Origin of the sequence: Mesorhizobium sp. GbtcB19 (genome assembly GCF_019091085.1) — a bacterium.
Classification (GTDB): Bacteria; Pseudomonadota; Alphaproteobacteria; order Rhizobiales; family Rhizobiaceae; genus Mesorhizobium.
This window is the reverse complement of record NZ_JAGXJY010000008.1, coordinates 226,042-267,255: the sequence shown is the minus strand read 5'-3', so window position 1 is coordinate 267,255 and position 41,214 is coordinate 226,042. Positions and strand designations below refer to the sequence as shown.

Sequence of the window (41,214 nt, the reverse complement as noted above, 5' to 3'; positions counted from 1 at the left end):
GCAACCCTCGACATCGGCCAGAACCTCAACTTCAAGGATGACCGGCCGAGCATCACGACGACCGGCACCGAGCCGACGCTGACCGTCGATGAGACCCTGCTGGGTCCCGACGCCACGCAGAGCTTCGCGGCCAACTTCAGCCCGGTCTACGGCGCTGACGGCGCCGGCGCGGTCACCTATGCTTTGAGCTTCAATGCCGGCGCAACCGGGCTGGTCGATACGCTAACCGGTCAGGCCGTCGTCCTCTCGCTCAATGGTTTCGTTCTCGAAGGCCATACCTCGGGCACCAATGACCTCGTCTTCACGGTCTCCGTTGATGCCAGCGGCAACGTCACGCTCAATCAGATCCGGGCGGTGGTGCATGCGAACCCCAACGACCCCGACGACAGCACGACCCTGCTTGCCGACAACCTGGTTCAGCTCACCGCAACCGTTACCGACAAGGACGGCGACCACCAGTCGGCAACCCTCGACATCGGCACAAACCTCATCTTCAAGGACGACGCGCCAACGATCACCGTGCCGTTCGACGGTGACCAGAACGCCGGTAACGGTACCGGGACTCACGAGACCTTGGCCAACGCGCTCAACGCGTCGGCTATAGGAGCCTTCGGCTACGACATCGGCGCCGATGCGCACCCGGCCTCGTACTACGATGCCACGCATTCGGATTTTGTCGACCAGAATGGCGGCCTTGCCGGCATCCAGATCGGGCTGAGCGGCACGATCGACGGCGGCGGCGGCGGCAGTCTGCTGACATCTGACGTGACGCTGGCGTCGGAGACTGCCAGCTCCGCGACGTTCAACTTCACCTTCACCTACGACAAGGATCCGGCGGCCGGCGTCCAGACCGGCACGGGCGGCGGTACCCTCGTCTTCGACAAGGTCAACGACACTTACACGATCACGCTCACCGACCCGCTCGAGGGCTTCAGCTTCGATGTCATCCACACCAGTCAGCTGTTGTCCAAGCAACCGACGAGCAACTCCGGCCACCCGCCGATCGTCCTGGAAAAATTGCAGGCGGACGACCCGGGTACGCCGGCCGACGAAGACTTCTACGTGCAGTTCACGGGCAACCTTATCAACAAGGCCAACCCGTTCAGCCTGACGCCGGATGGGCAAGGGAAATCCAATGACACCTCGTTCACCCCGGATAGTCACGAGATGGTGAGCAACAACAACCCGACATGGGTATCGGCGACGCAGAGCACCAACGGTGTGGCCGGTGACACGATCCAGAAAGGCGAACTGCTGACCCTGCGGTTCTTCGACAGCGATGTCGGTATCCAGAACGAGGCTACCGACCCAACGGCAACCGCCGGTGCCATGGCCATCAAGTTCGATGGTATCGGCAACAGCGAGGACCTGATGCTGATCCTCGACCTGACCGACGGTACGCACGAGATCACACGGGCTATATACGTGGCGAACGCGGACATCTTCAGGACGGGTCAGGTCCCGGCGCCGTACAACAGCGAGTTCACGCTCGACAACAATGACGGCCTCGTGATCATCGAGCAGAACGACTACAACCTGGCCGGTGAGCACTACCAGCTGCAAGGTGTCCAGATCATGCAGTCCGGCAACGGCATCACCGGCACGGCCATCGATCTGAACGGCGCGACCGGCTCCGGCGGCGCCAGCACCGGGACCCACGCCTTCGACCCTGTCGACAATGACGTTCTGAAGATCACGGATATCGGCTTCACCTCGACCGTGACCCAGACGCCGGACGCCCACCTCGACTTCGCCTTCAACGTGGTGGACGCGGACGGAGACGTGACTCCCACTCCTCCGACCATGGAGCACATCCTCGTCGACATCGCCTGAGACTCGAAAGACGGGGGCGGCATCAGCCGCCCCCGTACTGTCACCGGCCATGCAACTGAGCGCCCGGCCGGCACTCGAAAAAGCGGGGGGTATCCGTGACGCAGCCAAGACCGCAATTCCAGGAGGTGATGCATCTGGCGCGCCATCAGGCGCCCGCCCTCCTCCTCTTCAGTTTGCTCGCCAATCTTCTTCTGCTCGCCAGCACCGTCTACATGCTGCAGATCTACGACAGGGTGCTGTCGAGCGGCTCCATCGACACGCTGTTCTGGCTCACACTGGCCGTTGTCGGCGCCATCGCCGTCTACGGCATGCTGGAACATGCCCGCCGCATGATGCTGGGGCATATCAGCCAATGGCTGGACGACCAGCTCAGCGTTCCGGTGATCGAACGCGCGATGGACGCGCGACTTGCCGGCAGCAACCTCGAAGCCGGCCTGAAGGACGTTGGCGACCTGCGCAGCTTCGTTGCCGGCGACGGCATCCTGACCTTTCTCGACGCGCCTTGGACGCCGGTCTTCCTGGCGTTCATGTGGCTGCTGCATCCGATGCTTGGCGTGGTCGGTCTTGCCGGCGCCGTGCTTTTGTTCTGTGCCGCGCTCGCCAATGATTTCCTCACCCGCCGCAAGAGCCAGGAGGCCGCGCCCGGACTGCGCCGCAGCCAGACCGCCGTCGGGCAATTTATCGACGGCGCCGAGACATTGCGCTCGCTCGGCATGTCCGAGCCAGCGTTGCGGCGCTGGGAGGAAAACCAGCAGTCGCTGATGGATATCCAGACCCGGCTTCTGCGCCGCACCACCGTTATCGGCAGCCTGTCGCGTTCGCTTCGCCTTGCTCTCCAGGTGGCGGTGCTCGGGCTCGGCGCCTATCTCGTCCTGCGCCGCGAGCTGACGCCTGGCTCGATGATTGCGGCCTCTATCCTGCTCAGCCGTGCGTTGGCGCCGATCGAGCGCTCCATCGGCGCCTGGCGCAGCCTGGTCAGCGCAAGAGCAGCGCGCCGCAATCTTCTAAAACTTTTCGCCGACACAAGGTCGATGCAAACAGCTGGCGTCACACTGCCCCGCCCACAAGGCAGGCTGAAGCTCGAGAACCTGCACTACCACGCGCCGGGCATGTCGCAGGCGCTGGTCAATGCCATAGGCTTCAGCATCGAGCCCGGCCAGACCTGCGGCGTGATCGGTCAATCCGGTTCGGGCAAGACCACACTCTGCCGCCTTATCGTCGGCGCGCTGCGGCCTTCGCTCGGCCATGTCAGGCTGGATGGCGCGGAAATGTGCAACTGGCCCTCGGACGAACTTGGCATGCATGTCGGCTATTTGCCGCAGCAGGTCGACCTGTTCCCCGGAACGATCGGCGAGAACATCGCGCGCCTGCGTGACGTCGACAGCGACGCGGTCATCGCCGCGGCGCAGCTCGCCGGCATCCACGAGATGATCCTGCGGCTGCCGAATGGTTATCGGACCGAAGTGGGACCGCATGGCGCCCGCATTTCGCGCGGCCAGCGCCAGCGTATCGCGCTGGCCCGGGCGCTGTTCGGCGACCCGCCGCTGATTGTCCTCGACGAACCGAACACCGGCCTCGACGGTGAAGGCGAAGTAGCGCTGTTCAACGTCCTCCAGCAACTGAAGGAACGGGGCCGCACCGTCATTCTCGTCAGCCACCAGACCAATCTTCTGCGCACGGCCGATCATGTCGTCTTCCTCCACGACGGATCGGTTTCGATGTTCGGCACGCGCGACGAAGTGCTCGGCGCGCTCGGCGGACAACCCAAGCGCATCCCGGTCCCGGCGGCCTTGCGGGAAAAGATTGCCGCCAATGTGGCGGCAAAGCTGAAGGCAGCGGAGTGAGCCATGAGCGATCGATTTGGCGACTTCTCGGCGATGCTGGACCGGCTGACGGACAGCTTGCACGAGCTCAACGACAGGCTGACCGCCTCCGCCAGCGACCTCAGCGCCGCGGTATCGGTTTGGTTGAAAGGTATCGACCAGCCGTCTCGCACTACGTTGCTGGCGGTGGCCGGCGCGCTCATCCTGCTCTTGATTGCAGGGCTGCTCCGGCGACGCTCGCGCGCCTACCGTGCCAGCAGGCGCAATCTGAAGCTGCGGACGCGGCCGGCGCGAATGCTGGGCTACGCTTCGGCCATCCTTTTCGTCGGCGGCACCGCTGCTTGGTCGAGCGTTGCCCTGTTGGCGAGCGCCGTCGTTGCCAACGGCGTCGTCAGCCCCGAAGGTTATCGCAAGACCATCCAGCATCTGGAAGGCGGCATCATCGGCGCGATCCACGTCAAGGAGGGCGAGAAGGTCAGCGTCGGCCAGGTTCTCATCAGCCTGAAGACAACCGAGGCCCAAGGCCGCTACGACGAGTTGCAGGGGCACTATCTCCGCCTGCTGGCGACCGAAGCGCGCCTGATCGCGGAGCTTGCCGGCCAGGATCGCATAACCTTTCCGAAGGAGCTGACGTCGGTTGACAGCGAGATCGCGCGCAAGGTTGTCGTCGAGGAACAGGCGCTGCTCGACAGCCGTCTGGCAACCCGCGAAGGGCGCACGCAGATCCTGAACAAGCGCATTGCGCAGATCGAAGAGCAAAGCACGGGAGCAAGGGATGTTATGGCGGCCGAGGCCGAACAGCTCAGCCTGATCGACCAGGAGATCGCCTCCGCGCAGGAGATGTACAAGAAGGGCCTCGAACGCCTGCCGCGGATATTGGCGCTGCAGCGCTCCCAGGCCGACATTCGCGCCAACCAGGCATCGAACCGGGCGCAGATAGCGAAGAACGATCAGGAGATCGGCGAGACCCGGTTCCAGTTGCTCAACCTGCGCCAGCAGGACAGCGAGAGCGCCAATGAGGATCTTGCCAAGGTGCGCACCGATCTCGCCGAATTGCGCAGCCAACTGCCTTCCCGCCAGGATGTGCTGGCGAGGACGGACATCGTCGCGCCGATCGCCGGAACGGTGATGAACCTGCGCGTGACGACCGAGTCGGGCGTGATTTCCAGCGGCCAGGCGCTTCTCGATATCGTCCCGAACGAGCCCAATCTGATCATCGATTCACGCATCAAGCCTACGGATATCGACGTGGTCCATCCGGACATGCCCGCCCGCGTGGTGCTGTCTGCCTATCCGAGCCGGCATCTGCCGCAGATCCATGGCCTGCTCACCTCGGTGTCCGCGGACCGCATGACCGATGAGAAAACCGGCGAGCCCTATTTCCTCGCCAAGGTGAAGGTCGACGCGGCCGAGCTCGCGGAGCTGCACGACGTCAAACTGTCGCCCGGCATGCCGGCCGAAGTCATGATCCTGACCGGGGCACACACTTTGCTCGACTATATGATGGCCCCGGTGGAGGCCTCGCTTACGCGTTCCTTCAGGGAGAATTGACCGGATAAGACGAAGCGGCCGAGGACTGCAAGCAGATACCGCCAAAGCGAGCGCGGAAGCCGCGCGCCCGTCGGGAATTGCTTGAGACAAACACTTGATGGCGTCCGGGGTGGCGGTCGTCGGCCGACAGCGGACGCGCCAAAGACCCGAGACACGTCGGCTGAGGCCGCGGGCCGGCGGCGCACTCGCCAGTCTCCAACAGACGCCGGCCGGCACCCGCGGATTCCCGTCATCCCGCCATGCCTGCGCATCGCGGCGCCTTGCCCGAACACACTCGACAACATCCGTTCAGGGCACGCGCAACAGCCGGCCGATCAATGAAAATCAGGCGTGTATCCGGTTATGCCCGGAACGATTTTCGCGGAATGTCGAGCCGCAAGGCTTCGGTCGTTCTATCGCGGTCGGCGGCCTTGTCAAAGAAATATCCTTGAGCGAATTGGCAGCCAAGGCCTTTGAGCTGCATCGCCTGATCGGCCGTCTCGACACCTTCAGCAATGACACGCATGGCAAGCCCGTTCGCCATATCGACAATGGCTTTGATGATTATTTCGCCCGCGCCGCCATCGGACATCTGATCCACGAAGCTCTTGTCGATCTTGATGATGTCGACAGGAAAGTTCAGCAAATGAGTGAGCGAGGCATAGCCTGTTCCGAAATCGTCCAGCGCCACGAGCAGCCCATCGGCACGCAATTCCTCGATTGCCCGGGCGACCTTGCCATTGCTGTCATCCATATAAACAGACTCGGTCACCTCAAGAACGACGTGTCCGATCGGAATGCCATGACGCGCAAAGGCGCGGGAAATCCGCTCGCGCAGGCTTCCCTTCTGAAAATCCGCCATCGAGACGTTTACGCTGACATATTGCGGCGGTATCGCTTGCTCGAGCCAGTATTTGATGTCGCTCGCCACCTGATCCAGCATTCGGTCGGTCAGGAGATTTCCCATCGAAAAATCCTGCAGCGCGTCCGACAACAGGCCGGCCGAAATAATTTCGCCGTCGCGCGTGCGAACGCGGCAAAGCGCCTCCAGGCCCACCGTTCTTTCGGTGCCGAGGTCCACGATCGGTTGATAGTGAGCCTCGACTCGGCCTTCAGCCAGCGCGCTTGTTGCCGTTTGCAGAATGCGGAACCGCCGAGCGATCGTGCTGGCAAGATCGTCATTGTAGAGCACGAAGCTTCCTCGTGCCGCCTGCTTGGCATGGTGAAGCGCAAGATTTGCATGCTGCAGGAGTATTGGCACCTGGCAGGATTGCGATTGATTGGACAACGCCCCGCCAGAGCTGACCGATAGGGAGAATGTGGCCTCGTCGCCGGGAAAGGAGTGTTCCTCTGTCGCCTTCAATATCTGCGAGGCGATCCTCGACAGGCTGATGGCCGGGCTCATCCCCTCGATCAACACGGCAAACTCATCCGCATCCACCCTGAAAGTCTTTTCGGGCGTGGCGATCCGCGCAATGGTGCGGCCTACACTGCGGATCACTTCGTCGCCAGTCGCATGACCAAAGGTGTCGTTGACGCGACCGAGGTGATCAATATCAACCAGCAAGATTGCGAGTGAATCCTCGCATACACTGGAAGCCAATTCCAACGCCTTGATGAAATGGGCGCGATTTCCCAACCCTGTGAGCAAATCATAATATGCCAGGCGCTGGTTTTCGGCCCTTGCTTCCTCTCGCTCCAGCGCGAGCGAGCAAAGATGGACGCATCGGTCGACGATCAACCACTCTTCGTCCGTCGGTCCTCGATGCTCCCGATAATAGAATCCGAAGGCCCCGAGCACGCGGCCATCACTTTGCATGATCGGGCTGGACCAGCAGGCCTTGACGCTATGATCCTTGGCTAAAATGCCGGCAAGCGCCTGATAGGGAACCCAAAGAGGATCCGTGAAGATGTCTTGGACCGCAATAGGCCTTCGCAGGAAGGCGGCGGTTCCACATGAGCCGACATTGGGTCCGATCGGTATCCCATCCAATGCCGAGGAGTAGTCACTCGATATGTTTGGCCCGGCCAGCGGATGGATGATCCCTTCGCGATCGATTGTAACGATCGAGCAGAGCGTATCTGCAGAAAGTCGTTCGGCATAAAGGCAGATATGGGCCGCGGTTTCCTCAATCGATCGTCCCTTGGCGATCATATCCAAGACGGCTTGTTGAAGCTGCTCCGGCATGAGGCTCTTCCGCAGTCACGTTTGCTTGGACTGTTGAGCTGGCAGAATGACTATCCTGTTCCGCATGCTGATGTCTCCCGCAGATACTTCTCGGTCGTTTGACGTACTGCATCTACATCAGTAGATGTTCGGCATCGGCCGGTCCCGTGTTGGAAATCAACGTGACGAGGCAAGGTGCCATGGGTTGCATGTTATATTGCCGAACGCGGCGGCGTACCTAGTCGCCCAAACATTTTGACTGCCTAAAGTTAACATCTTCGAAAATCTCTTGTCGCAGCTTCGCCTTTCGAAAGCCGTCGGCCGAGTGCAGCGGCGCTGGCAGGCCGCATCGCGATCTGGCGGCCGCACAACGTGGAGAATGCAGCTTTTGGAGAGTTCAAATCGGCTAGGGGCCGGTAGCTTGCAATCGACAATTGCGGCTATTTTCGCGGAAGGACGTCGCGCAAATTGTCGATCAGGTCATTGGCTTGATACGCATTTCGAAGCCAGACGTCCGAAAAACCATATGTCGGAACACCAATCGTCGAAGCAGTCGCGTATTCGAATGATGTCCACTCGCTATTATAGTAATTTTCGTCGACGATCGCGACCATCGCGCAACATTGACCCATCGCTGTCGAAAGAAGCTGTTTGACGATGTTCTCCGGTTGGTTCGTTCGGCCTCCCTTGAAACGCCTTGGCCCAGACCACCGATCGATCCAAACCGAATAGCCAACTGCTTCCAGTCCGGGAAGCAAAAATCGCATGACATCCGTAGAAGCAGTCCAGCGATAGCTTACGAAAATCATCGGCCGACGCCGTATCTCCGAGGCGTAGGCCTCCAGCGTTTCACAATGTGCGTTCGAGACCTTGCGTGTCGTCTGAAGCTGCTGGGCTATCCCAACATCAACGTTGAGAGCCCTGGCTATTCCCTTATTGTCGAATTCCAGGGTTTTCATCAGCTGCGATGCATCATTCCAGGCAAGCCAATAGCTTCCCGGAGCGGCGGCAAAGCGCAGGACGGAATTTTCCATCGTTTTTTCGGCGACGACAATGCGGCCAATGATGCTTGCCGCGGCAGGGGAAAGGACTGGATAGCACCCCGCCAGCCATATGGAGTCTCCGACCTTTATAAGCTCGAACAACCTGCGTTGTCGGGTGACATGCGCGACGGGAGCAAAAGATCGATCCGCGATCGAAGCCTGATCCGGCATTCGAGGGGCATTCGTCACTTCCCTGCTTTGCCAAGCAATGAAATGGGTTGGCACCACCGATGGCCCCAGTCCGATATCATTTGATGTTACTTCAACTGATCCGGAGACGGAAGCAGCTGTTCGACCCTCGCGTGTTGCGGTTCCCCAAAGCACCACTGATAGACGGCCCGCGTCTTCCCGTTGACCACTTCTGCAAAAACACCACCGGTGTCGGTCGCCCTAGATCGGTCGAAAGCCCGGAAGCACCGGGCTTGAGCGTCTTTCTCATCCTCGTTCCCGTGGATTCTCGCACTGGTTGGGTGAACGGACCGGTCGGATGAATAGGTTCCTGCGCCTCGCCGCCGCATGTTTCGGCAGAGCGCAAAAAATGGGCCGGTACGACCGGCCCATCCGCAATCAATCCTCCTCAACGGGTGCCGGGATCGCATCCGGCAGGGTTTGCCGTCCAACCCGGTCGGCGACGAGCATCGAAAGCATCATCTCGACAAGGCCATTGGCGGCCCCCTTCTCGCCGCCGGCAGCGCCGATCTGGATCTGCGGCACGAGCGGCAGCCTGCCATTCTCGATCGCCTCGGCGAAGCGCATGAGAACCTGCGAATTGAGCTGATAGTCCGGTCCGCCGAAGGCCGCGACCTTCTTCTCGGTGGCCTCGGCCTCCGCCAGACCGATGGCTCGCACCTTCTCGGCCTCCGCGAAACCGGTCGCCTTGATGCGTTCGGCATCGGCAAGCGCGACAGCCTTGATCATGTCGGCCTCGCCCTGGCCGGCGACGCGCACCTTCTCGGCCTCTGCCTTGGCGGTGACCTGGATGGTTTCGGCCTCCTGGCGGGTACGGGCGAGTTGCGCCTTGCCCTCGTTCTCGCTGATCTCGATGGTAAGTGCCGACGTCGTGATCTTGGCTTGCTGCTCGGCGAGCGCCTCCTTCTCACGCAACGTGCGTTCCTGAGTGGCCGCCCTCTCCTGCAATTTGTAGGTCTCGACCTTTTCGACCGCGATCTGGCGCTCGCGCAGCTGGATCAGGATCTGCTCTATGCTGTTCTGGCCGTTGGCGGCGCGGGGTGTACCGATCAGCACTTCCTGCAGCTCGAGACTGTAGGAATTGAATTTTTCGCGCATCTCCTCGCCCGATTTGCGCTGGATATCGCTACGCTCCTGCAAGAGCTGGATCAGCGTCTTCGTCTGGGCGATATTCTTGAAGTAGGCGGAAACCATCGGATCGAGCGTTTGTTCGACCAGCCGCTTGATGTCACCGAAACGCTGCACCACCAGCGGCGCCTTCATATAGTCGATATGCACGACGACGGAGAGCGGCAGCACAGGCTCGAACGCATCCTTGGTGATCAGCGACACTTCAGACAGGTTCTCGTCCAGCCTGTGTTCGCCGAACTGCTCCTTCGTCCATTTGAGCACGAAGTTGGTGGTCGGCACGGTGACGATATTGCCGGCATAGGTATTGAACGCGTACTTGCCCGGCAGCAGAGGCGTCGACCAGACACCGCGCGCGCCGACTTCGACCAGCTCGCCGTGACGGTATGCCTGTCCGGATATATCGGTGCCGTGGCGGCCGTTATAGGAGACGACGACACCCACCGTGCCGACGTCGATGATCGTCTTCTCGACCAGCTCGACGGTCGCGAAAATGCGATTGAGGAAGTAGCTGCCGTCGGCCAGCACCTGCAACTGCCGGCCGCGGTAGCCGCCGGCATTGAGAAACTTCTCCGGATCCTGGAAATTGTTGTGGAAGTTCGGGTCGGTCGGATCGTTGGCGACGGTCGGCGCGATGATCTCGCCGTCCGGCAGGGCCGGACCGTCATGGATGGTGACGATACCGATCATGTCCTCGGCATTATGGATGACGACTGGCTCGAAGCCGCCCCGCTCCGAGATCATGCTCGACATATTGGTAAAGAGGCTTTGTTCCGACGAGCTCAGATTGACGGCATAGGTCGACTGGGCGGTGAGCACGACGAATTGTGCGAGATTGATGGCATAGGTGCCTTCGCGCAAGATCTTGCGTTGCGGTCCTTTCTGTCCGCCTTTTTCGAGAAAGCCGCGCACATCCTGGAAATCATCGGCGTCGGTGTTGCAAGCAAGCGTCTGCGTCGGAGGCAGCGGCTTGCCGTCACGGGCAAAGACATAGCCGATCTGGCCCTGCGGGATGGTGACAAGATTGGCGCGATGCATCGAATACTGGAACGGCATGAAGAAATGCAGGCCACCGCGCACGACTTCCGGCTGGTAGCCCGCCTCACGGTTGAGCGCGATGAAGCCATTGCTGACGGAGCCGCGAAAACTCCACAGTTTTTCCAGGATGCCGAGCCTGTCGTTTGGGATGTAGCGGACCACGCCGCTCCACCGGAACAGGATCGCCAGCACGATGACCAGCACGGCTACCTCGATCGCCGTCCATTTGATCGGGTCGAGATATTGTAGGGCTTCCATTTCTTGTCTCCTATGGGCGTGCGGGTTCGTCCACCCGACGGCCGCCCGGTTGGTGTTGATTAACGAAGCGGGGAGATCGCGCGCCGACGCGCTCGACGCACGAAGGGCGTGTCGAACGTCTGGGCTGCTCATTGTGTGGGAAGTGACCGCGCGTCCCGAGTCCCCCGAGAGGACAGGCGTGGCCGTAAGCGAAGTTACATCGGTGTTGCCTTGATAGACATAACAACAGATGACGTAGGGATAGCGCCAACAGGTTTAAAGATACTTCGCGCCGAAATCGAATAAGTATTTTCAACGCTTTTGCTGTTTCGAAAGCGTTGGCGTCTAGAAATTAGCAAGGAGGGAAATGGCGCTCTCGACGAGTCAAAACAGTGGCTCCCGATCCGACCCGATGGGGATTGGAAACCAGCAACATCTCATATGCTGCGCCGTTGCCGACGCGGCACATTGATTTCAAGAGGGTTTTTCGGCCTAACGCCGCAGCGCGTAGACGTTATCCATCGATGCGCCACCCAGCGGCAGCGCCATATCGTCGTCGAGAAGCCGGGTGATGCGGGCAAAGCCGACAAAGGCCTTTCTCGCTTCCTCAGCCGACATCTTGCCCGACACAGCCGCCGCACAGCAATTCAGGGCGCATTGATAAACCGGGCCGCGTCTGCCCGTTGGCCACTTCCGCAGGAACACCATCGCCTCGGAGACGCTATCGACTTCCTCCACAGGGTATCCCTGCCCACGCGCAATTCGCACTGGGGTAAAGAAATGCAAGCGATCCATCGTTATCCTCCCGGCCGGCCGCAAGGCAGCCGAACTCCACTTAACGCACGTCTCTCCGATCGGTTCCAAACAAATTTGGTTGCTGCCGGAAAAGTTTTGGAACCGGACGACCAGTGCCCGATATGCGCGAAAAACAACGCGGCGACTCAAAATCAATGCGCCTGGGAGCGGCGGATAACGGCGATTCTCATTGAATATCTTTAAGGCGAAAGCCGGCAAATGGGTTGCTTGCCGGTTCCCCGGCGTCAGGCTTAACCTCTGCGGTCAAACGCGTGAGGGCGCGTTTTGCAACAAGGGGAACACTTGCAATGACCATTCAAGGCGCATCGCCAGACCTCTATAACGAGGATCTGGCTCCGGCAACGGTCAGGAACTGGGGACCGTTTTCGATCTTCAACGTCTGGACCTCGGACGTCCACAGCCTCTGGGGCTATTACCTGGCGGCCAGCCTGTTTCTGTTCTGCGGCGGCTTCGTCAACTTCATCATCGCCATCGGCATCGGCTCGCTGATCATCTACGCGCTGATGAACATGGTCGGCTATGCCGGTGTGAAGACCGGCGTGCCCTACCCCGTGCTTGCGCGCGCTTCCTTCGGCATCTGGGGCGCCAACGTCCCGGCGCTGGTGCGCGCCATCGTCGCCTGCTTCTGGTACGGCGCGCAGACGGCCGCGGCGTCGGGCGCCATCGTGGCGCTGCTGACGCGCCTGCAATGGTTCGACGAGTTCAACAAGAGCTCGCATCTTCTGGGGCATTCGACCCTCGAGGTGATCTGCTTCGTCGTCATCTGGGCGCTGCAGCTCCTGATCATCCAGAAGGGCATGGAGACCGTGCGCCGCTTCCAGGACTGGGCCGGCCCCGCCGTTTGGGTGATGATGCTGCTGCTTGCCATCTATCTCTGCGTGAAGTCGGGCAGCTTCGCTTTCACCAGCGATATCCCGATGGACGTTCTGCGCGAAAAGACCGCCGATGCCGGCATTCCGGGCGATCCGGGTTCATGGACCGCGCTGTTCGGCGCCGCCGCGATCTGGGTGACCTATTTCTCGGCGCTCTACCTCAATTTCTGCGACTTCGCCCGCTACGCGCCGGACAATGCGGCACTTCGCAAGGGCAACATCTGGGGCCTGCCGGTCAATCTGATCCTGTTCTCGCTGGTCGCCGGCGTCACCACCATCGCCGCCTACGACGTCTACCACGAGGTGCTGCTCCATCCCGACCAGATCTCGGCCAAGTTCGACAGCTGGTTCCTGGCTGCCCTTGCCGCGCTCACCTTCGCCGTCGCGACGCTCGGCATCAACGTGGTGGCGAATTTCGTCTCGCCCGCCTTCGACTTCTCCAACGTCTTCCCGCGCCAGATCGACTTCAAGAAGGGCGGTTACATCGCGGCATTGATCGCGCTGGTGCTCTATCCCTTCGCGCCGTGGGAAGGCAGCGCAGCACACTTCGTCGGCATCATCGGCGCGACGATGGGGCCGATCTTCGGCGTGATGATGGTCGACTATTACCTGATCCGCAAAAGCGAGGTCGATGTCGAGGCGCTCTATCGCGAGGACGGCGAGTTCCGCTTCCAGAGCGGCTGGCACGTCAACGCCTTCATCGCCGCCGGCATCGGCGCGATCTTCTCCTCGATCCTGCCCAACTTGACCAGCTGGCTGCCCGCATGGTGGGGCGTCTATGGCTGGTTCTTCGGCGTGGCCATAGCGGGAGCCGTCTACTACGTCCTGCGCACCATGGCGCTGGGTGCCGGAGCCAAGATGGCGAAGGCTTGAGCGCACTTTCCCCTTCTCCCCTTGTGGGAGAAGGTGGATCGGCGTGTTAGCGCCGAGACGGATGAGGGGTGTTCCAGCGGAGTGAGACGTTGGCTTTCCCTGGAACACCCCTCATCCGGCCGCTTCGCGGCCACCTTCTCCCACAAGGGGAGAAGGGAAGGCCCCGCCTATCATCTCCGCCAGCTTTCGCACCGTATTCCAGTTCCGCGAGGTGCCGATGCCGAGACGCTTGTGGTTCATGGCCGCGAGCAGCCGCGATGTTGGCCTCTCGCGCGAAAAGACGACCCAGATGTCACCACCGGACGGCAGCACCTTCTCGTCCCCGGCCGCATAAGCCTGCAACGCCGCCACACCTTCCTCGGGCGCGGGCTTGCGCATTACCCGAACCGCCACCTGGTCGCCTGCCTTGGCGGAGTCGGCTGGGAATGGATTACCTTCGACCAGCTTCAACCAGTCCTCGGCGGTGCGCACGATGATGTCGACATGGCGGCCGAAGGTTTTTTCGAAGGCTGCTTCCAGCCTCTGTTCCAGCCGGGCGATGTCGGTCGCCCGCGCCTCGAACACGAGATTACCAGTCGCCACCAGCGTGCGGACGTTCTTCAGCCCCAGTTCCTCGGCCATGGCCTTGAGGTCGGCCATGACCACGCGCCGCCCCTCGCCCAAGATGATGCTGTAGAGCAGCGCTACATAGATCTGCATTGTGGGTCCGCACGGCCGGCTCGCAAGCTGGAGCCGGGATGTGTTGAGATTCAGGTCAGGCCGAGCCGAAAATGGTGGCTTCCGAGAACCGGAGCGGAGCGTACTTGAAGTACGTGAGCACCGGAAGCGCAGGACGCCGCCATTTGCAGGCCGGCCTCACCTGAATATCAACACATCCTAAACCAGGCGCGACTGGTCCACCGCCGCCGAGATAAAGCTTGCGAACAGCGGGTGCGGTTCGAGCGGCCGGCTCTTCAGTTCCGGGTGATACTGCACGCCGATGAACCACGGATGGTCGGGATACTCGACCGTCTCCGGCAGCACGCCGTCGGGCGACATGCCGGCAAAGACCAGGCCGCAATCCTCCAGCCGTTGCTTGTAGTCGATATTGACTTCGTAGCGGTGCCGGTGGCGTTCGGAAATCTGCGTGTCGCCATAGATGTCGGCGATCTTGGAGCCCTTGGCGAGCTCGGCCTGATAGGCGCCGAGCCGCATGGTGCCGCCGAGATCGCCGGTCGCCCGGCGCTTCTCCAGCATGTTGCCCTTCAGCCATTCGGTCATCAGGCCGACGACCGGCTCGTCGGTCGGTCCGAACTCGGTCGACGACGCATGGTCGACGCCCGCCAGCGAGCGCGCCGCCTCGATGCAGGCCATCTGCATGCCGAAGCAGATGCCAAAATAAGGCACCTTGCGCTCGCGCGCGAATTTTGCCGCCAGGATCTTGCCCTCGGAGCCGCGCTCGCCAAACCCGCCGGGAACGAGGATGCCGTGCACCTTTTCCAGCCAGGGCGTCGGGTCTTCCTTCTCGAAAATCTCGCTCTCGATCCAGTCGAGCTTGACCTTGACGTGGTTGGCCAGGCCGCCATGCGAGAGCGCTTCGATCAGCGATTTATAGGCATCCTTGAGCCCGGTATACTTGCCCACGACGGCGATCGTCACCTCGCCTTCCGGATTGTGGATACGCTTGGACAGCGCCTGCCAGGGCTCCATGCGCGGCTTCGGCGCCGGATCGATGCCGAAAGCGGCCAAAACTTCCGAATCGAGCCCTTCCTGGTGATAGGCCATCGGCACGTCATAGATGTGCGGCACGTCGAGCGCCTGGATGACCGCGCTTTCGCGCACATTGCAGAACAGCGACAGCTTGCGGCGCTCTTCCTTCGGGATCGGCCGGTCGGCGCGAACCAGAAGGATGTCCGGCGCGATGCCGATGCCGCGCAATTCCTTGACCGAATGCTGGGTCGGCTTGGTCTTCAGTTCGCCGGCCGTCGGGATGTAGGGCATCAGCGTCAGATGCACATAGACGGCGTTGTTGCGCGGCAGGTCGTTGCCGAGCTGGCGAATCGCCTCCAGGAACGGCATCGCCTCGATATCGCCCACCGTGCCGCCGATTTCGCACAGCACGAAGTCGTAATCGTCATTGCCGTCGAGCACGAAATGCTTGATCTCATCGGTCACGTGCGGGATCACCTGCACCGTGGCCCCGAGATAGTCGCCGCGCCGCTCGCGCTCGATGATGTTCTTGTAGATGCGGCCGGTGGTGATGTTGTCCTGCTGGTTCGCCGAGCGCCCGGTGAAGCGCTCGTAATGGCCGAGATCGAGATCGGTCTCGGCACCGTCGTCGGTCACGAACACTTCGCCATGCTGGTACGGCGACATCGTTCCGGGGTCGACATTCAAGTAAGGATCGAGCTTTTTGATCCTCGCGCGATAGCCTCGCGCCTGCAGAAGAGCCCCAAGAGCTGCTGCGGCGATGCCTTTTCCGAGTGAGGAAACCACGCCGCCTGTGATGAATACATATCGCGCCATGGGAGTCATCGCTTAACGCGGCCTGATTGATTCCGCCAGAGAAAAAACCGCCGCGAAGGCTTTTTCCCAAAATGGCGCCGGTGCCGGTGATCGGCGTTTTCACTATTCAAAACAAAAGGGCCGGCGGTGCCGGCCCTTTCGGCAGTTTGATGCAAGGCGTTAGATGATAACGACCTTGGTGCCGATCCTGACACGGCTGTAGAGGTCCATGACGTGCTCGTTGATCATGCGGAAGCAGCCATTGGAGGCGCTGGTTCCGATCGACTGCGGCGCAATCGTGCCATGGATGCGCAGATGCGTGTCCTTCTTGCCGTCATAGAGATAGATGGCGCGCGCGCCGAGCGGATTTTCGCCGCCGCCGTTCATGCCGTCCTTATACTGGCCGTAATGCTTCGGCTCGCGCTTCTGCATGTCGAGCGTCGGGATCCAGCGCGGCCATTCCTGCTTGTCGCCGACCGCCACCGTGCCCTTGAACTGCAGGCCTTCGCGGCCGACCGCGATGGCGTAACGCCGCGCCGTCGAGAAGCTCTCGACGAGGTAGAGGCGACGGGCGCTGGTATCGATGACGATGGTGCCCGGCTCATAGCCGGAGAAGGCAACGTCCTGCGGCACGAATTCCGGCTTCACCTTGAAGGGCCGCTTGGCGTCCTTCCTGGCCAGCGCCGAATCGAGCGCGCGGGTCTCCGGCAGATAGTTGATCGATGTCGACTGTGCGCCGCCACCGAACAGGCCATCGAACAGGCCGCCGCTGCTCGCCTGCCTCTGGCCGGGCTGCTCGCTGCGCAATTCACCGTCATTGCCGGTGGCGGCGACGTTCATCGCCTCCGCCGGGATCGGCTCCTCGGCCTTGACCGGAACGATCGGCGCGACAGGCTCCAGCGGCGCGATAATCTTGGTGGTCTTCTTGGCCGGCTTGGCGTCTGCGACTTCAGTCGAAGTGGCGCTGCCGCCCTTCTTGGCGAGCCATTCCTGGCGTGCCGCATCCGCCTTGGCCTTGGCCGCCTCGCGCATCGCCAGCTTGCGAGCTTCGAGTGCCTTTTCCTTGACGGCTTCCTTGTCGGCCGCGATCTTGGACTCGAGCTTGCTGATCTGCGCAAGCTCCGCCGAGGTCGGGTTTTTCTTCTTCTTGAGAAGCTTCAGCTGCGATGCGTCGCTCTTGGTGGCGACGACGGGAATGGCGTCGGTTGTCTCGACCGACGGGGAAGTGGCCAGGGTTGCCGGTCCGGCAAAGGCCGCGGAACCCATGCCGAGGACGGCACAGAATCCCAGAAGGATGAAGCTGCGAAGCTGCATGGCGAAGATCCGATTGTTCAAAAGCAAGTTGCCCACGGCGTCGCCCGGCGTCCCCCAAGGACGCCGATAAAGTGCCGCGCGCAATCTATAATCGATTAGCCGTCACCGCCTCAAGCTGAGGCAGGCGCCACGCCCAGTTGAATCTTCGTGATGGGACGCGCATTTGCCGCGACTGTGTTCAAAGAACAACAGATCGCGGCCCGGTGCTTGGCCGGCTACTGGTTCGGAACCTGCGGGGTGACCGGCAAGGTGACGCCGTTGGTTGCCGGCGGCGTGGCCGGATTCGCCGGCGCCGGCGCGGCCGGAGCGGGCGTCGTAGCCGGAGCCGGAGCGGTGGTGCCGTTGGCAAGCGGCGTGGTGGTCGTCGTGCCGCCCGACGGAACCGCGGGAGCCGTGCCGCCCGCCGGCACCGCCGGCTTGGAGGTGCCCACCGGTCCATTGGAACCCGGCAGTTGGTTGAGCACGCCGCTGCCCTGGCTCGACGTCGCCGGGCGATCAAGGATATCGATCGGCTTTTCGCCGTAGCGGGCAATGATCGACAGCGCCAGCGACGTCACGAAGAACGCAGCCGCCAGGATCGCGGTGGCGCGGGTCAGCGCGTTGGCGGCGCCGCGCGCCGTCATGAAACCGGAACCGCCGCCGATGCCCAGGCCGCCGCCTTCGGAGCGCTGCAGCAGCACCACGCCGACAAGGGCGAGCACGACCATGAGGTGAATGACGATCAGTACGGTTTCCATAATTTATCCTGGCGAGGCCTTGCGCGAGCGCGCATACGACCGGTGTTTTGGAGGCGGCTCCTTACAATGCTTTGGCGGCATTTCCAAGCCCGTGGCCGGGAATATGGGAAGCAATGCGGCCATTACAACGATTTATGCCGCATGAGCCTAGGAAGCGATGTTCATGTAAGCTTCCGCGATGGCCAGGAAGTCGGCCGCCTTCAGGCTGGCGCCGCCGACCAGCGCGCCGTCGACATTGTCGACGCCGAGCAGTTCCACGGCGTTGGAAGGTTTGACCGAACCGCCGTAAAGAATGCGCATCTTGGCCGCGGCATCGCCGAGCAAGCCGGTCAGCCTGCCGCGGATATGCGCGTGGGCTTCGGCGACATCGGCGGCCGTCGGGGTCAGGCCGGTGCCGATGGCCCAGACCGGCTCATAAGCAATAATGGTGTTCGCTGCCGTTGCGCTTTTGGGAACCGAGCCTTCGAGCTGCCGCGACAGGATGTCGAGCGTCGCGCCGGCTTCCCGCTCGGCGCGCGTTTCGCCGATGCAGATGATGGCAACCAGCCCTGCCCGCCAGGCGGCGGAGGCCTTGGCGTGGACCGTCGCATCGTCCTCGCCGAACAGTTCGCGGCGCTCGGAATGGCCGACAATGACATGGCTCGCGCCGGCGTCCTTGAGCATCTCGGCCGAAATCTCGCCGGTGAAGGCGCCGCTCTCCTTGGAATGGCAATCCTCGCCGCCGGCCCTGACCGGCGTGCGCGACAGGATCTCGGCGGCGCGCTGGAGCAAAGTCGCCGGCACACACATCACCGCCTCGGTCTCGGCATCGAGCCCGCTCATGAAGCCGTTGCCGATCGACCGCAGTTCGGCGAGAGAGGCGCTGGTGCCGTTCATTTTCCAGTTGCCGGCAACAAGCGGGCGGATTCCAGGGGTCATGGGACGCATTCTCCGAGCGACATTAAGCAGCGCCCTCACTACCAAAATCAGGTCACAAAGCAATCGACAGTGGACCGGAAGGGCGCTATTGCGCTTGTTTCAGACTCGGCGCATGCGAAAATGCGCATAAATCGGAAGTATGCATGCTTGGTATATTGAGAAGCGCGGCGGGTACCTGGGTCGCGAAGGCGTTGCTGTCCTTGCTGGTGGTGAGTTTCCTCGCCTGGGGCGCCACCACCCGCATGGTGGGGGGCATGCTGGGCGGCCACCACCCGGTGATCACCGCCGGCGGCACGGAGGTCTCGATCAACGAGTACCGCCTCGCTTATGATCGCCAGGTCAGCATGCTGTCCCAGCAATATGGCCAGCGAGTCACCCAGGAACAGGCCAAGCTGCTCGGTGTCGACAACCAGGTGCTGTCGCAACTCGTATCGGGCGCCGTGCTTGACGAACAGGCGCGCAAGCTCGGGCTCGGCCTCTCCAAGGACCGGCTGGCCGAACTGACGCGCGAGGATCCGGCGTTCAAGGGTCCAGGCGGCCAGTTCGATCGCCGGACCTTCGAGTATCTGCTGCACCAGCTCGGCATGCGGCCGGAGGACTATCTCAAGAACCGCTCACAGGTTGCCGTGCGCCAGCAGATCGTCGAGGCGATCTCCGACGGCCTCAAGGTGCCGCAGACCTTCCTCAAGGCTGTTTCGCTCTATCGCGGCGAGGATCGCACGATCGACTATCTGGTGCTGCCCAAGACGCTGGTGCAGCCGATCGAGGCGCCGTCCGACAGCGCCCTCAACACCTATTTCGACGCCAACAAGAAGAACTACGCGGCGCCTGAGTACCGCAAGTTCTCCTATGTCCGGCTGGAGCCGCAGGACATCATGGATCCGTCCGCGGTGACCGACAGCCAGGTCAGCGACGACTACAAGAAGAATGTCGCCCGCTACACCACGCCCGAGACCCGCACCATCGAGCAGCTGGTGTTCAAGACGCCGGATGCGGCCAAGGCAGCCTACGATTCGCTGAAGGCGGGCGCCACCTTCGACAAGCTCGTCACCGCCGAAGGCAAGACGCAGGCCGACACGCTGCTCGGCACACTGGCCAAGGACAAGATCGCCGACAAGGCGGTCGCCGACGCGGCCTTCTCGCTCAATGCCAATGAGGTGAGCCCGGTTGTCCAGGGCGCCTTCGGGCCTGTGCTCCTGCGCGTCACCGAGATCAAGCCGCAGGTCGTGAAGCCGCTTTCGGAAGTGTCCGGCCAGATCCGCAAGGATCTTGCGCTCGGCGAGGCAAGCCGCATCCTGCTCGACGTGCATGACAGCTACGAGGACACCCGCGCTTCGGGCGCCTCGCTCGCCCAGGCCGCCGACAAGTTGAAGCTCAAGGTCGTCACCATCGACGCCATCGACCGCACCGGCCTGCGGCCGGACGGCACTGTGGTCAACGACCTGCCGGAATCGGCGGATCTGATCAAGTCGGTGTTCGCGGCCGAGCCCAATACCGAAAATGAAGGCCTGACCACTACGGACAATGGCTTTGTCTTCTACGAGGTGCAGTCGATCACGCCGGCGCGCGACCGCACGCTGGAAGAAGTCCGCAAAAAGGTAGCGGCCGACTGGACGGAAGCCGAGACCGACAAGCGGCTTGACGCGAAGGCTGAGGAGCTGGAGAAGCGTCTCAAGGCCGGCACCACGCTCGACGTCATCGCCGGCGAGCTCAAGCTCGAGAAACAGACCAAGCGCGGCCTGAAGCGCGAAGCCGACGATGCCGATTTCGGCAAGGAAGGCGCCGCGGCCATGTTCGGCGTCGGCGAAGGCGGCACCGGCTTGATCCCCTCGCCGACCGGTGACGGCCAGATCCTGTTCAAGGTCGCCGAGGTCTTCGAGCCGGCGGGCGCCGACGGCAGCGCCGTGCCGGACGAGGCGCAGAAATCGTTCGGCGCCGGCATGTCCGACGACCTGCTCGACCAGTTGGTGGCGCAGTTGCAGTCGCAATATAACGTCCGCGTCGATCCGAACGCCGTTTCGCAAGCACAGACACGATGAGCGCGCTGAAGACACATATCGCCAAGGTTGCCACAGGCACCGCGTTGTCTTTCGAGGAAGCCCGCGAGGCCTTCGACATCATCATGTCTGGCGATGCGACGCCCGGCCAGATCGGCGGCTTCCTGATGGCGCTGCGCGTGCGCGGCGAGACGGTCGGCGAGATATCCGGCGCGGTCGCCACGATGCGCGCCAAGATGCTGCGCGTCGAGGCGCCGCACGGTGCCATCGACATCGTCGGCACCGGCGGCGACAATTCGCACTCGGTCAACATATCGACGGCTTCGGCCTTCGTCATCGCCGCCGCCGGGGTGCCGGTCGCCAAGCACGGCAATCGCGGTCTGTCTTCGCTGACCGGATCGGCCGACGTGCTGACGGCGCTGGGCGTCAAAATAGACATCTCGCCCGAAATGATCGGCCGCTGCATCCACGAGGCCGGCGTCGGCTTCATGTTCGCGCCGGCGCATCATCCGGCGATGAAGCATGTCGGACCGACCCGCGTCGAGCTCGGCACGCGCACCATCTTCAACCTGCTCGGACCGCTGTCGAACCCAGCCGGCGTCAGTCGCCAGATGGTCGGCGTCTTCCTGCCGGAGTGGATCATGCCGGTGGCCGAGACGCTGAAGGCGCTAGGCGCCGATCACGCCTGGGTCGTCCATGGCGACGGCTATGACGAGATCACCACCACGGGCGAGACCCAGGTGGCGGAGCTTGCCGGCGGCGAGATCCGCAGCTTCACCTTGACGCCGGAAGCCGTTGGCTTGAAGCGGCACACCAAGGAAGAGCTGCGCGGCGGTGACGCGGCCTACAATGCCAAGGAACTGCGCGATATGCTGGGTGGCGCCGCCGGTGCTTATCGCGACACGGTGCTGATGAATGCCGGCGCCGGGCTGGTCGTGGCCGGCAAGGTAACGACGCTTGCCGACGGCATCGCCGCGGCGACGCAAGCGATCGACAGCGGCCGCGCGCTTGGCGTTCTGGACAGACTGGTCGAGATTTCGAACGGATAAGGCTTTGTCGGACATCCTGCGCAAGATCGAAGCCTACAAGCGCGAAGAGATCGCCGCGGCGAAGCTCAGCGTGCCGCTCGCCGACCTCAAGGCGAAGGCCAGGGACGCCGACGCGCCGCGCGGCTTTCTCGCCGCGCTCGAGGCCAAGCGCCGGGCCGGCGGCTTCGCACTGATCGCCGAGATCAAGAAGGCGAGCCCTTCCAAGGGCCTGATCCGCGCCGATTTCGATCCGCCGGCGCTCGCCAGGGCCTATCAGAAGGGCGGCGCGGCCTGCCTTTCGGTGCTGACCGACGCGCCATCCTTCCAGGGCGCGCCGGAATTCCTGACGGCCGCGCGCGCAGCCGTGCGCCTGCCGGCTCTGCGCAAGGATTTCCTTTTCGACACCTACCAGGTCTACGAAGCGCGCGCGTGGGGCGCCGACGCGATCCTGATCATCATGGCAAGCGTCGACGACGCGCTGGCCAGCGAATTGGAAGCGACCGCCTTCGAGCTTGGCATGGACGCGCTGGTCGAGGTGCATGACGAGAAGGAAATGCAGCGCGCGCTTACCTTGTCGTCGCGCCTGATCGGCATCAACAATCGCGATCTGAGAACCTTCGAGACCAGCCTCGATGTTTCGGAGCGTCTGGCGGCCATGGTGCCGGCGGACCGGCTGCTGGTCAGCGAAAGCGGCATCTTCACGCATCAGGATTGCCGCCGGCTGGAGAAAAGCAGGATCGGCACCTTCCTCGTCGGCGAGAGCCTGATGCGGCAGGCGGATGTGGCTGCCGCGACCGAGCTTCTGCTGACGGGCAAGGCGGCGGCCGAGGCCGTTTGAGAATGCCTGCCCTCACCCATCTCGGCGCCAAGGGCGAAGCCAACATGGTCGATGTCGGCGACAAGGCCGAGACGACCCGCACGGCGATCGCCGAGGGCTTCGTCTCGATGCAGCCTGAAACGCTGGAGATGATCCTCGCCGGCGACGCCAAGAAAGGCGACGTGCTGGGCACCGCCCGCATTGCCGGGATCATGGCGGCGAAGAAGACGCATGAACTCATCCCGCTTTGCCATCCGCTGCTTCTGACCAAGGTCGCCGTCGAGATCGAGCCGGACCGCACGCTGCCCGGCCTCAAGGTCACCGCGCTCGCCCGCGTCACCGGCAAGACCGGCGTGGAGATGGAGGCGCTGACCGCGGCTTCCGTCGCTTGCCTCACCATCTACGACATGGCCAAGGCCGTGGATCGCGGCATGGTGATTTCCGGGATAAGGCTGGTCGAGAAGGCCGGCGGCAAATCCGGCGACTACAAGGTGAGTGCCTGATGGCGTTGGTTCCGGTCGCCGAAGCGCTCGAACGCCTGCTCGACGGCGCAGCACCTTTGCCCGGTGAAAGCGTTCCGCTGGCCGAAGCGGCCGGGCGGGTCCTGGCGGAGCCGGTTGTGGCGCTGCGCACGCAGCCGCCCTTCAACGCCTCGGCGATGGACGGTTATGCCGCGCGTTCCACTGATGTTGCCTCAGTGCCGGCGCAACTCGAGGTCGTCGGCATGGCGCCTGCCGGGCGCGGCTTCTCCGGAGCCGTTGGGGAAGGCCAGGCCGTGCGCATCTTCACCGGCGCGCCGGTGCCCGAAGGCGCCGATACAATCGTCATCCAGGAAAACGTCCGCGACCTGGGCAACCGCCAGATCGAAGTGACGGAGCCGACCGCACAGGGACGCAATATCCGCCGCCGCGGGCTCGACTTCGGCCAGGGCGACGTGCTGCTCGAAAAGGGGCGCGTGCTCGATGCCGCAGCGCTCTCGCTGGCAGCCTCGGCCAACCATCCGAGCCTCAATGTCGTGCGTCGGCCGCTGGTCGCGATCATCGCCACCGGTGACGAATTGCTGCCGCCGGGCAGCGCGCTTGGCCCCGACCAGATCATTTCCTCCAACGCCTATGGCGTCGCCGCCGCCGCGCAATCCGTCGGTGCGCTCGCGCTCGATCTCGGCATCGCCGCCGACCGCAAGGAGGCGATCGCCGCGCTGGTCAGGAAAGCGGTCGAAGCGAGCGCCGACGTCATCGTCACGCTCGGCGGCGCTTCGGTCGGCGATCACGACCTGATCCATGACGTGCTCACCGGCGAAGGCATGGCGCTCGATTTCTGGAAGATCGCCATGCGCCCCGGCAAACCGCTGATGTTTGGCCGGCTTGGCAATGTCCGCTGCATCGGCCTGCCCGGCAATCCGGTGGCGAGCATCGTCTGCTCTCAGCTGTTCCTGAAGCCATTGCTTGCCCGGCTCGGCGGCCGAGACCTCAAGCAGGACGTGCGAACGGCCCGGCTGGGAACCGCGATGCAGGCCAACGATCTCAGGCAGGACTATGTGCGCGCCGTCGTGCGCGAGGACGCAGGCACGCTGGTCGCGACCCCCTTCGGTATCCAGGACTCCTCGATGCTCAGAATGCTGGCCGACGCCAATGGGCTGATCGTGCGCCAGCCCTTCGCGCCGGCGGCGGAGGCCGGCGCCGAATGCAGCGTGCTGATGCTGCGCTGATACGGTCGGCTTAGTCGTAAACTATTCGTCGACCAGCCTGCGGGTCAGAGGATGATCCGGATCGGCGAGGCCATCGACAACGTTGAAATGGTGCCGGTCCGGCTCGACCACTGTATCGGTGGCGGCGCCCAGCCCTATCCAGATGTTGGCGAGCAGCGCGCTCTGACGAAGAAATTCCGAACGCTCGCCGCCGCCGGCCCAGCAGGTGATGCGGGCTCCCTGCACGGGCCGCAGCAGCGCCGGGCTTTCGCTCAACGCTTCCCGCTCATCGATGTTCAGGGTCTCGTTCAGCGCGGTGGACATGAGCGGCCGAAGGTCGTGCAGGCCCGAAATCGAAACGACCTGGCGTATGCGCCGCGCCACATCGGACGCCAGCGGCGAGGTCGCGGTCACCATGCGGCTGGCAAGATGTCCGCCCGCCGAGTGCCCGGTCAGCATCAGCGGGCCATCGACCATGGCCGCCGCCTTGCCGATCGCGGCCGCGACTTCTGCGACGATGCCGCCGATTCTGGTCTGCGGGCACTGCGTGTAAGAGGGCATGGCAACGGCAAAGCCGCGACCGACGGCGCCACCGGCCAGATGCGACCAGGAGTTCTTGTGTGACTCCATCCAGTAGCCGCCGTGGATGAACACCACGAGCCCCTTCGGCGCGGCAGGCGGGAGAAAGAGATCGAACCGGTTGCGCGGCGCCTCGCCATAGGCGATGTCGAGCCGGGCCCTGCCCTCTACCAACAGTTTCTCGCGAAATGCCTGAGCCGGGCCGTCCCAGGCCGCCGGCCATCGATCGCCGCCGGCGATATTCGCGCCGTTGGCGTAGGCATTGTCCCAATCCGCGATGCGATGTGCGACCAAGAGCCCCTCCCAAGACACACAGGTCGACCAGCAATGGCCGGCCGAAGAGACAACGTCAATGCTCCGGCGTGAAAACATTTTAGGCTTGAAACAAATTTGGCGCAGTGCGATCCTACCTGACGAACAGCCGACAATGGGAGGTCTGCTGAACGACCTAAGCCTGCACCGCTCGCCCCTCAGGTGGCGTCGCGCGAAAGGCTATGGCCGGATGGCGGCAAACCTCCCGGAAAGCAGGGAGGATTGCGGCAACATGCTTGGACCCTCAGCGCATAGCGACACGTTCACCCGCGATAATCTGCCGCCGCCGGAGCAGTGGCCGGATTTTCTCCTCGACGGGTTCGACTATCCCGAGCGTCTCAACGCCGGGGTCGAACTCACCGACAGGCTGGTCGAAAAAGGTTTCGGCGATCGCACCGCGCTGATCGGCAATGGCCGTCGCCGCACGTACAAGGAATTGTCCGACTGGACGAACAGGCTCGCCCATGCGCTGGTCGAAAACTATGGTGTGAAGCCGGGCAACCGGGTGCTGATCCGTTCGGCGAACAACCCCGCCATGGTCGCCTGCTGGCTGGCCGCCACCAAGGTCGGAGCGGTCGTCGTCAACACCATGCCGATGCTGCGCGCCGGCGAACTCGCCAAGATCGTCGACAAGGCGGAAATCGGTGTCGCGCTTTGCGACACCAGGCTGATGGACGAGATGACGGCCTGCGCCAAGGACAGCGTCTTCCTCAAACAGGTCATCGGCTTCGACGGTACCGCCAACCATGATGCGGAGCTCGATCGTGCCGCGCTCGACAAATCAGTCACTTTCAAGGCGGTCGAAACCGGTCGCGACGACGTGGCTCTTCTTGGCTTCACGTCGGGAACGACCGGGGTGCCGAAGGCGACCATGCATTTCCATCGCGACCTGATGATCATCGCCGACGCCTATGCCCGCGAGATTCTCCAGGTAACGCCCGACGACATTTTTGTCGGCTCGCCGCCGCTCGCCTTCACCTTCGGCCTCGGCGGGCTCGCCATCTTTCCGCTGCGCTTCGGCGCTGCCGCGACGCTGCTGGAACAGGCGACGCCGCCCAATATGATAGCCATTATCGAGACCTACAGGGCGACCATCTCCTTCACGGCGCCCACCGCCTACAGGGCGATGCTGAAGGCCATGGACGAAGGCGCGGACCTTTCGTCGCTGCGCGTTGCCGTTTCGGCCGGCGAGACACTGCCCGCCCCTGTCTTCGAGGAATGGACGCGAAAGACCGGCAAGCCGATCCTGGACGGCATCGGCGCCACCGAGATGCTGCACATCTTCATCTCCAACCGCTTCGACGACAGGAAGCCGGCTTCGACCGGCAAGCCGGTGGGCGGCTACGAAGCGCGCATCGTCGACGGCGAGATGCGCGAGTTGCCGCGCGGCGCGACCGGCAGGCTGGCGGTGCGCGGACCGACGGGCTGCCGCTACATGGCCGACAGCCGCCAGAAGGACTATGTCCGGGACGGCTGGAACCTGACCGGCGACACTTTCGTGCAGGACGAGGACGGCTTCTTCCATTTCGCCGCCCGCTCCGACGACATGATCGTCAGCGCCGGCTACAATATCGCCGGACCAGAGGTGGAAGCAGCACTGCTGTCGCATCCCGATGTCGCGGAATGCGCCGTCATCGGCGCCGAGGACACCGAACGCGGCCAGATCGTCGAGGCGCATGTCGTGTTGGTGCCGGGCGCGGCGGCGGATGCCATGACCGTCAAGCGCCTGCAGGATCACGTCAAGGCGACGATCGCGCCTTATAAGTACCCGCGATCGGTCAAGTTCATCGACGCCCTGCCGAAAACCCAGACAGGCAAAATCCAGCGCTTCCGCCTGCGCGCCGAAAAGCCTCATTGAGCGCCCGCTTCAGGTGACGGCCTCCTTTACCGCATAGCGGGCATCCTGCCAGGCCCCGGTGCGCAGGATGTCTTCCAGCACCTCGACGGCGTCCCAGACATCCCGGTAGCCGACATAGAGCGGCGTGAAGCCGAAACGAACGGTCGAAGGCGCGCGGAAATCGCCGATCACGCCGCGCTCGATCAAGGCGCGCATCACCTGGTAGCCATGCGGATGCGCGAACGACACCTGGCTGCCGCGTTCGGCGCCGTTGCGCGGGCTTTCCAATTCGAGGCCGAACGCGCCGCATCTGGCTTCGACAAGCCGGATGAACAGATCCGTCAACGCGACGCTCTTCTCGCGCACCGCCGTCATGTCGACTTCGGCCCAGAGATCCAGCGAACCTTTCAGCGCCCGCATCGACAGCACCGGCTGCGTTCCGCACAGGAACCGCCGGATGCCTGAGCCGGCGGCATAACCCTGCTCGAACGCGAACGGCCTGGCATGGCCCCACCAGCCGCTGAGCGGCTGGCGAATGTCGCCATGGTGGCGGGTCGCGGCATAGATGAAGGCCGGCGCGCCCGGCCCGCCATTGAGATATTTGTACGTGCAGCCGATGGCGAAATCGGCATTCGAGCCGTCGAGATCCACCGACAAGGCGCCGGCCGTGTGGCAGAGGTCCCAGACGATCAGCGCCCCGGCGTCATGGGCCTTGCGCGTCAGCGCCGCCATGTCGCGCAGCCGGCCGGACTTGTAGTTGACGTGGTTGACCAGGATGACTGCGACACGGTCGTCGATCAGCTTCTCGATCGTCGGCGCATCGACGCCTTCGAGCCGCAGCACCGTGCCGGGCCGCGTCGAGGCCACCCCTTCCGCCATGTAGAGGTCGGTCGGAAAGCTGTCGCCCTCGGCAACGATCACCGACCGTTCTGGCCGCATCGCTAGCGCCGCATGCAGGACCTTGTAGATGTTGATCGAGGTCGTATCGCACACCACGGTCTGCCCGGGCGCGGCGCCGACCAGACGCCCGAGCCGGTCGCCCAGCTTGACCGGCATGTCGAACCAGCCGGCGGTGTTCCAGGCACGGATCAGATCCTGCGCCCATTCCTGCTTCGCTGACTTCTCGATCTCGTTGAAGACATTGACCGAAGCAGCGCCCAGCGAATTGCCGTCGAGGTAAATCACGCCTTCCGGAAGAACGAAGCGATCGCGCAGAGCGCGCAGCGGATCCGCGGCGTCCATCGCCTCGACTTCAACGAGATCAGGAATTCCCCTCATTCTGCTACCGCCTCCATTTCGACCCGGTGCCGCTCACGGCCAGCCGAGGGCGGTTGTCTCACCACCGTCCACGACACGGCAAGAACCTTCTGTCCTGTGTTAGCTGGTCCATAGACGGCAAAGACCGAGGATCGGAATCATCGCCAATGTTGGCATTTTGGGTTCGTTTCGTTCACGGTGCGGCACGCTCATGGAACGAGCGACGTGGTGCCACCCCACCCCTTCGTGATGGCGTCGGCTCTCATTTCAGCTTAAGCAGGACTGCAAATTCGAGCAGAATCAATGACACCACCCAGCGGATGGCGGCCGGAGCGTTATCGGGCGCAACATTGTTTCGGCGACCTTAAGAAATTCATTAAACTTTAAACGGTTGCGGAACACAACTGGAACAGATAGTGTTTGTTCTGGGTTTGTTTTTCTGATTCTGGTTTCAGAACCCATGGGGGCCGCCAATGCTGACGCGCAAACAACATGAACTCCTGATGTTCATTCATGAACGCCTCAAGGAGAGCGGGATTCCTCCATCCTTCGACGAGATGAAGGAGGCGCTCGACCTTGCCTCGAAATCCGGCATCCATCGGCTGATCACGGCTCTGGAAGAACGCGGCTTCATTCGCCGGCTGCCCAACCGGGCGCGCGCATTGGAAGTCCTGCGGCTGCCTGACTCGATTGCGCCTGGCCTGAATGCCGCGAAGAAGTTCTCGCCGAGCGTCATCCAGGGCGGCCAGGGCAATCTCGGTCGCCAGGTCAAGCCGGCGGCGCTCTCGCGCACGCCGACGCCCAGCAATGATGACGACGCTGTCTCGGCCGTATCCATTCCGGTGATGGGCCGCATCGCCGCCGGTGTGCCGATCGACGCCATCCAGCACCAGACGCATTCGATCTCGGTGCCGCCGGATATGATCATGGGCGGCGAGCATTATGCGCTGGAGGTCAAGGGCGACTCGATGATCGAGGCCGGTATCTTCGACGGCGACACCGTCATCATCCGCAACGCCAACACCGCAAGCCCGGGCGAGATCGTGGTGGCGCTGGTCGACGATGAGGAAGCGACGCTCAAGCGCTTCCGCCGCAAGGGCGCCTCGATCGCGCTGGAGGCCGCCAACCCGGCCTACGAGACCCGCATCTTCGGACCGGATCGAGTCAAGGTGCAAGGCAAGCTCGTCGGGCTCATCCGCCGCTACTGAGACGACTGAGAGGACTTGGCTCTCTCAGGCTTTTCATAAGGCGGCAGCCCCCTCGCCTCTCGAGTGTATTTGCGCTGCTCGTGCCAAGGCCGGTACGGCTTTTCGACAGCATATTGGATGGCTGCGCGCGCGGTCGCCGATTGTGTGTCGAAGAAGACGGCGGCACTGCCGTCACGCGCCAACTGGCGCTTGGTGACCACAAGCACGCGCGCATCTCGGCAGGGATTGTAGGCCGTGGCGTCGTTGATGACGATGAGGTCGGCAAAGCCGCAGGCCGGCCGGGCGCTCTCGCGGTTTTCGGCGAGCGCGACGATCGCGCCGGAAGGGTGCCGGCCGATGCAGAGGTCGCCGGTGCAGTAGAAGGGCGATCCGGGCGGCAGGTCGACGGGATCTGCGATATCGAGGGCGTCCTTGGCGAACATCTCGGGCGGCACGATGTCCTCGGCCTTCAGCGCCCGCTTCCAATTGTCGGTGGTGAACTCGTTGGAGCGTTCGCGATTGATGGCAAGCTCGCCGCCGCCGATCGGCATCGCTACCAGATGGGCGTCCTCCGAGATCAGTACATCCGGCGTACGCACGTGCGGAATGGCGAGCAGCGCCGCGAGAGCGAACGGCACGGCTGCCAATCTGAGCCAGGTGGTGGCCATGGTCGCAATGACCAGCGCGATTGTCGCCAGCAGCACCGACTGGATCGAGATCAGCCCCACGGCATCGACCGGCGAACGCTCGGAAATCCACGCCGAGATGGCGATCATCGCCGTCAGGCCCTTGCCCATCACATAGAGGAACGGGCCGTCGAAGCCGAACGGCATGGCCAGCGCGCTCAACACGGCGAACGGCATGACGATCAGCGAGACGATCGGCATCACCGCCAGATTGGCCAGCAGGCTGAGCGGCGACACGCGCTGGAAGTGCCAGATCGCAAACAGCAATGTAGCGCTGCCCGCGATGAGCGAGGTTACGGCGGCGCCACCCACGCCGACCGCCAGTTTTCGCGACAAGAAGCCGAGGAACGAGCGCTTTGCCGGCGGCGTGGTCGCTTTGCCGGCGCGATAGTCGGCAAAGCCGGCATAGGCGCCGACCAAGGCGGCGGTGGCCGCGAACGACATCTGGAAGCTCGGGCCGACGACTTCGTGCGGCGAGACGAGGATGACGGCGATAGCCGAGATCGCCAGGTTGCGCATCGTCAGCGCCGCGCGGTCGAAGAGCACGGCGACCAGCATCACGGCGAGCATGATGAAGCTCCGCTCGGCCGCCACCACGATGCCGGAAATGACGAGGTAGGCGGCGATCGAGGCCAGCGCGATCGCCGCGGCATATTTCTTCACCGGCCGGCGCGACGAGAAATCCGGAAACAGCGCAAAGGCGCCGCGCAGCAGGACCATGATCGTGCCGGCGACCAGCGCCATGTGCAGGCCGGAGATCGAGATGATGTGATAGATGCCGGTGCGCCGCATCGACTCGTTGATCTCTTCCGGAATGCCGGCGCGCACGCCGACGATCAGCGCCGCCGCGATCTCGCCTTCGGAACCGCCGATGGTGGTCCTGATGTGGTCGGCGATGCCTTCGCGCGCGTTTTCCACGGCCGATGCGATGCGCGCGCCGAAGGGCGCTCCCGTCGGCGCCGTCGAAGACGGAGCAATCAGCTTCGGGTCGCCCAGGAAAAAGCCGCTGCCGCCGATGCCGGCAAAATAGCTGTCGAAGGAAAAGTCGTAGCTGTCCGGCCGAACCGGGCCGGTCGGCGGCAGCAGCTTGACATAGCCGGTCAGCATCGACCCGGCCGTCATGCCGGGCGGAATTCTGCGCGCCGAAACCCTGACGCGGTCCGGCGCATAACGCAGAGTCGGATGTTCCGTGGAGATGAGATCTATGGTCAGCCGCACACGACCATTGGCCATCGCCTCAGCGGTGACGAGGCGGCCGGTCAGCCGGGTCTGGATTTCGGAGCCCAGCATCGGCGTCGCCATCCGCCAGGTCTCGACCTTGGCCGCGAGAAAGCCGAGCGCGCAGAAAAGCGTCGCCATGAAGACAAGATGCGTTCTCTGCCAGGAACGCGAGACCGCCGCGCAGACAGCCATCAGAGCCACCGCCGCGAGCGGCCTGTAGAGATCGGGCTCGGTGCTCAGCGAGAAGTAATAGATGACGCCGGCGGCCAGGAAGACCGGCACCAAAAGGAAGCCGATGCCACGGTCGAGCTCGGTGGCAGCGGCGACCGCAACGCTCCGGCGCAGCGCAGGAAGCGAAACGCGGCCGAGCTGTTTGCGGATCCGGTCGACGATGGTTGTAGGCGGGGCTGGCTGTAGCGCACGGCCATCGGGCTGCGGAAGCTCGGCTGGTGGGCGGAGTTCTGGAAGCGTAAACGGCGCTTCCTCGGTGGGCTCGGCATGGGCAAACATCAGGCGTTCGCTGACGCCAGCTATCGTTCCCTCGCCCTCTTCCGCGCCCCGGCCACGTCCAGCCATCGGGTCTGCCCCTTGCGCCCCAGACCCCCTATGGTACATGAACGCCGAACGCGCGGAAGTCCGCGCTATCGGGTCTTCTTCTTAGTGCTTTCCGAGAGTTTCATGTCCGACAAGGTCGTCACCCGTTTTGCCCCCTCGCCCACCGGCTACCTGCATATCGGCGGGGCGCGCACGGCGTTGTTCAACTGGCTCTATGCCAAGCACACAAGCGGCACCATGCTGCTGCGCATCGAGGATACCGATCGCGAGCGCTCCACCGAAGCCGCCACGGCCGCCATTCTCGACGGGCTGACCTGGCTCGGCCTCTCCTGGGATGGAGATGCCGTATCGCAGTTCGAGCGCGCTCCGCGTCATCGCGAGGTGGCCGAGGAGCTCGTGCGCCTGGGTAAGGCCTACTACGCTTACGAGACGCCAGCGGAACTCGATGCCATGCGCGAGGCAGCCCGCGCCAAGGGCCTGCCGCCGCGTTACAACGGCCAGTGGCGCGACCGCGATCCCTCCGAGGCTCCGGCAGGCGTCAAGGGCGCGATCCGCATCAAGGCGCCGACCGAGGGCGAGACGGTCGTGCAGGACCGCGTGCAGGGCGAGGTGCGCTTCCCGAACAAGGATCTCGACGACTTCATCATCCTGCGCTCGGACGGCAACCCGACCTATATGCATGCCGTCGTCGTCGACGACCACGATATGGGCGTCACCCACATCATCCGCGGCGACGACCACCTGACCAATGCCGCGCGCCAGACGGTGATCTACAACGCCATGGGTTGGGACGTGCCGTCGATGTCGCACATCCCGCTGATCCACGGCGCCGACGGCGCCAAGCTGTCGAAGCGGCATGGCGCGCTCGGCGTCGAGGCCTATCGCGCCATGGGCTATCTGCCGGAGGCGCTGCTCAACTATCTGGCGCGGCTCGGTTGGAGCCATGGCGACGACGAGGTGATGTCGATCACTGACATGGTCGCCTGGTTCGACATCGGCGACGTCAACAAGGGCGCGGCCCGCTTCGATTTCGCCAAGCTCGAGGCGCTGAACGGCGTCCATATGCGCAAGATGGATGACCAGGCGCTGTTCGACATCTTCGTCGCCACCCTGCCCTATCTCGAAGGCGGCCCGGCGCTTGGCGCGAAGCTCGACGACAGGCGCAAGGCGCAACTGCTCGCCGCCATGCCCGGCCTCAAGGAGCGGGCAAAGACCCTGGTCGAGCTGGTCGACGGCGCGGCGTTCCTGTTCGCCGAGCGGCCATTGCCGCTCGACGAGAAGGCGGCGGGCCTGCTCAGCGCGGATGCGCGCGCGATTTTGCGCGGCGCGCATGGCGCATTGTCCTCCGTCCAGGGCGAGTGGAACGCCGCCTCGGCGGAGGCTTCGATCCGCGAGTTCGCGCAGGCCGGCGGGCACAAGCTCGGCGCCGTGGCCCAACCGCTGCGCGCCGCGCTGACCGGCCGCAGCACCTCGCCCGGCGTGTTCGACGTGCTTGCCGTGCTGGGTCGCCAGGAGAGCCTGGCGCGGATTGGAGATCAAATCGATTAGGAGCGAACTGGCCCAAAAAGATTGGCATTGAAAGGTGCGTTTCGCAGTGCAACATTAGGCCTTGGCCCAATCTGGCACGCACCTCCTAAAATGCGGTGGCGAGTTCGCGCATTCCGGTGACTTCGACGTGCCGTTTGCAGGAATTGCCTTGCCGGCATGAGGATACAAAAGGAGTTTGAGAATGAGCGAAGCTGCGACAAAACTGGAACCCGGCAGCAAGGCGCAAGGGTCGACCGCCAGGCTCGAACTCGCCGGCAAGACGCACGAATTCAAGGTGCGAAGCGGCTCGACCGGACCAGACGTCATCGACATCGGCGCGCTCTACAGCACGACCGGCGCCTTCACCTATGATCCGGGCTTCACGTCCACCGCGAGCTGCGAGTCGGCGATCACCTTCATCGACGGCGACGCCGGCATCCTGCTGCACCGCGGCTATCCGATCGACCAGCTCGCCGAACATGGCGACTTCCTCGAGGTCTGCTACCTGCTGCTCTACGGCGAATTGCCGACCAAGGCGCAGAAGGAGGATTTCGACTACCGCGTGACCCGCCACACCATGGTGCATGAGCAGATGTCGCGCTTCTTCACCGGTTTCCGCCGCGACGCGCATCCGATGGCCGTCATGTGCGGCGTGGTTGGGGCGCTGTCGGCGTTCTATCACGACTCGACCGACATCTCGGACCCGTACCAGCGCATGGTCGCCTCGATGCGCCTGATCGCCAAGATGCCGACGATCGCGGCGATGGCCTACAAATACCACATCGGCCAGCCCTTCATTTATCCGAAGAACGAGCTGAACTTCGCCGCCAACTTCCTGCACATGTGTTTCGCGGTGCCGTGCGAGGAATACAAGATCAATCCGGTGCTGGCACGCGCGATGGAGCGCATCTTCATCCTGCACGCCGACCACGAGCAGAACGCCTCGACCTCGACCGTTCGCCTTGCCGGCTCGTCGGGCGCCAATCCCTTCGCTTGCATCGCCGCCGGCATCGCCTGCCTGTGGGGCCCGGCGCATGGCGGCGCCAACGAAGCGGCGCTCAACATGCTGGGTGAGATCGGCCATGTCGATCACATTCCGGAGTTCATCGCCCGCGCCAAGGACAAGAACGATCCGTTCCGGCTGATGGGTTTTGGACATCGCGTCTACAAGAACTACGATCCGCGCGCCAAGATCATGCAGAAGACCGCGCATGAGGTGCTGGGCGAGCTCGGCATCAAGGACGACCCGCTGCTCGACATCGCGATGGAGCTGGAGAAGATCGCGCTGACCGACGCCTACTTCATCGAAAAGAAGCTCTATCCGAACGTCGACTTCTATTCGGGCATCACGCTGAAGGCGCTGGGCTTCCCCACCACCATGTTCACCGTGCTGTTCGCAGTTGCCCGCACCGTCGGCTGGATTGCCCAGTGGAAGGAAATGATCGAGGATCCGCACCAGAAGATCGGCCGTCCGCGCCAGCTCTACACCGGCGCCACGGAACGCGATTACGTGCCGATTGCAAAAAGATAGGGAATAGTGAGTAGGCAATAGGCAGTAGGGAACAAGAGCCTACTGCCTACTGCCTACTGCCTACTGCCTTCCTGACACACCCCATCACCACCTCGGCGGCGATCTCGCCGGAGGGCCGCTCGGTCGCCATGCGGCGGGCGATCTCGGCAAAGCCGGCCTTTTGCCAGGCGCGCATGCCGGTGTCGGCAAACAGGGCTTCCAGCTGCCTGGCAAGGTTTTCCGGCCGGACATACTGGTCGTAGAACTCCGGCACCAACGTGCGATCGGAAATCAAATTGGGCAGCAGCGCCGACCATGTCGTCACAAGATGCTGCAGAAGCTGGCGCGCGATCGGGTCGAGCTTATAGCAGGAAACCATCGGAACGCCGGCCAGCGCCAGCTCGAGCGACACCGTTCCCGAAGCGATCAATGCCGCATCGGCCTTGCCGAAGGCCTGCCATTTGCGCTCCGGATCGGTGATGATTTCCGGCTTGTCGTCCCAGCTCGCGACCGATGCCTTCACCAGCTCGGCGACATGCGGCACCGTCGGCAAAAGCAGGCGCAGGCGATGGCCGCGCTGGCGCAGCGCCGACATCGCCCTGCCGAAGGGTTCTGTCAGCCGGCGGACCTCGCCGCGGCGCGAGCCCGGCAGCACCAGCACCGTCTTGACCCGGTCGTCGGCGAGGTCGCGCGGCTGGCTTTGCGCCCTGGCGGCGGCTAGCACGCCAGGATCCTGCGTCAGCCGGTGGCCGACATAGGTGCCGGGCGGTCCGCCGAGGCGTGCAAGCGCCTTCACCTCGAACGGCAGGATGCACAGGATGTGATCGACATAGGGCTTCATCGCCACCGCCCTACCCGGCCGCCAGGCCCATACGCTCGGGCAGACATAGTGGACGATCGGAATGGCCGGTGCCGCGGCGCGGACCTTCTTGGCGACGCGCAGCGAAAAATCCGGACTGTCGATGGTGACGAGGCAGTCGGGCCGCTCCGCGGCGATCGTCGCCGCCGTCTGGCTGATACGGCGCATCAGCCGCGGCAGGTCGCGCAGCACCGCGCTGAAGCCCATCAATGCGATCTCGCTGCCGTCGAAGAGCGGCGTCAGCCCTAGTTGCTGCAGATGCCTGCCGCCGATGCCGACCAGTTGAACCTTGCGGCCGGTCGTGCGCTCAAGCGCCCGCACGATGTCTGCGCCAAGCAGATCGCCGGATTCTTCGCCGGCCACGATCGCGAGCTTGAGCGGCTTGTCAGCGGCCATTAGCCGGCTCCCCATTGCCCTGCTCCATTGCGGGTAGGCCGACGATGAACAGGCCAAGCGCGTTGGCGCGCGCCAGCGTGACCGGCCCTTCCAGGATGAGCGAGCGTCCGGCCTCGACGGCTATGCCGGCAAGCCCCGCCGCGTGGGCCGCTTCGACCGTCTGCGGGCCGATTGAGGGCAAGTCGGCCCGCAATTCCTGGCCCGGCTTGGCGCATTTGACCAGCACGCCGCGCGCCTTGCCGGCCAGCCTACCATGGCCGCGCAATTCGCGCGTTCTGTCGAGCAGCCCGGCGGTACCCTCTATGCCTTCCAGCGCGACGGCCCGACCTCCGATCGCAATCGCCGCCTGGCCGATATCGAGCGCGCCGATGGCGTTGGCCGCCTTGCGCGCCGCCTCAATGTCGCGCCAATCCGACTGGTTTGGCTCGGTCGCCGTCAACACGCCTTCGCTGGCCGTCAGTTCCGGCACGACTTCATGCGCGCCGACGACCTTGATTCCACGTGTTTCGAGGCCGCGGGTCAACACCTTCAGCAAGCCATCGTCGCCGCGCCGCAAGGCTCTGACCACCAAGGGAATTATCGCCAGCAGACCAAATGTCGGCTTTATCTTGCTCAGCCGCGGCCTGCGCTTGATCTCGCCGGCCAGGACCAGATGCGTGATGCCCCGGCGCTTCAGCAGGGGAAGCAGCAGCCCGATATCTTCGAGAGCGAGTTTTTCCCGGTCGTAGACTGCGAAGTCCGCCTCGCGGTCGACCTCACCCTCGGCAATGATGATGAAGGGCACAAAGCCATGCTTTACCAGGCCGTCGGCGACTTCGACGGGCAGGCTTCCGCCACCGGCAACGATGCCGACTTTTGCGCCCGGCGCGAGTGAAAGCCCCGGCGTCGCGGACTCAGCCCTCGTCATCGCCATTGTCATCGTCGTCGCCACCCTTGAGCGATGGGACGGCGAAATGCCGCTTGCCGCGACTGGTGATGAAATCGATGATCTTCATGGCCGTCGGCGAACCGGCGAATTCGGCCTTGGCGAGTTCCACATTCTCGCCGACCGTGCGGGAACGATCGAAGATCGCCCTGTAAGCCTTGCGCAGCAGGTAGATTTCGGAACGCGGCAGGCCGGAGCGCTTGAGCCCGATGATGTTCAAACCGCGCAGGCTGGCCCGGTTGCCGACGGCAATGGCATAGGGAATGACATCCCCGACAAAAGCCGAGCAGCCGCCAAGAAAGGCGTTGTCGCCGACGCGCACGAATTGGTGAACGGCGCTCAGGCCGCCGATATAGACGTTGTCGCCGATCTCGCAGTGTCCGCCGAGCGTCGCGCCATTGGCGAAGGTAGCGTTCTTGCCGACGACGCAATCATGGGCGATGTGGGCATAGGCAAGGAAGTTGCCGTTGTCGCCGACAGTCGTCTCGCCACGGCTGGTATCGGTGCCGACATGCATGGTGACGCCTTCGCGAATGGTGCAATTCGCGCCGATGACCAAAGTGGTGCGGCCGCCCTTGTGCTTGGTGTTCTGCGGTGGCGCGCCGAGCGTCGCCATCGGATAGACCTTCGTCCCGGCCCCGATGGTCGTTGCGCCCATCACCGACACATGGCTGACCAGCTCGACGCGGTCGCCAATGATTGCATCGGCGCTGACATGGCAGAAGGGTCCGATACGGACGCCTTCGCCGAGCCGGGCTCCTTCTTCGACGACCGAGGAAGGATGGATGGATGTCGCGAGTTTCATGAGCATTTCAAATCGTCAGTCGGTAATCATCATGGCCGAAACCTCGGCTTCGGCGGCTTTCGCGCCATCAACCATCGCCTCGCAGGCGAATTTCAACAGGTTGCCGCGCTTCTTGATCTTCTTGACGTGGATCTTGAGCTGATCGCCCGGAACCACCGGTCTGCGGAATTTCGCGTTGTCGATGGTCATGAAATAAACCAGCGACGGCTTTTCCGTGTTGAGGCTGCGAATGCAGATCGCGCCAGCGGTCTGAGCCATGGCCTCGATGATGAGCACGCCGGGCATGACCGGCTGCTGGGGAAAATGGCCCTGGAAATGCGGCTCGTTGATGGTCACATTCTTGATGCCGACCGCGGACTCGTCGCCGTCGATGTCGACTATGCGATCGATCAGCAGGAACGGATAGCGGTGCGGCAGGAGCTTCATCAGCCCCATGATGTCGACCGCCTCGAGTGTCGTTGCCACCATATCAGCCATTTCCGTCGCCTTGCTTGCGCGTCCTGGCCATCTTGCGCAGCATCGCTATCTCGCGCATGGCTTCCGCCATCGGCTGCGCCGGGTAACCTCCCCAGACCTCGCCTGCCGGCACGTTGTTCATGAATCCGCTTCTCGCAGCAAGCTTGGCTCCTGGCCCGATGGTCAAATGATCGGCGAGGCCGACACCGCCACCCATCGTGACGTTGTCGCCGACGACAACGGAACCGGAAATACCCGAAAGCCCGGCTATAATGCAATTGCGGCCGATGCGAACATTGTGGGCGATCTGCACCAGATTGTCGATCTTGGTGCCCTGGCCGATGACGGTATCCGACATCGCGCCGCGGTCGACAGTGGAATTGGAGCCGATCTCGACATCGTCCTGGATGATGACACGGCCGATCTGCGGCACGCGTTCAGGTCCCTTGGCACCGCCGACGAAGCCGAAACCATCTTGGCCGATCCTCGCGCCGCCATGGATGATGACGCGATTGCCGAGAAGCGCGTATTGGACGCTGGCGCCGGGACCGATATAGCCGTCGCGGCCGATCTGGCAGGAACGGCCGACAACGGCGTGAGGCGCAACAACCGTACCGCTGCCGATGGATGCGCCGGGACCGATCACGGCACCCGCCTCGATTATCGCTCCGTCCTCGATATGCGCGGATGGATCGACAAAGGCATGCGCCGAGATGCCGGTTTCTCCCGTCATCGGTCCCGGGGTCGCGGCCTGCGGAAACAGGAGACGTCCGACCATAGCGAAAGCCTGTTGCGGGCGGGGATGCATGAGCACCGCCATGCCTGCCGGCGCCTTGCTGGCGAAATCGACGGGACACAGGACCGCCGCCGCCCTGAGCGACGGCATCAAAGCGAAATTGCGCTTGCCGTCGACAAAGACGAGCGCGCCATCGCCACCCTCATTCGCCGGAGCCAGCGCCTCGATGGCAATCTCGGCCTGAGCGGAATCGGCCAGGCTGGCGCCGGTCAGATTCGCGACCTCGCCAGCCGTGTACCGGCGTGAAGGCGCGAAGAACACCGGATCGGTCATTCCAGAAGCAATATCCAGCTGGGTCGGATCAGTCCACTCCGGGCCGTCAGCCGGCCCGGAAATTCACGACCACGAAATTAGAAGCGGGTCGCAATACCGAAGTTGAATTCCTGCACGTCGTCATGCGGCTGCTTCTTGACCGGGATCGCATAGTCGATGCGGATCGGGCCGAACGGCGAAGCCCACATCAGGCCGAGACCGACCGAAGCGCGGAGCTCCATCGCGGTCGAATCCTGCGCAACCGAAGTAATTTTGGAACCGTAGAGCGTCGCCGCATCGGCAAAAACGGCGCCACGCAGGCCAAAGCTTTCCGGGATCGCCGGCAGCGGGAATTGGGCTTCGGCCGAGGCGTTGAAATAGGTCGTGCCACCGAGATGGTCTCCGGTAGCCGGATCAACCGGGCCGATGCCGCCATATTCGAAGCCGCGGATCATGCGATCATTGCTTTGGAACTGATCGAAAATGCGCAATCCGCCGTTACCGATGCCCGCAATATAGCCGGCGCCGCCCGACACAAGGCCGACCACGTCCCATTGCTCGGACAAGGTGTGATAGACGCTTCCGCGGCCAGTCACCTTCACCCACTTGGCATCGCCACCGAGGCCGGCGACTTCAGTCGTGCCGGTTATGTAGAGACCCTCATGGGGGTTCTTCATGTCGTCGATGGTGTTGTAGACGAGACCCAGGCTAACCGACGATTTCACCCAAGCGCCTTCATTGACGGCATCAAGGATTGCCGTGGAGATTTTGCACTTGGACGGGTCATAGACGCCATTGCTGTCAACGCAATTGTCGTCCACTTTGTATTTTTCTTGAGAGATATTGTACGCCAGTTGGGTCGTGACGCTGTCGGTGATCGGCAGGCCGAACCTGATCGTCGCGCCGGTCGTGTCGCTATCGTAGCTGTTGTGGTACTCGCGGGTCGACTTGTAGATATCGAAGCCTGCGGAGATGCGCCGGCCGAGGAAATAAGGCTCGGTGAAGGACAGCGCGTAGTCGCGCGAATTCTTGCCGCCGCCAGCCGACACCTTGATGTACTGGCCGCGACCGAGGAAGTTGCGCTCGGTGACGGAACCCTCGACGGACGGCCCGGGCGTATCGCCACCGGTCGAATAACCGGCGCCGACAGAGAACTCGCCGGTCGATTTCTCAACCACGGTGACGACCAGCACGACCTGATCAGGCGCCGAGCCCGGAACCGTCGAAATGTCGACCGACTGGAAGTAATCAAGGTTTTCCAGCCGCTTCTTCGCACGCTGGATGAGAACCTGGTTGAAGGCATCGCCTTCGCTGACATCGAACTCGCGACGGATGACGTAGTCGCGCGTGCGGTCGTTGCCGCGGATTTCGATGCGCTCGATATAGGCCTTGGTGCCCTGGTCGATGGTGTAAACGACCGAAATGGTGTGGTTCTCGAAATTGCGGTCGCCGCGCGGCGTCACCTGGGCGAAGGCATAGCCCGAACCCGCGACCTTCTCGGTCAAGGCGACGATCGAATCCTC

At 63.3% G+C, this 41,214-nt stretch carries 31 protein-coding genes (1 of these 31 only partly in view); 13 read left to right on the top strand and 18 right to left on the bottom strand.

Going from position 1 to position 41,214, the window contains the following annotated elements; genetic code table 11:
* The 3 genes from KVT37_RS16725 to KVT37_RS16715 form a co-directional block, all read left to right on the top strand.
* A partial coding sequence (locus KVT37_RS16725) for a DUF5801 repeats-in-toxin domain-containing protein (protein ID WP_254634063.1) occupies window positions 1-1,833 on the top strand: 1,833 nt, incomplete at its 5' end.
* 95 nt (window positions 1,834-1,928) lie between these two features.
* Window positions 1,929-3,677, top strand: coding sequence for a type I secretion system permease/ATPase (locus tag KVT37_RS16720; RefSeq protein WP_308642634.1), 1,749 nt, complete (start codon window positions 1,929-1,931; stop codon window positions 3,675-3,677).
* A 3-nt stretch (window positions 3,678-3,680) separates the two neighbouring features.
* The gene (locus KVT37_RS16715; RefSeq protein ID WP_217574945.1) at window positions 3,681-5,207 is read left to right on the top strand and encodes an HlyD family type I secretion periplasmic adaptor subunit; all 1,527 of its coding nucleotides are present in this window, start codon (window positions 3,681-3,683) and stop codon (window positions 5,205-5,207) included.
* Window positions 5,208-5,547: 340 nt separating this feature from the next.
* On the opposite strand, the gene KVT37_RS16710 is transcribed toward KVT37_RS16715, so the two are convergent.
* The 4 genes from KVT37_RS16710 to KVT37_RS16695 form a co-directional block, all read right to left on the bottom strand.
* The gene (locus KVT37_RS16710; RefSeq protein ID WP_217574943.1) at window positions 5,548-7,374 is read right to left on the bottom strand and encodes an EAL domain-containing protein; all 1,827 of its coding nucleotides are present in this window, start codon (window positions 7,372-7,374) and stop codon (window positions 5,548-5,550) included.
* A 419-nt stretch (window positions 7,375-7,793) separates the two neighbouring features.
* The gene (locus KVT37_RS16705; RefSeq protein ID WP_217574941.1) at window positions 7,794-8,567 is read right to left on the bottom strand and encodes a toll/interleukin-1 receptor domain-containing protein; all 774 of its coding nucleotides are present in this window, start codon (window positions 8,565-8,567) and stop codon (window positions 7,794-7,796) included.
* A gap of 396 nt (window positions 8,568-8,963) precedes the next feature.
* Entirely contained in the window at window positions 8,964-11,009 is a 2,046-nt protein-coding gene (locus tag KVT37_RS16700) for an SPFH domain-containing protein (protein ID WP_217574939.1), read from the bottom strand.
* Between the two features lie 471 nt (window positions 11,010-11,480).
* Window positions 11,481-11,783 (bottom strand): DUF982 domain-containing protein, encoded by a 303-nt coding sequence (locus KVT37_RS16695; protein ID WP_073986813.1) that lies wholly within the window; start codon window positions 11,781-11,783, stop codon window positions 11,481-11,483.
* A 308-nt stretch (window positions 11,784-12,091) separates the two neighbouring features.
* Here KVT37_RS16695 and KVT37_RS16690 point away from each other — a divergent pair, with 308 nt between their 5' ends.
* Window positions 12,092-13,549 (top strand): NCS1 family nucleobase:cation symporter-1, encoded by a 1,458-nt coding sequence (locus KVT37_RS16690; protein WP_217574937.1) that lies wholly within the window; start codon window positions 12,092-12,094, stop codon window positions 13,547-13,549.
* Between the two features lie 111 nt (window positions 13,550-13,660).
* Here the strand turns inward: KVT37_RS16690 and KVT37_RS16685 are convergent, their stop codons facing one another.
* From KVT37_RS16685 to tpiA, 5 genes are all read right to left on the bottom strand, one after another.
* The gene (locus KVT37_RS16685) at window positions 13,661-14,248 is read right to left on the bottom strand and encodes a DUF1697 domain-containing protein (RefSeq protein ID WP_217574935.1); all 588 of its coding nucleotides are present in this window, start codon (window positions 14,246-14,248) and stop codon (window positions 13,661-13,663) included.
* Window positions 14,249-14,425: 177 nt separating this feature from the next.
* Window positions 14,426-16,063 (bottom strand): CTP synthase, encoded by a 1,638-nt coding sequence (locus KVT37_RS16680; protein WP_306796953.1) that lies wholly within the window; start codon window positions 16,061-16,063, stop codon window positions 14,426-14,428.
* 150 nt (window positions 16,064-16,213) lie between these two features.
* The gene (locus KVT37_RS16675; protein WP_217574931.1) at window positions 16,214-17,347 is read right to left on the bottom strand and encodes a L,D-transpeptidase; all 1,134 of its coding nucleotides are present in this window, start codon (window positions 17,345-17,347) and stop codon (window positions 16,214-16,216) included.
* Window positions 17,348-17,562: 215 nt separating this feature from the next.
* Window positions 17,563-18,084, bottom strand: coding sequence for a preprotein translocase subunit SecG (secG, locus tag KVT37_RS16670; protein ID WP_217574929.1), 522 nt, complete (start codon window positions 18,082-18,084; stop codon window positions 17,563-17,565).
* Between the two features lie 147 nt (window positions 18,085-18,231).
* Window positions 18,232-19,002: a triose-phosphate isomerase gene (tpiA, locus tag KVT37_RS16665; protein ID WP_217574927.1), complete on the bottom strand. Its 771-nt coding sequence runs from the start codon at window positions 19,000-19,002 to the stop codon at window positions 18,232-18,234.
* 143 nt (window positions 19,003-19,145) lie between these two features.
* Here tpiA and KVT37_RS16660 point away from each other — a divergent pair, with 143 nt between their 5' ends.
* The 5 genes from KVT37_RS16660 to glp are packed head-to-tail and all read left to right on the top strand — an operon-like array spanning window position 19,146 to window position 24,552.
* Window positions 19,146-21,041, top strand: a complete 1,896-nt coding sequence (locus KVT37_RS16660) for a peptidyl-prolyl cis-trans isomerase (protein WP_217574925.1) — start codon at window positions 19,146-19,148, stop codon at window positions 21,039-21,041.
* Window positions 21,038-22,048, top strand: a complete 1,011-nt coding sequence (gene trpD / locus KVT37_RS16655) for an anthranilate phosphoribosyltransferase (RefSeq protein ID WP_217574923.1) — start codon at window positions 21,038-21,040, stop codon at window positions 22,046-22,048. Before KVT37_RS16660 ends, trpD begins: the two co-directional genes overlap by 4 nt.
* A 4-nt stretch (window positions 22,049-22,052) precedes the next feature.
* Window positions 22,053-22,865, top strand: a complete 813-nt coding sequence (gene trpC / locus KVT37_RS16650) for an indole-3-glycerol phosphate synthase TrpC (RefSeq protein WP_217574921.1) — start codon at window positions 22,053-22,055, stop codon at window positions 22,863-22,865.
* 2 nt (window positions 22,866-22,867) lie between these two features.
* A complete protein-coding gene (gene moaC / locus KVT37_RS16645; RefSeq protein ID WP_217574919.1) occupies window positions 22,868-23,347 on the top strand; it encodes a cyclic pyranopterin monophosphate synthase MoaC in 480 nt (159 codons plus the stop codon).
* Window positions 23,347-24,552, top strand: a complete 1,206-nt coding sequence (gene glp, locus KVT37_RS16640; RefSeq protein WP_217574917.1) for a gephyrin-like molybdotransferase Glp — start codon at window positions 23,347-23,349, stop codon at window positions 24,550-24,552. The genes moaC and glp overlap by 1 nt, the downstream gene beginning before the upstream one ends.
* 21 nt (window positions 24,553-24,573) lie before the next feature.
* On the opposite strand, the gene KVT37_RS16635 is transcribed toward glp, so the two are convergent.
* A complete protein-coding gene (locus tag KVT37_RS16635) occupies window positions 24,574-25,404 on the bottom strand; it encodes an alpha/beta hydrolase (protein ID WP_254634062.1) in 831 nt (276 codons plus the stop codon).
* Window positions 25,405-25,654: 250 nt separating this feature from the next.
* Between KVT37_RS16635 and KVT37_RS16630 the strand changes: the two genes are divergently transcribed.
* The gene (locus KVT37_RS16630) at window positions 25,655-27,280 is read left to right on the top strand and encodes an AMP-binding protein (protein ID WP_217574913.1); all 1,626 of its coding nucleotides are present in this window, start codon (window positions 25,655-25,657) and stop codon (window positions 27,278-27,280) included.
* A gap of 9 nt (window positions 27,281-27,289) precedes the next feature.
* On the opposite strand, the gene kynU is transcribed toward KVT37_RS16630, so the two are convergent.
* Window positions 27,290-28,537 carry a kynureninase gene (kynU, locus tag KVT37_RS16625; protein WP_217574911.1) on the bottom strand — a complete coding sequence of 416 codons (1,248 nt, stop codon included), beginning with the start codon at window positions 28,535-28,537 and terminating at the stop codon, window positions 27,290-27,292.
* 452 nt (window positions 28,538-28,989) lie between these two features.
* Between kynU and lexA the strand changes: the two genes are divergently transcribed.
* The gene (gene lexA / locus KVT37_RS16620; RefSeq protein ID WP_217574909.1) at window positions 28,990-29,724 is read left to right on the top strand and encodes a transcriptional repressor LexA; all 735 of its coding nucleotides are present in this window, start codon (window positions 28,990-28,992) and stop codon (window positions 29,722-29,724) included.
* Here lexA and KVT37_RS16615 read toward each other — a convergent pair.
* Complete coding sequence (locus KVT37_RS16615; RefSeq protein WP_217574907.1) at window positions 29,718-32,186, bottom strand: ComEC/Rec2 family competence protein; 2,469 nt, start codon at window positions 32,184-32,186, stop codon at window positions 29,718-29,720. The two genes, lexA and KVT37_RS16615, sit on opposite strands and share 7 nt — an antisense overlap.
* 102 nt (window positions 32,187-32,288) lie before the next feature.
* On the opposite strand from KVT37_RS16615, the gene gltX reads away from it, so the two are divergent.
* A complete protein-coding gene (gltX, locus tag KVT37_RS16610) occupies window positions 32,289-33,713 on the top strand; it encodes a glutamate--tRNA ligase (protein WP_217574905.1) in 1,425 nt (474 codons plus the stop codon).
* Between the two features lie 181 nt (window positions 33,714-33,894).
* Window positions 33,895-35,223 carry a citrate synthase gene (gene gltA / locus KVT37_RS16605; protein WP_127863930.1) on the top strand — a complete coding sequence of 443 codons (1,329 nt, stop codon included), beginning with the start codon at window positions 33,895-33,897 and terminating at the stop codon, window positions 35,221-35,223.
* A gap of 46 nt (window positions 35,224-35,269) precedes the next feature.
* Here gltA and lpxB read toward each other — a convergent pair whose 3' ends face one another.
* The 6 genes from lpxB to bamA all read right to left on the bottom strand — a co-directional run.
* Entirely contained in the window at window positions 35,270-36,457 is a 1,188-nt protein-coding gene (gene lpxB / locus KVT37_RS16600) for a lipid-A-disaccharide synthase (RefSeq protein ID WP_217574904.1), read from the bottom strand.
* The gene (locus KVT37_RS16595) at window positions 36,447-37,364 is read right to left on the bottom strand and encodes an LpxI family protein (RefSeq protein WP_217574901.1); all 918 of its coding nucleotides are present in this window, start codon (window positions 37,362-37,364) and stop codon (window positions 36,447-36,449) included. Before KVT37_RS16595 ends, lpxB begins: the two co-directional genes overlap by 11 nt.
* A complete protein-coding gene (gene lpxA / locus KVT37_RS16590) occupies window positions 37,351-38,187 on the bottom strand; it encodes an acyl-ACP--UDP-N-acetylglucosamine O-acyltransferase (protein ID WP_217574899.1) in 837 nt (278 codons plus the stop codon). The genes KVT37_RS16595 and lpxA overlap by 14 nt, the downstream gene beginning before the upstream one ends.
* A 15-nt stretch (window positions 38,188-38,202) precedes the next feature.
* On the bottom strand, window positions 38,203-38,664 hold the full coding sequence (gene fabZ, locus KVT37_RS16585; protein WP_217574897.1) for a 3-hydroxyacyl-ACP dehydratase FabZ: 462 nt from the start codon (window positions 38,662-38,664) through the stop codon (window positions 38,203-38,205).
* Window positions 38,657-39,712: a UDP-3-O-(3-hydroxymyristoyl)glucosamine N-acyltransferase gene (lpxD, locus tag KVT37_RS16580; protein WP_217574895.1), complete on the bottom strand. Its 1,056-nt coding sequence runs from the start codon at window positions 39,710-39,712 to the stop codon at window positions 38,657-38,659. The genes fabZ and lpxD overlap by 8 nt, the downstream gene beginning before the upstream one ends.
* A 77-nt stretch (window positions 39,713-39,789) precedes the next feature.
* Window positions 39,790-41,214, bottom strand: the 3' portion of a protein-coding gene (bamA, locus tag KVT37_RS16575) for an outer membrane protein assembly factor BamA (protein ID WP_217574893.1). Its footprint extends 942 nt past the window's final position; the window shows 1,425 of its 2,367 coding nt (coding positions 943-2,367); its start codon lies beyond the right edge, outside the window; its stop codon occupies window positions 39,790-39,792.

Excerpts from the sequence above, each read along its gene's own strand:
- KVT37_RS16715 (WP_217574945.1), top strand. The coding sequence starts at position 3,681 with ATGAGCGATCGATTTGGCGACTTCTCGGCGATGCTGGACCGGCTGACG.
- KVT37_RS16710 (WP_217574943.1), bottom strand. The coding sequence starts at position 7,374 with ATGCCGGAGCAGCTTCAACAAGCCGTCTTGGATATGATCGCCAAGGGA.
- KVT37_RS16705 (WP_217574941.1), bottom strand. The coding sequence starts at position 8,567 with ATGCCGGATCAGGCTTCGATCGCGGATCGATCTTTTGCTCCCGTCGCG.
- KVT37_RS16700 (WP_217574939.1), bottom strand. The coding sequence starts at position 11,009 with ATGGAAGCCCTACAATATCTCGACCCGATCAAATGGACGGCGATCGAG.
- KVT37_RS16695 (WP_073986813.1), bottom strand. The coding sequence starts at position 11,783 with ATGGATCGCTTGCATTTCTTTACCCCAGTGCGAATTGCGCGTGGGCAG.
- KVT37_RS16690 (WP_217574937.1), top strand. The coding sequence starts at position 12,092 with ATGACCATTCAAGGCGCATCGCCAGACCTCTATAACGAGGATCTGGCT.
- KVT37_RS16685 (WP_217574935.1), bottom strand. The coding sequence starts at position 14,248 with ATGCAGATCTATGTAGCGCTGCTCTACAGCATCATCTTGGGCGAGGGG.
- KVT37_RS16680 (WP_306796953.1), bottom strand. The coding sequence starts at position 16,063 with ATGACTCCCATGGCGCGATATGTATTCATCACAGGCGGCGTGGTTTCC.
- KVT37_RS16675 (WP_217574931.1), bottom strand. The coding sequence starts at position 17,347 with ATGCAGCTTCGCAGCTTCATCCTTCTGGGATTCTGTGCCGTCCTCGGC.
- secG (WP_217574929.1), bottom strand. The coding sequence starts at position 18,084 with ATGGAAACCGTACTGATCGTCATTCACCTCATGGTCGTGCTCGCCCTT.
- tpiA (WP_217574927.1), bottom strand. The coding sequence starts at position 19,002 with ATGACCCCTGGAATCCGCCCGCTTGTTGCCGGCAACTGGAAAATGAAC.
- KVT37_RS16660 (WP_217574925.1), top strand. The coding sequence starts at position 19,146 with ATGCTTGGTATATTGAGAAGCGCGGCGGGTACCTGGGTCGCGAAGGCG.
- trpD (WP_217574923.1), top strand. The coding sequence starts at position 21,038 with ATGAGCGCGCTGAAGACACATATCGCCAAGGTTGCCACAGGCACCGCG.
- moaC (WP_217574919.1), top strand. The coding sequence starts at position 22,868 with ATGCCTGCCCTCACCCATCTCGGCGCCAAGGGCGAAGCCAACATGGTC.
- glp (WP_217574917.1), top strand. The coding sequence starts at position 23,347 with ATGGCGTTGGTTCCGGTCGCCGAAGCGCTCGAACGCCTGCTCGACGGC.
- KVT37_RS16630 (WP_217574913.1), top strand. The coding sequence starts at position 25,655 with ATGCTTGGACCCTCAGCGCATAGCGACACGTTCACCCGCGATAATCTG.
- kynU (WP_217574911.1), bottom strand. The coding sequence starts at position 28,537 with ATGAGGGGAATTCCTGATCTCGTTGAAGTCGAGGCGATGGACGCCGCG.
- lexA (WP_217574909.1), top strand. The coding sequence starts at position 28,990 with ATGCTGACGCGCAAACAACATGAACTCCTGATGTTCATTCATGAACGC.
- KVT37_RS16615 (WP_217574907.1), bottom strand. The coding sequence starts at position 32,186 with ATGGCTGGACGTGGCCGGGGCGCGGAAGAGGGCGAGGGAACGATAGCT.
- gltX (WP_217574905.1), top strand. The coding sequence starts at position 32,289 with ATGTCCGACAAGGTCGTCACCCGTTTTGCCCCCTCGCCCACCGGCTAC.
- gltA (WP_127863930.1), top strand. The coding sequence starts at position 33,895 with ATGAGCGAAGCTGCGACAAAACTGGAACCCGGCAGCAAGGCGCAAGGG.
- lpxB (WP_217574904.1), bottom strand. The coding sequence starts at position 36,457 with ATGGCCGCTGACAAGCCGCTCAAGCTCGCGATCGTGGCCGGCGAAGAA.
- KVT37_RS16595 (WP_217574901.1), bottom strand. The coding sequence starts at position 37,364 with ATGACGAGGGCTGAGTCCGCGACGCCGGGGCTTTCACTCGCGCCGGGC.
- lpxA (WP_217574899.1), bottom strand. The coding sequence starts at position 38,187 with ATGAAACTCGCGACATCCATCCATCCTTCCTCGGTCGTCGAAGAAGGA.
- fabZ (WP_217574897.1), bottom strand. The coding sequence starts at position 38,664 with ATGGCTGATATGGTGGCAACGACACTCGAGGCGGTCGACATCATGGGG.
- lpxD (WP_217574895.1), bottom strand. The coding sequence starts at position 39,712 with ATGACCGATCCGGTGTTCTTCGCGCCTTCACGCCGGTACACGGCTGGC.